Origin of the sequence: Desulfobacter sp., assembly GCA_028768525.1 — a bacterium.
GTDB lineage: Bacteria > Desulfobacterota > Desulfobacteria > Desulfobacterales > Desulfobacteraceae > Desulfobacter.
Genome location: CP054837.1, coordinates 1 through 57,671, shown reverse-complemented (window position 1 = coordinate 57,671; position 57,671 = coordinate 1). Strand labels below are relative to the sequence as shown.

The following is a 57,671-nucleotide window of genomic DNA, read 5'->3' as shown; positions in this document are numbered from 1 at the left end:
CAAAGGCCTGGTCAACATTGTCACCGGCAAGGCATTTGAATATGATGCAGACGGCAAGGCTAGCCAGATTGACATCCCCGCGGACATGGCCGACGACATTGCCATGGCCAAAGAAGAATTTGTTGAAAACGTAGCAGAACTCGATGATGATCTGCTCGAAAAATATCTGGAAGGCGAAGAACTGACCGAAGAAGAAATCAAAGGCGCCTTCCGCAAGGGCGTGCTGAATGCGGAATTCTACCCCGCCATCTGCACCTCCGCCACAAAAATGATCGGCCTTGATGTGGTATTTGATTTTATCAACGATTACATGCCCTCTCCCCTGGACCGCGGCCCCTGGACTGCCACAGATGCCGACGGCAACGAAGTTGAAATTGCCCCGGATCCCGATGCCGAATTCACAGGTTTTGTATTTGCCACCATCGTGGATCCTTATGCCGGCCGCCTCTCCCTGTTCCGCGTCATCTCCGGAACCCTGGGCAAAGAGGGCAACATCCTTAACGTCACCAAGAGCACCAAGGAAAGATTTTCCCAGCTTCTGGAAATTGCAGGAAAAGATCAGAAACAGATCGACGGGGCACTGCCCGGCGCCATCGTGGCCGTTGCCAAACTGAAAGATACGCTCACGGGCGATACCCTGACCACCGGACAGGATGTCCAGATTCCTGCTCCTGAGCCCCTGCCGCCCTGCATCTCTTTTGCCATTTCCCCCAAAGAGAAAAAGGATGAGGATAAAATCCACGAAGCCATCCGTAAGATCCTGGAAGAGGATCCGGGCCTCCAGCTCAGGCGGGAAGAAGAGACCCGCCAGACCATTCTTTCCGGCCGCGGCCTGGTCCACATCGAAATTACGGCTGAAAAAATCCAGCGTAAATTCAATGTCGGGATGAGCATTGCCACACCCAAGGTGGCTTACAGGGAAACATTCAAGAAAAAAGTCCGGGTTCAGGGCAAGCATAAGAAACAGTCCGGCGGACATGGCCAGTACGGCGACTGCTGGATTGAACTTGAACCCCTTCCCGCAGGATCCGGATACGAATTCGTTGATAAGATTGTGGGCGGCGTAATCCCCAAAAACTATATCCCCGCCGTAGAAGCCGGTATCCGGGATGCCATGCAGAAAGGAATCCTCGCCGGCTTCCCCTGTGTGGATTTCAGAACCACCCTGGACTTCGGTTCATACCATGCTGTGGACTCTTCTGAAATGGCATTCAAGACCGCCGGCTCCCTGGCCTTTAAAAATGCGGCCGCCGATGCCAAGGCCACCCTGCTTGAACCCATCATGAAGGTCTCCGTCAAGGTGCCCGACGATGCCACCGGCGATATCATGGGCGATCTGAACTCCCGGCGCGGCCGGGTGCTTGGCATGGACTCCGAGGATGACAAACAGATCATCAACGCCCTGGTACCCATGTCTGAAATGCTCCGCTATGCCCCGGATCTAAGCTCCATGACCGGCGGCCGCGGTACATTTACCATGGAATTTGAGCAGTATGATGAAGTCCCCGGCGACCTGGCCAAAAAGGTAATCGAACAGGTAAACGCCGAAAAAGAATAAGTAGGTAATTCATTGTTCAACCGCGCCCGGACGGCCTTAGGCCTCCGGGCGCTTATTTTTCAACGGTTTAAAACCGACAGCGTCCTGATACAATCGAAAACAAAGGCCCGCAGTTCTTCAACCGACATCGAATCATAACGCTCAAAGGGAATGGGACGGCCAATGGTGACGGTCACCCTGCCCGGCTTTAGGACGAAACCGCCCCGCTGCTGGTAATCGTAGAGCCCGGAAATCCCAAAGGGAAGAATGGGGGCACCGGTATTTTTGGCCAGGTGAAAAGGTCCTTTTTTAAAGGGGGCCATCCTGCCGGTACGGGTACGGTGCCCTTCAGGCAAAATGGCAATGGAAAGCCCTGTTGCCAGGGTCATTCGGGCCTGCTCCAGGCTCTGCTTGGCCTGTTCCAGGTTACCTCGCCGAATTGGGATGCAGCCCCATTTCCGGATCAGGTATCCCCAGATCGGAATGGAAAAATGATAGGCCGCCTCCACCCCGGTGAATACCAGGGGAATCGCGGCGGGGATCACGAAAAGATCAAACAGGCTCTCATGGTTGCCCATGATCAGATAGGTGGTATCGGGGTCAATATTCTCCCGTCCTTTGACCCTGAGCTCAACACCCATCAAGCGAATGAGCACTGCGAACAGCCGCCTTGCCAGATGGAACGTCCTTGCCCTGGGCAGCAGTGCAAGGCTAACGACCAATACAGGAAAACAAAATATAAAAAAAACAATGCCCACAGTCCAAAGACACAGGGATTTGAAAAGGTTCATGGCGGCTACCTGAATTATCTAAGGGTGCTTGTCCCGGTTAAGACCATTTTTAAACTCCCCCTTCCCGTGCGCCGGTCAAATCCTTTTACCGTTGCTGAATATGGAGGGCTGAAAAGGGAATCTGGGAAAATACGTCCGATGGCTCTGAGCAAAGATCCAGCAAACGTTGCGATGCTTTTGTTCCGGAAATATCCCGCCCGGGCTGCTTGGAGCAGTCCGGGCGGGATACTTCCTGTTTTCAGCCCGAAAGTTGATTTTGAAGTGTGCAGCTATACCCGCAGAACCATTGTAAGATTAGATGGTCTCCCCGGTGAGGCGGTTGAAGATTTCCTTATAGGTATTGCTGGTGTTTTCAATGATTTCCGCCGGCAGCTCAGGTCCCGGAGGGGTTTTGCCCCATCCGGAATTGGTCAGCCAGTCACGGACCGTTTGTTTATCAAAGCTGTTCTGCCCCCTGCCGGGCGCATAGTCATCCAGGGGCCAGAATCTTGATGAATCCGGCGTCATGATTTCGTCAATGAGGATGATTTCCCCGTCCAGCATGCCGAATTCGAACTTGGTATCGGCGATGATGATGCCTTTTTCAAGGGCCAGCTTTGCACCTCTGTTATAGATTTCAAGGCTGAGGTCCCTCAGTTTTTCTGCATTCTCCTTGCCGATGATATTTACGGTTTCTTCAAAACTGATATTGATATCGTGGTCGCCGATCTCAGCCTTGGTGGACGGAGTGTACAATGGCGTCTCCAGCCGGTCGGATTCCTTCAGCCCCTTGGGCAGCCGGATATTGCAGACATGGCCTTCATTTTGATAGGATTTCCACCCGGAACCTGAAATATAGCCCCGGACAATGCACTCCACGGCCATTGGCTCGGCCTTTTTCACCATCATGGACCGGCCTTCAAGGGCATCCTTATATTTCTGGAATTCCTTTGGATAATCCGCCACATCGGTTGAAATGATGTGGTTTTTCACAATATCTTCCATCTGCTTGAACCAGAATACGGAAATCTGGTTCAGCACCTTTCCCTTATCCGGAATGGTATTGGGCAGGACCACGTCAAAGGCGGACAGCCGGTCTGTGGTTACCATAATCAGGGCGTCGCCCGTATCAAAAATATCTCTTACTTTACCCTGCCTGACCAGCGGCAGGCCTTCATATTCAGTTCCCGGTACAATACTCACCTTATCCTCCTTTTTCAATTACATTTCTTTACAAGAATTTTGGTGATTAATAGCATAGAATAAGGTATTTTTCTATTCTTCTCGGCAAAGTTTTGCACGGGAGAATAAAACTGATATGAAAGGCCGGGCCGTTGCCCGGACACAGGGCTTGACCAAAACCAGCCGCCATATTATGTTGGAGCGGTTTATTTGTAATAATATTCTATAATCGTCTAGGTATGAGGACATCCATGAAACGGACCATCATTTTTCTTTTATCATTGCTGCTAATCTGCGCAGCCTCTGTCTCCCCGGGATTTTCCCAGCCCCTTTACACCCTCAAGGGACTGTGCCAAAAGGCAAATGAAAATGCCGAAACCATTAAAATAGCAGAAGAAAACCAGTATATTGCCGAGCAGGAAAAGGAGCGGGCAAAATCCGTACTCTTCCCGCGCGCCACGCTTTTCGGCAGTTATTTAAATTATAAAAACGACGAACAGACATCGCCGGACACCACTACAATGGGCGGCAAGCTCACCCAGTCATTTACCCTCAACGGCCGGGAGCTCGTTGCCTATGACGTCAGTAAAAAGGGGATTGAACGCTCGATCTTGGCCAAGGAAGCGGTAAGGTCCGATTACATTTTCCAGGTCGCCCAGGCCTATATCCAGACCCTTAGCAGCAAACGTCTGGTGGAAGTGGCAGATGCGGAAGTTAACAGGCTTACGGCCTACAGGAATTCTGTCAAAGAAAAACTGAGTGTCGGCAATGTCACCAAGACCGCCCTATACCGCGCCGAGGCAGAACTTTCCAAGGCCAGGACCAATAAAATTGTGGCCCAGAACAATGTAAAAACCGCCAAGGCCAGCATTGTCCGGCTCACCGGCATTGAAGAGGGCTTCAGGGTCTCTGCCGAGGATATTGAAGGCTTTGAAGACTATAAAATAAACAAGGATGACATCAGAGCCAAGGCCCTGGAAAGCAGATACGAAATAAAGGAGGCCAAAAAGGCCCTGGAAATAGCCCACCGGACCATTGAGTATGAAAAGGGGGACTACTGGCCCAGCATAGCCCTTGAAGGGGGCTACAATGAAAATGACATCAAATATGACAGGGGAAGCGATCCGGATGCAGATTATGATACTGAGAATGCCTATGTCCAGGCCCAGCTGACCTTCACCCTCTTTGACGGGGGCCTGCGGCGGGCCCAGGTGCGTCAGGCCCTGGCTAAAGAGCGCCAGGCAAAACAGTCCCTGGCCAACCAGGAAAAGGCGGTAATTCTGCAGTCCACCCAAGCCTACCTGGAATTCGAAACCGCTAAAAACACCCTGATCAATCTGGCCGACGAACTCAAGTCAGCCCAGGAAAACTATAATGCCGTTCAGATGCAGTTCAAATACGGCATGGCCGACAGTATTGATGTCATGGATGCCAACACGCTGCTGGTGGAAGCCGAACGGCGGATTTCCAATGCGGAATACACCTATTACCTGTCCATTTTAAGAATTATTTATACCCAGGGCGAAATACTCAACCACCTTCTGGCCGATGCGGCCTAAGTCATCACCAAAAAGAATGGGGCTGAATACTGAAGCCCCATTCAATATCCCCACTGGCGATGAAAAATTCGTTCCCCCCGTGCACCGGGCGTGCATGGGGGGAATCTCCTTTTAGTCCCTCCTGAATACCTAATGTTTTCAGCCACTAAACTTGACTTAAGTTCAAGGCTTACTTATCCTTTTACCCATGTTCGTCACATGTCCTTCAACAGGATAAACCACCCACGAAAAGGAGAACATTATGTACGAGATCATCGCCAACCCCGAGGACTACCAGATTGACCACCTCATCAACGGAACCGGAAACGCCGACATCGAACTGAGTCAGGAAGAACGGGACAACTGGGCCGGTGAAATCATCAACTTCAGCGAACGGCTGACCGAGTTTTCCAAAAAAGCCAATCAGCTGGCCTCCATCCTCTCCTCCGGAGACAAGATCTCAGCGACTCCGGCATCCTTGAAAACCCTTAAAATCCAGCTTTTCATGATCAACGATGCCCTAAACTCCGCCATTGAAATTGCAGACAAACTTGAAACCGATATCGTGGAAAAAGCCCCGGTTTAATCTGAAATACAATTCTGGCAGGTCTGCCTTAACAAATGGTCTGTGAGAACCAGCGCAAGCATGGCCTCACAGACCTTGTTTATTCTGGGGATGGCACAGATATCATGCCGCCCTTTTGTTGAGACCACTGCGGCACTGCCGTCCTCCCTTAAGGTATCCTGGGGTTTGAGGATGGAGGGAATGGGTTTCACATGAACCTTGACAACGATATCCTCTCCGTTTGAAATGCCTGCCAGTATGCCACCCGCATTGTTGGACTGGAATCCGTCCAGGGTCATGGCATCGTTGTTCTCCGATCCCTTTAATTCGCCCGCCCGGATCCCTGCACCGATTTCAACCGCCTTTACAGCCCCGATACTCATCATGGCCTTGGCAATTTCTCCGTCAAGTTTGTCAAATACCGGATCACCCAGCCCCGGCGGTACATTTACCGCCCTTATTTCCACGATTCCGCCAAGGGAATCTCCCTCTTCCTTGACCTTGGCAACCCTTTGGGCGACAGCTTCCGCAGCCTTGGCATCAGCCATTTTGAATGGATTTTCATCGATTACGTTTCTGTCAAAGGTTTGGGCATGGATCCCGCCCATGGCAAGGGTATGGCTTTCAATGGAAACCTTATGGGGATCCAGGACCAGTTGGGCCACAGCCCCTGCCGCCACACGGGCGGCGGTTTCCCTGGCAGAGGCCCTGCCCCCGCCCCGGTAATCCCGGATCCCGTACTTTTTAAAATAGGTATAGTCTCCGTGGCCTGGGCGGAAAACATGGGCAATGTCTGCATAGGAACGGGATTTGGCATCTTTGTTTTCAATGAGTATCATAATGGGGGTGCCCGTTGTCCTGCCCTCAAAGGTACCGGAGAGTATCCTGGGCCGGTCCGGCTCATTACGCTTGGTGGATGCCGGCCCCTTTCCGGGTTTCCGTTTGTCCAGAGCAGCCTGTATTACAGCCTCATCTATTTCCAGACCCGGGGGACAGCCCTGGATAACGACCCCAAGGGCCTTTCCGTGGGATTCGCCAAAGGTTGATATTTGAAACGCTTTTCCAAAGCTAGAGCCGCTCATTTTCAAGCCTCCTTATGATGTGGTGGGCCGCGTCTTCAGGTGTATATCGGGCCGTGTCTACAATTATTTGGGCCATTTCCCGGTATAATGGCGTTCTGATGTCCAGCATCTCACGGGTCTCCTCTTCCAGGCTGTGGCCGGTGAGGTCCGGTCGGTGATCCGTTAGTTCTGCGTCTTTGGACAATCTGGATAGCAGTGTGGACACATCGGCATGGAGCCATACACAGATGCCGGAATCATGAATCCACACCCTGTTTTTCTCCGCCAGGATAATACCGCCGCCTGTGGCCACCACCGGTGCCGAAGAGATATCCAGGGAGGTCAGCACCCGGTTTTCCATTTCCCGGAAATGGTCCCAGCCCTTGTTTGCAACCATTTGGGCAATGGAAATATTGAACCGGGCCTCAAGGGCGGTATCTGTATCCACAAAGGGGCGGCCGAGGGCCCGGGCCAGAAGCCTGCCGATGGTGGTTTTGCCTGTACACCGGTAGCCGACGAGGAACACAGGCAACAATTTATCAGAGCGCATCATAGATCTGCCAGTAGGTGGGGAAGGATTTTTCAACACAGCCGGGATTTTCAATTTCCATACCCGCCACCACGAGTCCTGCCACGGAAAATGCCATGGCAATGCGGTGATCGTTAAAGGTTTCGATACAGGCACCGCAGGGATTGCCTCCGGTAATTTCCATGGAATCCGGCCCCTGGCTGACCTGGACACCCATTTTGGCCAGCTGGGAGCAGACCGCATCGATGCGGTCGCATTCCTTTATCCGCAAATGGCCGATATTGCGGATCCGGGTCCTGCCCTTGGCAAAGGCTGCCACAACGGCAATGGCCGGCACCGCATCCGGGGTGTCGGCCATGTCCACATCCACACCGGTAAGCGCACCGCCCTGTACAGAGAGCACCCTGCCCTCTTTTTGCACATGGCAGCCCATTTTCTCCAGGATGTTCACCTGTTTCAGGTCGCCTTGAAGTGATTCTCCAATATTGTCTACCCCGATTTTTTTGCCGCTAACCGCCCCGGCCGCCCAGAAATAACCGGCATTGGACATATCCGGCTCCACGATTCTCTTACCCGGGACATATGCCTGGCGGCCCGGAACCTCATACCTGATATTTGACACCCTTTCAGCCGTCACATTAAACTGCCGCATGACATCCAGGGTCAGATCAACATAGGGCTGGGATACCGGAGGGCCGTCCAGTTCAATGACCAGGCCCTGGTCGAAAAGGGCGCCTGCCATGAGCAGGGCGGAAAGGTATTGACTTGACCTGGAGCAGTCGATCCGGGTTTTACCGCCCATGCGGCTGTTCCCCTGGATGACGACAGGGGGGGTGCCCTGGTCGTTGCGTGAATACGCCGAAATCTGGATCAGGTTCAGGGCCTCCAGCAATTCGGTCATGGGCCGCTGGCACATGCGCTCATCCCCGGTCAGGGTATAGGCGGTATCCCCCAGGGCGGCAATGCCGGCCAGCAACCGCATGGAGGTGCCGGAATTACCCAGGTAAATGGGCTCTGGATAGGGCCTTGGGCGGCCGCCGAAACCGGTAATTTCATAATGGTCCTCACCGGCTCTGTGGATACCGGCCCCCATATGTGACAGGGTCTGCCGGGTCAAGGCGAGGTCATCGCTTTCGAGGGAGTTGTAAATATCCGATTTTCCCCGGGCCAGGGCCGCGCAGATCATCATTCGGTGCGAGATACTTTTGGATCCGGGAATACGGACCACCTGGTCTGGGATATTCCGGGGACTCAGCTGCTTCATCTTTTTCTCCTTCGGGCGCATCAGCCCAATATGTCTTTTCTCATCAGTTCGATATCAGGAATCCTGCCCGTCCACAGCGTAAACTGGGCGGCGGCCTGGGCCAGGAACATGGTCAACCCGTCAATGGTGGTGCATCCCTTTGACCTGGCGGTTTTCAGCAGACAGGTATCCATGGGCGCATACACCACATCCATGACCAGCATACCGGGCCGAAGGGCCTTTTCAGAAAAACTCAAGACCTGGTCATTGGGCACCATGCCCAGGCTGGTGGTGTTGATCACCACGTCCGCCTGTATATCCTCAGCTTCCTTGGCCGGAACAAATTCTCCGGATACCCGGTCTGCCAGGTCCAGCCCCTTTTCCTGGGTCCGGTTGGTGACAATAATTTTTGCCCCTTCCTTTGCGGCCCCGTGGGCGACGGCCCGGGCCGCTCCCCCTGCCCCGACAATGCAAACCCGTTTATCCCGGATGCTGCCCAGGCCCAGGATGGGATCAATAGCCGCCCGGCAGTCAGTGTTATAGCCCTTGAGGACACCGTCCTCATTGACGATGGTGTTTACCGCCCCGATTTCCAATCCCAGGGGATCAATCCAGTCCAGATACGCCATGACAGATTCCTTAAAGGGAATGGTCACAGAAGCCCCCCGGATGGAAAGGGTTTTGATTGACATGACGGCCTTTTCAATATTTTCGGGTTCAAATGCCAGGTAAACGGCATTGATCTTTTCTTCCCGGAACGCCCTGTTATGGACGGCTGGGCTTTTGGAATGGGCAACCGGACGCCCAAGCACGCAATAAAGGGCGGTGGAGGTATCGATTAAACAATGGGTCATGGGAGGGGCTCCTCTTTTTTAAATATGGGATATGCCCCCAGAATTTTGAGCGAAAGAGTTGCAGACCTGATTTCGTCAATTGTACGGCTCACCGCCGCTTCTTTGATATGGCCTTCAATATCCATAAAAAAATAATAGCTCCAGTTGTGGTGCCGGGTGGGCCTGGATTCAAGTTTCACCATGTTCAGTCCGGCCCTGTCAATGGGGGCCAGGGCTTTGAATAACGCCCCCGGGGTATGGGAGGTGGCAAACATAATTGAGGTTTTATCTTTGCCGGTGGGTTCCGGGGAATCCTTGCCAATGACCAAAAACCGGGTAATATTCCCCCCCCGGTCTTCGATTTTTGACGCCACGGGCAGCAGTTCATAAATATGGGCCGCCTTTTGGGAAGCGATGGCCGCAACGGTTTCGTCCCCGGCGGCCATCTGAGCTGCCTTGGAAGTGGAACTTGTCTCCAGCACCTCGGCTTCGGGGAAGTGTTTACGAATCCACCCCTTGCACTGGGCAATGGCCTGGGGATGGGAGTAAATGGTTCTGACATCGTCCGGCTCCCCGGTGATGGAAAGCAGGTCGTGGGAAATAGGTTCGTAATGCTCGGCACATATATTCAGGTCAAACTCAGTAAACAGGTCCAGTGTATGATTCACTGCCCCTTCAATGGAATTTTCCACCGGTACCACCCCGTAATGACCCTGGGACCGTTCTACCTCCCGGAATACATCAAAGAGGCTGGGTTGTTCAGCAAAATCACCGGAATGCCTGAAATGATTCAGGGCGGCAATATGGGTGTAACTTGCTTTAGGTCCTAAAAAGGCGATGGTCTTAGGCTTTTGGATTTCCCTGGTGGCGGTGATGATCACATTAAATATATACTGGATCAGCTCCGGGTTCGCAGGGCCTTGGTTAATTTTAAACAGGTTTTCAACCACCATCCGTTCCCGGGCCCGGTCAAGGATCTGACTGCCCTTCTGCTTTTTAACCATGCCCACCTGTTCTCCGATGTTCAGGCGCCGGTTTATCAGCTCCAGAATCCTGGCATCAATCCGGTCGATCTCTTCCCTCAAAGGTGCCAGAGAATTGGCTTGGGTATCATCCACTTTTTTCTCTTTCGGTATTTCCATAGTCTAAGGTTCCTGGATCATTCCCTCCCCCCCAAAAACGCGAAAACCGCACCAGGCGTCTGCCTGCTGCGGTTTTTTGATCGGGGTCTCGGGTGTTAAGGTTGATTCACCACCGGCAGGCAGGCTCCCTTCTAAAGAAGCTGCTAAAATAAAAATATCTGCCAAAGGTAAAATTCATCTTTTAATCCGATTCGTTTTTTTAAGGTCCAAGAAGCTTATACAGATGATTTTCATCTGTCAAGTAAATATCCCTGATTTTTTATTTTTTCACTCCTTGGTTATCCGAGTCCCTTGGCGTCCTGGTTGTCAGCAGGTTTGACGATAAAGGATTTTATCCGGTTACCGTCCATGTCCTTCACCGTAATCACCCAGTCATCCAGCCGAATGAACTCTCCCGGTTGGGGAATCCGCTCGATCTGCTCAAGAAAAAAACCTGAAATGGTATCGTAGTTGGCGGATTCCGGAATTTCAATATCAAGGGCCTTGTTCAGGTCATCCACATCCATCCGTCCGGAGACCAGCCATTTTTTCCCCTTTAACTGAACAATGTCAGGGGCGTTATGATCGGTCTCATCGACAATTTCGCCAAACACCTCTTCCACCACGTCCTCCAGGGTGACAATGCCTGAGACCCCGCCGTGCTCATCCACCACCACCGCCATATGGTTCTTCTTGGTTTTAAAGGCCTGGAGCAGGGAATCCAGCTTTTTGGATTCCGGGATAAAATAGGGTTTTTTCATGATGGATTTCAATTCAAGGTCCCCGACATTTTTTCCCGATTCAACCTGGCGCTGGAACTTTGCGAAAAGATCCTTCACATGAAGAATCCCAACGATATTGTCAATGGTATCCTCTATCACCGGTATTCTTGAAAAGCCGGTTCTAAGCACATCCTGGATATCCAGGCCCTGGGAAACATCCACCACAAACATATCCGCCCTGGGGGTCATGATTTCTGAACAGGAGGTATCGTCAAACTCAAAGATGCTGGTGATATACTCTTTTTCTTCCACTTTGATTTCCCCTTCCTCCTCAACCACCTCAACCATGGTCATAAGTTCATCTTCGGTAACGGCCTCCTGGGCGTTATCAATGGTCCCATGGAGTTTGGGAATAAAATTGAGAATAAAGATCAGGGGAAAGAAAAGTTTTGACAGCCAGTACAGGGGATAAATCACCCCCCTGGATACCAGCACATTGTTGTGGTTGGCAAAGGACTTGGGAAAAATTTCCCCGAAGACCAGGATAAGAAGGGTCATGGCACCGGTTGCAATGCCGACGGCGTTGGAGGCAAAATAGGAAATAGCCAGGGATGTTGCCAGGGCAGACGCACCGATATTAACCAGGTTGTTGCCGATGAGAATCGTGGTCAGAAGTGTATGGGAATCCTCTTTCATCTCCATAATCAGGCGGCCTGTGCTGGAACCGTCCTTGGCCACATGTAGTGCTTTGACTTTTGAAATCGAAAAAAGTGCTGTTTCCGAAGCCGAAAAAAAACCGGACAATAGAAGACAGATGAGCAACAGGGTCACTTCAAAGGTCATGAAAATTTAAATCCTCTTAGATTAATATGATGGTCTGATTCACTCTAATCACTTTGCCATGGGTTTGTCAAATAGGTATTTAAGCCCCCGGTTTCCTTTCTTTCCCCATAATATTTATAATAATTTTCGCGGTTCGATCCGGTGCACCGGGCGTGCCCAGCCGCTGGCGAACCTGGGCCAATTGTCTTCTGTGGGCACTTAGATCGGAGAGTATGGAAAACGCCTTTTTTGAAATCTTTTCAGGACTGGCGTCCTTCTGGAGCAGCTCAGGCATGACCTCCCGCCCCATAATCAGGTTGGCAAGGCCGGCGTATTTTACTTTAACCAGCAGCTGGCCCAGGGCAAAGGCCAAGGGTGAAAGTTTATAAACGATAATGGTCGGCACCTGACAAAGGGCAGCTTCCAGGGTAACCGTTCCCGATGCCGCTATGAGCATGTCCGCCGTTTTAAATATGGCGGCAGGGCGGCCTGAAACAATGCTGCAGGACTGGCGGATGGGATGGTCTTCCAGAATCTGGCGGATACGTTGGTCATACTGGGCGATTCCAGAAGATATCAAAAAGCGGGCCTTTCCGTGCACCTTGACAATTTCTTGGGCCGTATCCAGCATCACCGGCAGAAGCTTGTTAATTTCAGAAGACCTGGAGCCGGGAAGGAGACCGATGACAGGAAACCCGTTCTGGCAGCCAACATTGTTGTCCTGGCCTGAGGGGGGAGCCGGATATTCGTCCACCAGGGGGTTTCCCACATAGGTGGCGCTAATTTTAAGCTTTTTATAAATGGGCAGCTCAAAGGGAAGGATCAGGGCCACATGGTCCGTATAGTCTTTTATTTTGCTGAAGCGGGATGCATTCCAGGCCCAGGCCTTGGGGGCGATATAATAACACACCGGTATATCCAGGTTTTCATGTACATATTTTGCTGCCCGGAGGTTGAATCCCGGATAATCGATAAGAACCAGAACATCGGGCCGGTCGATATTGAGACGCTGCTGAACCGTCCTGAAAGCCTGCCGGATGGTGGAGAACTGCCGGGCGACCTGGATCAGTCCCATGGCAGAAAGCCGTTCAATGGGGAAAAAGATCTCAGCGCCCTGCCCGGCCATGGCAGGACCGCCGATACCTGAGATGCGGATGCCGGGCACAAGCTTTTTAAGGGCCCTGATCAGGGGAGCGGCATGGAAGTCTCCCGAGGGTTCCCCGGTCAGGATCATAATATGGGGAGCCCTGTTCCCGGGGGCTGGTTTCACGGGCTGAATCCGCATTGGCTCAGATGTCATGGGATATCTTCTTCTGTTAAGGATACGATCGAAATCTTATACTTATCTGCCAGGGCAATCATTTCCTCCCTGTCAAAGGATAGGGATTTCCCGGCCTCAAGGGCCAGGACATCGGCACCGGCACGATTCATGGTTTCAATGGTGGTGCACCCCGACGAAGGCAAATCAAACCTAAGATCCTGCTGTGGTTTTGAAAGTTTCACCACCACAGCACCGTTGCCCCGGGCAAGTTTACCGCCCCTGAGAATGGTGGCATCAGTGCCGTCAATGGCCTCAACGGCCAGAACAGTGCCGTTGGAAATCACCAGGCACTGGCCGATGTCCAGGTTTCCCACTGCCTTGGCCAGATGCCAGCCCTGATGGATATCCTTTTGCTGGGCCTTGTCCGGCTGCTTTTTTGTCCAACACCCCCTGGGGCTGATCAGCTCTGGCAGCAAAAAAGTGGAAGGCAGCAACTCAATGCCCTCCTTTGCCATGAGATCGGCAAAGGAAGAAAGGATACTGTCGTCATGGGTGCGGGCGGTTTTTGCAATAAAGGCAAGGGCCTTGAAATCCGGGCGGATATCTTTGAATATATTTGCTTTGCTCACAGAGCCCAGCATCACCGCCCGGCTGACACCATTTCGTTTAAAATATTTGACCAATTTATTGATCTGGCCGAGATATAGCCATTTGAACTCATCCACCCGGCCTTCAAGCCCGGGATCGGTTTCCGAATGAAAACCGGTTGCGATGACCGTATAGCCTCTTTGACGGGCCTTGGCTGAGAAAAGGCGGGGGAACTGCCCCCCTCCTGCGATCAGGCCGATGGGGCCCAAAGATATTTCAGGACTGCTGCCGTCCATGATTCTATCGGGTAACCCCGCGGTTGGAATCCTGGATGAACCGCATGAATGCCATAACCTCCGGTGTCTGTTCCACTTCGGCCTTGGCCCGTTCAACGGCCTGGGTCACGGTGAGGCCGATCCTGAAAAAGATCCGGTAGGCCTTTTTGAGCTGCCTGATGGTATTCTTTTGGAAATTATGACGTTTGAGTCCCACGTTATTGAGGCCGTGGAGTGTGGCCCGGTCGCCGGCACAGATCACATAGGGGGGAATATCCTTTACCACGGCGGATTTCCCACCGATGTAGGCATAGTCGCCGACCTTTACAAACTGATGGATGGCCACCAGTCCTCCCACGGTGGCATAGTCGCCGATTTCAATGTGCCCGGCCAGGGTGGAATTGTTGGCCAGAATGACGCCCTTCCCTGTCTTGCAGTCATGGGCGATATGGGTATAGGCCATAAGATAGTTTTCTTCGCCGACCTCTGTGACCCCGCCGCCGAATCCGGTCCCCCTGTTGATGGTGCAAAACTCTCTGATAATGCTTCCCCGGCCAATTTTCAGATAGGTTTTTTCACCGTGGAATTTAAGATCCTGGGGGTCACCACCGATGGAGGCGTATTGGGAGATCTGGCAGTCCGGGCCGATGGTGACATGGTTTTCAATGGTGGCATGGGGGCCGATGGTGGTGTTGGCGCCGATACAGACATCTTCTTTGACGATGGTGTAGGGCCCAATGGTGACGTTTTCATCGATTTGGGCCGATGAATCAATAATCGCGGTTGGATGGATCATACTTACTCCGTTGTTTTACTTTCAAGCGCTTTGAGTCTTTTTTCAAGGGAAAGCAGTTTGGTTCTCATTCCTGGTAGGCGGGAAATAATATTGGCCACTTTCAGCCAGGTTTTATGGGGCATATGGGGAATACCCGAAACAATTTCATTGGGGGGGACATCCTTTGAAACACCGGCATAGGGTCCCACAATGGCCCCGTCCCCGATTTTGAGATGGCCTGAAACACCGGCTTTCCCGGCGATGATCACATTATCACCCACCTGGGTACTGCCGGCAATTCCCACCTGGGCGACCACCAGGGTATTGTCGCCGATTTTAACATTGTGGGCAATATGGACCTGATTGTCGGTCTTGACTCCGGCACCGATACGGGTAACCCCCAGGGTTCCCCTGTCAATGGTGGTACAGGCGCCAATTTCAGCATTGTCACCGATTTCCACATAGCCGGTGTGGGCCAGTTTGGTGTGGCGGTCGCCATCCTGTGCAAACCCGTAGCCGTCTGAACCAATGACGGCATTGGGATGGATGATCACGCCTTTTCCCAGCAGGCTTTTATCCATGACAACGGCGTTGGGCTTGATGATACAGCCCTCCCCGATTCGGCAATGGTCTCCAATAAAGGCACCCGCCATAAGATGGGCGTGGTCGCCGATAACTACATTGTCGCCGATGACGGCATTGGCGCCGATGCATGAGCCGGTGCCAATCACTGAATTTTTTCCGATCACAGCACTGGGGTGAACGCCTTCTGCAAGGGGAGCTCCGGGATAGAGATGATCGACTACCTTAAAAAAGGCAAGTTTTGGATTGGAACTGAAAAGAAGCGTGCCTTGAAACACCGTATCTGGGGCAAATGTTTCAGGAACCATCACGGCGCCTGCCCTGGTTTTATCCAGCTTTGACAAATACCCCTGGTCCACTGCAAAGGCCAGATCTGACGGGCCGGCATCATCAAACGAGGAGACCCCGGTAATTTCATACCCGGGGTCTCCCTCAATGCGGGCCTCGACCATATCGGCTATCCTGCGAATAGTCAGCATAGGCAATTATTTTTTCTTGGCAACCTTCTCGTTGTATTTCTTGATGACCATGTCGGTAATATCCACCTGGGCAGGCGCGTAAATGACGCCGGCGGTTTTCCGTTCCAGGATCAAAAGAAAGCCCTCTGTCTTACCCAGTTCATTGGTAAGTTCAAACACGTCTTTTTCGATCTGGCTGACCTTTTTTCTCTGGAGAATCTGGAACTCCTCTGTGAAATCTGCATTCATTTTTTTCAGGTCAGATACCCGGTCCCTCAATTCCCGCTGGCGGTCCCGTTTTTTTTCAGCGCTGAGCACCAGGGACTCCCGCTCCAGTGCAAGGGACATTTTTTCAACTTCCTGCTTTTCGGTTTCCAGTTTTTTCTGAAGTTCAGTCCATTTGGCCTTAAGTTCCTTCTGGGTCAGTTTGCCGGCGCTGGATTCCTTGAGAACCTTTTGGAAATTGACTACGCCGATTTTGGCCACATCGGCCCCAAATGCATTACCGCTAATGATTGCTGCTGTGATCAGGATTGCCAGTGTAATGAATCCTTTTTTCATTCTGCCTCCAAATAGTTAAATAAGATTATTAATGTAAATACTTATGGTCGATTTAAACGGCGTTAAAAGAATGCGCCGATGGAAAAATCAAACTGTCCGTCTCCAGTGCTTTTTACGGTTTTGCCGTCAATGACAATGCCGTAGGCCAGGCGGATGGGCCCCATGGGGGAATTCCATCTTAGCTCAAATCCGCTACTTGAAAACTGGTCCCCGAGATCGATGTCATCTCCGTTGGCATATACGTCCCCGCGGTCATAAAAAATCACCCCGTATACCCCTGCGTCTTCTTGGATTGGGAACATCATTTCGGCATTAAACTGGATAAACTTTTCACCGCCCCGTTCTATGGTTGAACCGGCGGGGGTGGCGTTGATATCGGTGTTGTCAAATCCTCTGATGGATTTGATGCCGCCAAGATAGAATCGCTCCCAGTCAATGTCAGGTGAGCCGTTTGTCCTGTCATCCAGGTAGCCTCCCTTGGCATAGAGGGCCCCGGAAAATTTCCAGAACAATGGGAAGTAGATGGATGATTCGGCCTTGTATTTGGTGAAATCAATTTCTCCGCCCAGGAACTCCCCAGCATACTCCATGGACAACCTGTGGTACATCCCGCGGGTGGGTAAAAATCTGTGATTTCTTGAGTCATAGTAAATATAGGGTTCAATGGAGGAAGTGAGGTAATCCCCCTCACGAACCCGTGTCTGTGTAGTATCAACATCAGAGATATCAAACTTCTCAATGTTATAATTGATGCCTATGGCGGTATAATCCCAGAACTGACGGTAAGCGCCTCTTAGGGTCAGCCCCATGGCATCCTTGTCATAGTGATCATATTCGTTTTCGAATTTGTAGATATCAAACCCTGCGGATATAGGCTTGTCAAATAGCCAGGGCTCGGTAAACCCGATGTTGAACAGGGCGTTTTTACCGGAGAGCCGGGTGGTAAATTTGAGATGCTGCCCCTTGCCGAACAGATTTCTTTCTTCGATGGAAAACTGGCCGAAGGGACCGTCGTCACTGGAAAACCCACCGCCAAAGGCGAAATTGCCCGTGGGTTTTTCCGTAACCTTGACTTCCACATCCCGCTGGTTGGGCTTGTCGGTTTTAACCGGCTTGATTTCAACGTTGGCAAAGAAATCCCTCACAGACAGGTTTCTGTGACTGCGCTGGATGCCCTTCATTGAATAAAGCCCCTGCTCCATGATGGCCAGCTCCCGGCGGATGACCTTGTCCCTTGTTTTGGAATTGCCGGTAATGATAATCCTGTCAAAGTAAACCAGTTCCCCTTTGTTTATCTCAAAGGTGATGTTAACAATTTTGTTATCGTTGTCTTTATTGACCATTGGCCGGATACGGGCATTGGCATAACCGGAGTTGACATAAAGATCATTGAGAGTGATCATGTCTTTGCGGATCAGTTCCCGGTTGTAGAGCTCTGATTCTTGAGAAACCAACAACTCCAGTAACTCAGATTCAGAGGTCAGTATGTCACCCTTAACTGCCACGGTGCCGTTTTTGTACTGGTCCCCTTCGTCGATCTTAAAGCGGATGGTAATACTTTCTTCACCCATGTCGATCTGGGCATCTGACACCTTTACATTGATGAATCCGTTATTTTTGTAAAGGGATTCTATACGAATGGCGTCATTGTCTAATTCGGTTTCATCCAGGTCGCCTGAAGAGGTAAGAAAAGACCAGAATCCCTTTTCCTGGGTCTCCATCACGTCTTTGATATCATCGTCGTCAAAGTGTTGGTTGCCCTCGAAAACAATGGATTCAATCCTTATCTTCTCCCCCTCGTCAACGGTGAAAATAATATCGGCCTGGTGGTTTTTCAAAGATTTTATCTCATAGGTCACCTGGCAATTGTGATAATTTTTTTCAAAATAGAGGCGTTTGAGCTTTTCAACATCATTATTAATTTTATATACGTTAAGAATGGAACCGGTGCTGGTGCCGACCACGTCAAAAAGTTCCTCGTCTTTATAGATGCTGTTGTCCTCAAACCGGATATTCCTGACGCTGGGCTTTTCATCCACCTGGAAAACAATCTCGACCCCCCGGTCCAGGGTATTCTTTTCAACGATTACATTATCGAAATACCCCATCTTGTAAATCAGGCCCAGATCCTTGTTAATGGAAGCCGGATTCATCAAATCTCCTATTTTGGACTTGATCACCCGTAATATGGCATCGGATTCAACCCGGTTGTTGCCGGCAACACGGATGGCGGAAATAATTTTCTTCTGGAACAGCTCACCGGTGATGCTTTTGCCCAGGGTAGACACCGCGGAAAAAAGTTCTCCCATATTGGGTGCCTGGGAAAAAAAAGTCAGAGGCAGCTGGTTTTCATACACATTGTGCATCTGGGTATCAATACTGATCCCCTGGCCGGCAATAAAAATATCGCCGGTAATGATCCAGTCTGCGCCCAGACGGATACCTTCTTCCCTGAACCGCTCGTACTCCCAGCCGGTGGTGTCGGTCTCTTTTTCAACCAGGATGATTTTGGCCCCGTCTTTTTCAAGCTTTTCTCTGAGCATGCCTGGCACGGCGGTTTTAATTTTGTCATTGGCAGATTCCGCCTGAACATGGAAAGGGAACACCGCCACACTGACCTGTTGTTCAGCAGCCAATGCCGTTGCTCCAAAAAGATAAAAAAGAACTGTCAATATGACACCGATTTTAGCTTGTTTCATAAATAGTCCCTAAAAAGTAGTCCTGATTGGTTTATGCAGGAACGATCCTGCCTTGGTTCAAGGTTACCCGTCTGTCCAGCATCCCGGCAAGTTCCGTATTATGGGTGACCACCATAACGGTCATTCCCATCTCCCGGTTCACCTCTTTGATGAGACGGTGGACGCTTTCGGAATTTTCCTGATCCAGGTTGCCTGTGGGTTCATCCGCCAGTAGCATATCCGGTTTAAGGACAAGGGCCCTGGCAATGGCAACCCGCTGCTGTTCGCCGCCTGAAAGGTCCTCCACCCGGTAGGTAATCCGCCCGGCGAGTCCTACCCTTTCAAGCATACTTACTGCATGTTTTTCAATAGTTTTTTTGTTTTCGCCGGAAATCAGGCCCGGCATCATGACGTTTTCAACGGCGGTAAATCCCTGGAGCAGATAATGAAACTGAAAAACAAATCCGATTTTCCGGTTCCTGAACCGTGCCAGTTTTTCATCCCCGTAGGTGAGCACGTCCTCTTTTCCATACATCAACCTGCCGCAGTCTGGCCGGTCAAGGGTGCCGATGATATTTAGAAGTGTGGATTTCCCGATCCCGGAGGCACCCACGACGGCAATGGTTTCACCCTTGCCAATATGGAAATCGGCATTCTTCAATACCTCCAGTGAAACGGAACTGGAAATAAAAGCCTTGCTGATGCCCTCAAGGGAAATCAAGGTCGCATTATCCATACCGAATGGCCTCCACAGGATCCATGCGAGATGCCTTGTACGCCGGGTACAATGTGGATAAAAAGCAAATCAACACTGCGGATAGGCCGATCAGGGCCACATCCGTATATTCCAGCTGTACCGGAAGGGTTGAAAAGGGGTATGCCGCAGGCAATTTGATAAACTGGTACTTTTTAAGAATGGTACAGACCAATATTCCGGCTGAGGTACCGATAATGGTGCCGGTTACGCCTATGAGCATGCCTTTTATCATAAAAATGCGGCGAATCATTCCGTGGGTGGCCCCCATGGCCTTGAGGACGGCAATATCCTTGGTTTTCTCCATGACCATCATGATCAGGGCCGAAGCGATATTGAAGGCTGCCACTAGAATAATCAGGGTCAGAATGACGAACATGGCGGTTTTCTCCAGCTTGAGCGCTGAAAAAAGACTCTGGTTGATGTCCATCCAGTCCCGGATATAATAGGGATATTGGATAAACCCCATATCCTGTTTTCTCAAATTTTTGACATGAAAGATATCTTTCACCCAGACCCCAAGGGCTGAAATTTTTCCCCTGGCCGAAACCAGAGACTGCACCTGGTCCAGCCGTGCATAGGCCAGGGCGGCATCATATTCGGACATGCCGGATTCAAATGTTCCCCGGACAATAAACTGCTTCATTGAAGGAATCTGCCCCATGGGGGAAATGATGGTGGATGCGGACATGAGCACCACCCTGTCCCCGGTGATGACACCGACGGAATTGGCCAGTTCCTTTCCGAGAATAATGCCGGGCAGCCTCTTTGCATTGTCTCGGCTGCCGTTCCCCCTTTCATTGGATGAGTCGGCAAGGGCTCGTTCAAGGTCTTCCGGGGAATACCCTTTGATCAGTGCAGCGCCGCTGTCCGGTGTCACCCCTCGTACCATGATGCCGGAAAAAGACCGTTTGGTACGAATCATGGCCTGCCCGAAAAGGATGGGTGAAACCCCCTCCACCCCTGAAAGGCCTTGTATATTCCCGACGAGTTCAGCATCCTGCTTAAAGCTGCCGCCGTAATTCATGATCAGGATGTGGGGTTCCAGGCCAAGAATCCGTTTCCTGAATTCCGTTTCAGCCCCGCTCATCACAGCGATCACCACCACCAGGGCCATGACGCCGAGAATGACACCGGCAACGGAAAGAAAGGTAATCAAAGAAATGAACCCTTCTTTCCGTTTGGCTTTAAGGTATTTTTTGGCTATGAAAAATTCAGCAGGCATAATGCCTTAAGCGTTTTTCATGTGCGGAAAGAGAATGACTTCCCGGATGGAGGCCGAATCAGTGAGCAGCATAACCAGCCGGTCGATACCGATACCCTGTCCTGCCGTGGGGGGCATCCCGTATTCAAGAGCCTCAACATAGTCGGAGTCCATGATATGGGCCTCGTCATTGCCCTCATCCCTCTGGCGAACCTGCATGAGAAACCTATTGTGCTGGTCTTCGGGATCGTTGATCTCGGAGAACCCGTTGGCAATCTCCCGGCCGGCAATGAAAAGCTCAAACCGGTCGGTGAGTTCTGTGTTGGTATCACTTTTCCGGGACAATGGAGAGACCTCCACCGGATATCCGGTGATAAAGGTCGGCTGGATCAACTTGGGTTCCACCAGGGCGTCGAAAAGCTTGGTCAGCACCTTGCCGTGGCGGTCCTTTTTGGTGATGTGGATATTTTCCTGTTCAGCATGCGCCAAAAGTGCCTGGGTATCATTGATGATGGCCGGATCAATACCGCCGATTTCGGAAAGGGAATCAATCATGGAAATCCGTTTCCAGCCTTGGGAAAAATCAATGGTCTCCCCCTGGTACTCAATGGTCGGGGAACCCGTCACCTTTTCGGCAATGGACTCAAACATCACTTCGGTTAAATCCATGAGGTCCTCATAGGTGGCATAGGCCTGGTAAAACTCCACCATGGTGAATTCGGGATTGTGCCTGGTGGACACCCCTTCATTCCTGAAATTCCGGTTGATTTCAAATACTTTTTCAAAACCGCCCACCACAAGGCGCTTGAGATACAGCTCAGGTGCGATCCTTAGATAAAGCTCCATACCCAGCGCATTGTGCCAGGTTTTAAAAGGAGAAGCTTCGGCACCGCCGGGCAGGGGCTGCATCATGGGCGTTTCCACTTCCATAAAGCCGTGCTCCTCGAAAAACCGGCGCATGGCTGCCACAATGGCAGATCGTTTTGTAAAAATATTTCTGGCCTTGTCATTCATCACCAGATCCAGGTAGCGCTGGCGGTACCTCTTTTCCGGATCCTTAATACCGTGGAATTTTTCAGGAAGCGGCCGGACCGCCTTGGACAGCAGCCGGAATTCTTGGGCCAGGATGGTCCATTCGCCGGTTCGGGTCTGGAACAGGGGGCCGGCCACCCCGATGAAATCCCCGATATCAAGTTTTTTGAACAGGGCGTAGGTGTCGTCCCCTACCTTGTTTTTCTGGATATACACCTGCATCTGCTCCCCGCCGTCCTGGAACCGGACAAAGGAGGATTTGCCCATCTTATTGATGGCCATCATCCTGCCGGCCAGGCGGAAGCTCCTGCCCTCTTCTCCCAGGGTCTCCTCTTCCTTTTCAATGATGGATTTCACCTCTGGGACCCTGCAGTCCGGTTTAAAATCGTTGGGGTAAAGATGAATGCCTTCTTCTTTAAGCTCGTTTATTTTTTCTTTTCGAATCTGGAGCAGTTTGCTGGTTGTCTTATCCATAGATCGTTTGTTCCATATTAGTTATTCGGTGCCGTAACTGGCTATTGGTTCACCTTCAGTGCAAATAGGCCGCCGGAACCAGGCCCCGGAGCCTAAAACATGGTAAAATAGCCTGTTTTACCTTGAAATGTCAATAAATAGATGGATAGGGCTTATCTTTTTTGGGATTGGGCATTTTGAAAAATCAGGGTAAAAACGGTGCCTTTGCCGGGCAGGCTTTCGAAGTCCATCACACCGTCATAGGCATCTATGATCCTGTGAATGATGGAGAGTCCTAGGCCCGTTCCTTCATTTTTGGTTGTAAAAAAAGGATCAAAAATATGGGGGGCATTTCCGGGGTCTATTCCTTTGCCGGTGTCACGGACCGTCAGATAAATCCGTTTATTCCTGGGAGCATTCAAGGTTAAAAAAATTGTCCCCTTTCCTTCGATGGACTCGGCTGCATTTTTAACCAAATTCCATATGATCTGCTGAAGATGAACCGGATCCATGCGAACGATTAACTCCTTCTCCAGCCGGGTAACCAGTTCTATTCTGGATTTCCACCCCGGTGTGTTCATAAACAGGGTTTTGACATCTTCAATGGCCCGGGCCATATTGGTCTCCCTGGAATTGCCCATTCCGGGTTTGGAAATCAACCGGATATCTGTCACAATCTGCTCGAGCCGTTCCGTCTCCCTGAGGATAATCTGCATAAGCCTATCCTTGTCCGAGCCGGGCTCGGCCTCATCCCTGAGCAACTGGATTGACCCGGACAAAGAGGCCAGGGGGTTTTTAATTTCATGGGCAATGCCGGAAATCATCTCGTCAACTGCAGCCATCTTTTCCACCCGCTTCAAATGCTCCTGGGTAATTTTCAAATCCTGACGGGCGGTTTTCAACTGGAAGGATAGGATGCCGCTCAGGGCAGCCACGGCAAAACAGGCGGCAATGGTAATGATAATCCGGTAGAGGATCTGGTACTCGTCAACACTGGCGGCCAGGGCGGGGGCCTCGGGAAAGGGGGAGATGATTCTGAAGTATTCAAGCTCAATGAGCAGGCCGTACTGGATACCGGAAAGAATGGCCACCACAAACCCGCCCCGCTGCAGAAGCAGCATGGCCGTGTATATGATCACTACCAGATAGAGAAAGGTGAATATGGAGTGAAAACATCCGGTGACAAAAACGATGGCCGTCACCAGGCCGGTATCGGCAATGGTCTGAACGTAGGCCAGGGTTCTGAGATATTTTCTTGACCTGAGCCACAGATAATAAATAAAGGTAAGAACAAGTACCCCGCCGGCCATCTTGTAAAGGGAAAAAAAGGGCTGCTCCGCAAATTTATCACCGCTATTACTGGAAAATACCAGAGTGGAAAAAATCAGAACAATGGAAAAAACAGCCCGGGCCAGGATCACCCATTTCACCTGAATCGAAAATTCATGGTCCCCCTTGGAAAAAGAGATGCGGTTATCCAATTGCGCTGGCCATGGTAAAAATGGGAAGGTACATGGCGATAACCAGTCCGCCCACCACGACGCCAAGGAATACCAGCATAAAGGGTTCGATCATATCCGTAAGATTTTTTACGGCCTGGTCCACCTCGTCATCATAAAAATCCGCAATCTTTTCCATCATGGTGTCCAGGGCGCCGGTGGATTCCCCCACGGCGATCATGGAACAGACCATGGAGGGAAACACCCCGCTTTCAAGGAGGGGATCGGCCATGGACCGACCTTCGGCAATCCCTGTTTTGACGTCGGCGATGGCAAATTCCACAATTTTATTACCCGCGGTTTTACCGACGATGTCCAATGCCTCCAGAATGGAGACCCCGGAAGAGATCATAGTGGAGGTGGTGCGGGTGAACTTGGCCACGGCCACCTTACGAATCAGAATCCCGATCACGGGCAGACGCAGGAAGAGATCGTCCATGAGAATCCGCCCTTTCTTGGTTTTGTAAACCCTTCCGACAATGATGAAAAACCCCACGATCCCGCCGAAAAGAATGAGAAAGTTATTAATGACAAAGTCGCTCATGGCCACAACCATCTGGGTGGGTGCAGGCAGGGAGCTGCCCATGCTGGAAAACATATCATCAAATACCGGGATGACAAAAACCAGGATAACGGCCACCACAATGACGGCAACGGCCAGGGTGATGGCCGGATAGGTCATGGCACCCTTGACCTGTTTTTTGAGTTTGGCCATCTTTTCCATATAGGCCGAAAGCCGCTGGAGAATGACGTCCAGTATACCGCCGGCCTCGCCGGCCGCAATCATGTTTATGAACAATTCGTTAAAGACCTTAGGGTATCGCTTAAGGGAATCGGCAAATGTTTCCCCGGACTCCACCGCCTCTTTAATCTTTTTTAATTGTTTTTTAAATGTGGGGTTTTCCTGCTGGGACTGGAGAATATCCAGACACTGGAGCAGTGGGAGCCCGGCGTCGATCATGGTGGAAAACTGCCGGGCAAATATGATGACATCGGTTTCCTTGACCTTGGGCTGGAGAAACTCAATATTTTCAAATAAGTCCTTGGGTTTTTTCCTGACCCGGGTGGGGGTGATTTTCCGCCGTTCGAGAGTGAGCCGGACCTGTTCCTGGCTCTCGGCCTCCATTTCCCCTTTGATCTTGCGGCCCTTTGGATTTTTCCCCTTCCACTCGTAGACTACAGCCATGACGTATCCTTATCATTTAGGTTGTTCGTTTTGCCAGCCGTACCTCTATGTTAAAACCTTTGCAGCAGCCTGGTTATCCGGCAATTGTATTTAGAGATTGGATATACTATATAAACTCCAAACATTCTTTTCAACAGGAGTTAACAGGTGACCCGAAAAAAAAAGGCCGTCAGGGCAAAAACTGTCATTACAAGCCATATGAATGCGGATTTCGATGCCATCGGCGCCATGTTAGCTGCCCAGAAGCTTTATCCCGACGCGATTATTATTTTCCCCGGTTCCCAGGAAAAAAACCTGAGGGACTTTTTTGTCCACTCCATGAGCTACCTGTTTAACATGGCCGACCCCGCCCAGATAGATTTCTCCGACACCCGGCGCCTGGTCATTGTAGATACCCGACAGGAAAGCCGGCTCTCAGGGGTTGCCGGACTCCTGAAAGAAAAAGATCTCACCATAGATATTTACGACCACCACCCCCCCATGCCGGGAGAGATCAAAGGAGACCTGGACATCTCCCGGCCCTACGGGGCGACCACCACCATCATGTGTGAGATCCTGAGGGAGAAAGGGTTGACGCTCACCCCTGAAGAGGCCACGGTCATGGCCCTGGGGATATACGAAGATACCGGAAATTTCACATACAGCTCCACCACCCCAGCGGATTTCCGCCAGGCGGCCTATCTTGTGGAATGCGGGGCCAGTCTGAACACCATCTCAAGCCTGGTGGTCAAAGAAATCAAAACGGAACAGGTAACCTGGCTCAACCAGTTAATTACCGAAATGACCGCCCACCGGATCAACGGGGTACAGGTCCATCTGTCAACCATCGCCACCCCAGCCTATGTGCCGGACCTGGCCTCAATTGTCCAAAAGATAGTACGCATGGAAAATCTGGATATCTATTTTGCCGTGGTGCTCATGGGCCCTAAGATCAATATCATTGCCAGAAACCGGCTGCCTGAAATTGATGTGGGCAAGCTGCTGACCGCTTTCGGGGGCGGTGGGCATTCCTACGCCGCCTCGGCCAAGGTGGAGGGAGAGACCCTGGCCCAGGTGGAACTGAAACTTCTCGACATGCTCAAGCGCCAGTTCAGCACCATCCGGGTGGCTAAAAAACTGATGTCCTCCCCGGCCATCACCATTGACCCTGACCGCAACTGCCGGGAGGCAGCGGCACTGATGACCCGTTATAATATCAATACCATTCTGGCCGTTGACGGCACCACCCAGGCCTATGAAGGATACATTACCCGGCAGGTGGTTGAAAAACTGCTCTTCCACAAACTGGGGGGACAGCCGGTGGGCGACTATATGGACTCGGAAACCCATTCCATCACCCTGGAAGCGGATCTCTCTGAGATCGAAGAAAAACTCATTGAAAATAAGCAGCGGATCATACCGGTAATCGACAACAAACGGATCAAGGGGGTGATCACCCGCACCGACCTGCTGGATTATCTCGTGGAACACAACCGGGAAATTTCAAGCATCGAAAAGCAGGTGATGGACCGGCCCAGTGCCAGAAAAAAATATGTCCGCCACCTGCTGGACCAGCGACTTAACCGCAAGACGCAGGATCTCCTCAGGGACATCGGCCGGACGGCGGAAAAACTGGGGATGGAAGTATACGTGGTCGGCGGTTTTGTCCGGGACCTGCTCCTTGACCGGCCCAACGAGGATGTTGATGTGGTGGTTGAAGGCGACGGCATCGCCTTTGCCAGGCATTTTGCCAAGGCCCAGGGCTGCCGGGTCCACCCCCACCAGAAATTTAATACCGCAGTGATCGTATTTGAAGACAGCTTTAAGGTGGATGTGGCCTCGGCCCGGAGGGAATACTACACCATGCCCGCCGCCCTGCCCATCGTTGAAAACTCGTCCATCAAGCTGGACATGGCAAGGCGGGATTTTACCATCAACACCCTGGCCATCGCCCTGAACCCTGAAAATTACGGTATCCTCATCGATTATTTCGGTGCGGGGCGGGACCTCAAGGACAAAACCATCCGCATCATCCACAACCTGAGTTTCGTGGAAGACCCCACCCGGGTATTCAGGGCCATCAAATTTTCCAACCGGTTTGGTTTCAAAATCGGCAAGGTTACGTCCAACCTGATCAAAAACGCCTTGAGAATAGACACCTTCAAGCATTTAAGCGGCTTACGGGTCCTTTCCGAACTAAAACAGATTCTCAGCGAACCCAATCCCATTCCGGCAATGGAAACCATGGCGGCTTACGGCATCCACAAGGTAATCCACAAAGAATTATCCATCACCCCCAAGACCTACGAATTATTTGAGGCAGTGAACAAGGCACTGACCTGGCACGACCTGCTCTACGTTGAAGAAGAGTACCCCAGATGGGCGGTATATTTCATGGCCTTGCTCAACCGTCAGCCCTACCGGGTCTGTGATGAAATCCTGACCCGGCTCATGGTGCCGGTAAAGGAGCGGCAGATACTCATTGAACGGCGGTACAAGGCGGAAAACCGCCTGGCCCATATTGAAGGACGCTTTCCCATTACCCGCCAGGAAATGTATTGGGGCCTGATCAACTTTAAAACCGAATGCATCCTCTATATGCTGGCATTAACCCGGAATGAAGACGTCCAGAAAGCCATTTCAAATTTTTACACCCACCACAGACACGTTAACGCCCTCATCCAGGGCCGGGACCTCCTGTCTATCGGCATACGGCCGGGGCCTGTTTTTACCAAGATATTGAATCTGATTCTCAACGAAAAAATGGACGGGAAACTGCCCACCCGGAAAGCAGAATTGGCCTTTGCCACCCGATATGCCATTGAAAACGATTTAATCAAATAAAAAACCTGCGCTTGATAAATGGGCGGGATTCTGGTACTTCCCCTTTGTCAGCGACCCTTTACAGCAGAACATTGACATACAACGAACAGGAATATATATGAAAAACGCAGATTTTTTAACCGGAATCACCACCTCCGGCACCCCCCACCTGGGCAATTATGTGGGCGCCATCCGGCCGGCAGTGGAATCCAGCAAAGACACCAGCCTCACCTCCTATTACTTTCTTGCCGACTACCACTCCCTGATTAAGAACCATGATCCCAAAAAACGGCAACAATCCACCCTTGAAATTGCTGCCGCATGGATCGCCCTGGGACTGGACTATAATAATTGTGTATTTTACCGGCAGTCGGATATTCCGGAAATCCCGGAGCTGACATGGATCATCACCTGCCTGACGGCCAAAGGACTGATGAACCGGGCCCATGCCTACAAAGCCGCGGTCCAGGAAAACGAAGACCAGGAATATAATGATCCCGACAAAGGCGTCACCATGGGCCTGTTCTCCTATCCCGTACTCATGGCTGCCGACATCCTCATGTTCAACGCCCGTAAAGTTCCTGTGGGCAAGGATCAGGTCCAGCACCTTGAAATGACCCGGGACATTGCCGCCCGGTTCAACCATGTGTATAAAAAGCTGTTTATCCTTCCAGAAGTGGTGGTTGATGAGACCGCAGCCGTGCTGGCCGGGCTGGACGGGCGTAAGATGAGTAAAAGTTACAACAACTTCATCCCCCTGTTTGATACGGAAAAACGGCTGAGGAAAATGATCATGAAGATCAAAACCAATTCCCTGGGTCCGGATGAACCCAAAGACCCGGACACCTGTACCCTCTTTTCCATTTACAAGGCCTTTGCCACAAAAGAAGAGACCAATGCCCTGGCAGACCGCTACAGATCCGGTATTGCCTGGGGGAGTGCCAAACAGGAATTGTTCGAGTACATCAATGAGATTCTCAAAGATCCCAGGCAAAGATACGAGGAACTGATTAAAAATCCCGGGGATATAGAAGCCATCCTCCAGAAAGGCGCCTTGAAGGCCCGGGAATTTTCAGCTCCCTTTCTGGACAAAATCAAAAAGAGCGTGGGAATTCAGTCACTGGGTTAATTTTTTAATCTCTTCGGCGGTGAGATACCGCCACTTTCCAGGCTTTAGACCGCCAAGGTTGATATTTGCCATGCGGATCCGCTTGAGCATATCAACCTTGTTGCCGGTCTGTGCGACCATCTTCCGGATCTGGCGGTTTAATCCCTGCTTGAGGATAATCCTGAATCCCTTTTTTGATATTCTGAAAACCTTAGCCCGGCGTGTCTTTTTCCCGTCAATGACCATGCCGTCGGCCATGGCTTTCAAGGCCTTGTCACCCACGGGACGCACAGTGGTCACCAAATATTCCTTTTCATGGTCATGGGAGGGATGGGAGAGCCGGTTGTGCAGTTCCCCGTCATCGGTGAGCAGCACCAGGCCGATGGAATCCTTGTCCAGTCGGCCCACGGGATAAATCCGCTGGTCCACCTTCACCAGGTCCATGATGATCCTGGTATTTTTCTGGGCACAGGTAGTTACCACGCCTTTGGGTTTATTCACTGCGATATAGGTAAATTCCCTGCCGGCCGTGGCCAGCCTGACCGGCCGATTGTCAAAGGCCACCCTGTCCGTTTCCGGGTTGACCTGGATTCCAAGTTCCGTAACCGTTACCCCGTTCACGCTGATTTTTCCATCAAGGATCAGGCTTTCAGCCTTCCGCCTCGAACAGACGCCGGCATGGGCAAGAAATTTCTGCAGCCGCATCATATTCTTATTAGGTCCTGTAGTCGGCATTTATTTTTACATAGCCTTCGCTGAAATCGCAAAAAAGGAACTGGTCGCTATGCGCCCCCAGGTTCAGGTCAAGCACAATATCAATCTCATCAGCCGTCATCAATTGCGCCGTCTCTTTTTCAGCCCCGGGTCCCAGCCATTTTCCCTTGAGCACCAGAGGAATGTCACCGAAATAGAGATCCATCTTGTCCTGGTCCACCCTGGCGCCGGACCGGCCCGCCGCCGCAGTGATTCTTCCCCAATTGGGGTCTTCCCCGTAAATGGCCGTTTTCACCAGGTTGGAGTGGGCAATGGCTTCCGCCGCCCTGAATGCATCTTCTGGCGTTTCCGCCCCTTTTACGGTGATGGAGGCGGTTTTGGTGGCCCCCTCCCCATCTTTGACCACCATCTTTGCCAAATCATAACAAACCTTGTCCAACACGGCCTGGAAGGCCTCCAGGCCGGGCCCGGGCTCAACCACTGCACCGCCGGAGCCCGACGCCATACAGGCCAGGGTGTCGTTTGTACTGGTATCCCCGTCCACGGTAATCCGGTTAAAGGAACGGTCTCCGGCATGAACCAGGGCCTGTTTAAGCAAATCCGGTGAAATCCCGGCGTCGGTGAGCACATAGGCCAGCATGGTGGCCATGTCCGGACGAATCATTCCAGACCCCTTGGCCACCCCTGTAACGGAAAAGGAGGTGCCCTGGATTTCGCCGGTGCAAGTGACAATCTTTGTGCAGGTATCGGTGGTTAAAATGGCCTGGGAGAACGCTTCAAGTCCGTCGGCGCTGAGCTGCGAAGCAGCTTCAGGGATACCCTGCTCAAATTTATCCATGGGCAGGGGCGCGCCGATCACACCTGTGGAAGAGACCATGACCAGGGACGGATCAATATCCAGGACACTGGCAGCCAGGGCCGTACATCGTTTTGCATCCTCAAGCCCCTGGCTCCCGGTAAAACAATTGGCATTGCCGGAATTGACCAGAATGGCCTGAATCCGCCCCTCCCTGATCATTTCCCGGCCAAGGGCCACGGGTGCTGCCACAACCTGGTTTCGGGTAAACAGGGCCGCTCCCGCAGCAGGTTCTTCAGCATATATCAGCCCCAGGTCTTTTAACCCGTTTTTTTTAATCCCGGCTTTAATACCGGCAAATTTAAATCCCTTCATGGATACGTCTCCCAGACATTAACTAACTATGGTAAATTTTATGGGCCGCCATTATAAAACGCTCAGCCCCTGGTGTAAATGAGCTTTTGCCAATTCCACCCCTTCCCTGGCAAATCCCCCGGAGTCTTGACATATCAATTGAAAGGGGATAGTTGTATGTGCAACACACCCTAAGGAAAACCCATGCATGCACCTAAAGACAATTTTTTAAATACCTGCCTTTTTTTCAATACCAATACCCTGTCCAGACACCTGACCAAGCTTGCCGAGCAGGAATTCGAGCATCTGAATATATCACCGGCCCACGCGTCCCTGCTGCTGCTTGTCTATGAAACCCCCGGGATCAGTCCCAAGGATCTCAGCCGATTGCTCCAGCTGAATCCTTCCACCGTGACCCGGTTCGTGGATGCACTGGCCAGAAAAAAACTGGTTAAACGGATCAACACGGGCAAGGTCGCTTTTATCTATCCCACCCGCCAGGGCGAGGCTGCGCAGGCAGATGTGGCCAGGGCATATAAAAATCTATACCTCAGATACGCCCGTATACTGGGGCCAGAAACAGCAGCCCTGCTCTCCCACCAGGTTGCCCAGGCCAATATAAAGGTAAAGCAGAACCTGGAGCACCGGTAATTGAAAATAAAAGAAAAAAGGCCTGTTAATTTCAGACTGATGATCGAATACGACGGCACCCGCTTTTTCGGATGGCAGAGACAAACCGATAAACCCACCATCCAGGGCGAACTTGAGCGGCTCCTTTCCATCATTCTGAACCAGGAAATTAAAATTCACGGTTCAGGACGCACCGATGCCGGGGTTCATGCCCGGGCCCAGGTGGCCCACTTCCATGCACGGACCGCGATGACGCCCGGGGCTTTAAAAAAGGGGCTAAACAGCATGATGCGCCATCCCATTGTTGTCCATGACTGCCATGAGATGCCGGCGGATTTTCATGCCCAGTATCATGTCAAATCCAAGGAATACCGGTATTATATTCTCAACCGGCGTGAGCCCTGCGCCGTGGGCAGGGATTTTGTGTGGCATGTGAATCACCCCCTGGATATAAAAGTGATGAACCAATGCTGCCAAAGTCTTGTGGGCGTCCATGATTTCAAGGCCTTTGAAAATACAGGCAGCCCCAGGTCATCCACCATACGGGAAGTCTATTGGGCCTCCTGGACCGCCGAAAAGGAAAAAAGGCTGGTATTCAGCATATCTGCGTCGGGGTTTCTGAAAAACATGGTGAGAAACATTGTGGGTACACTCAAGGATGCCGGTGCAGGAAAAATCACACCTGTGGAATTCCAAGACATCATGTCTTCGTGCCAGCGGCCCCTCGCAGGCGCGACTGCTCCTGCAAGGGGCCTGTTTCTTCACAAGGTGATCTATTGACCGACCGGGCAGGTGCTATTCCTGCTCTTTGATTTTGGTCACATGATAATTGTAGTGCGCAATAATATCCCGCCTGTAAATCATCCCGATAAACGCCCCTTTGTCGTTTTCTTTAACAACAGGAAGGGCGTCAATATTTTTCTGGGTCAGTTTCAGCAGCACCGTATTCAGGTCCTCCGACGGGGTGGTGGAGATGAGATCGGAAATCATGATATCCTTCATGACCACCAGATCCTCAAGATGGCTGGTAAAAATCACCTCCCTGATATCGGTGGAGGAAAAAATCCCTGAAAAAGCCCCCTTCTCGTCCATCACCGGGAAATAATGCTGCTTGGTGGTCTGGAATATTTTCTTGAATTCGCTGAAGGGCATGTCCTGATTTACACAGCGTACATCCTTGATCAGATGGGTGAGGTTCTCCACCTTCAGGGTCTGGAGAATATCCATCATGAACTCGCCGGCATGGGCCGGGGAGTCCACCCTGGATTTAACCTGGTTTTCAAAGATAGTCCACTTCCTGGCCAGCAGATAACACAGTGAACATACCAGCAGACTGGGCAGCAGCAGATGATAGGAATTGGTCATCTCGCTGACAAAAATAATGGTGGAAATAGGGGTATTGGATACGGCAGTAAAAAAACCGGCCATTCCCACAATCACAAATGCCCCGGGCTGGGTAACCACAGTTGGCAGGAGCAGATTGAAAATCTTGCCCACGGCGCCCCCCATGGCACCGCCGATGACGACAGACGGACCGAACACCCCGCCGGATCCCCCGGATCCGATGGAAAAGGAGGTGGTGAATATCTTGCCGATGGCCAGCAGCAGAAGGGTTGAAATGGCCAGTTTGTTGAAGATGGCATCCTGGGCCATTCCATAACCGAATGCCAGGGTATAGGGCAGAAAATAACCGATGATTCCGGTACATAAGCCGCCTATGGCCGGCTTGATATGATTGGGAACCTTGAGCTTGTGAAAAATGCCGATCATCCCGTAAAAGACTTTGACATAAAGCACACCGGTGAGCACCAGCACCCCGGACAGGACAATATATGGCCCCAGTTCCAAAGGATTCTGAAACTTGAATCCCGGGGAGTCGAACAGAGAGCCCCAGCCAAAAACCAGGCAGAAGATACAATAGGCTACCACCGAGGAAATCCCGGCGGGGATAATCACCTCGGATTCAAAATCCGGGTCACGGTAGAGCACCTCTGCGGCAAACAGGGCACCGGCGAGGGGCGCGCGGAAAATACTGCCCACCCCGGCCCCGACACCGGCGGCCATCATGATCCGCCGTTCCCGTTCCGACAGGTTGAACCTGGTAGCCAGAAAAGAACCGAATCCGGCACCGATCTGTGCAATGGGGCCCTCCCTGCCCCCCGACCCGCCCGTTGTCAGGGTGATGGTCGAGGCAATGGTTTTAATGATGGGAATCCGGCTGCGGATTGCGCCCCCTTTATGGTGGTAGGCATCAATGGCTGCGTCCGTGCCGTGGCCCTCGGCCTCAGGGGCAAAGGTGTACACCAGCCAGCCGGAAATTATGCCACCCACTGCCGGAAGGATCAGCAGCACCCATCGGTTCAGGGGCGTATCCGTATGGGGCAGCAGCAAATGCTCCCCGGCAGGATTGTCCGGCCGGTACCCGGCCATGGCATCCATGAAATAATGCATGCCCAGCCCGCAAAGGTAATGGAAGAGCACGGCACCGAGCCCTGCGATGATGCCGATGAGGACAAAATAAAACAGCCATTTGGTGGCATATTTCAGATCCACCCGTTTATTACTGGTAATGCTCATTGAAAAAGGCCTTTTTAAGACTTATTTCTCGAATCATTATTTTCTAAGGTCATTGATACCACTGAGGATGATATCAAATAATGTGCTGACATCCTTTTCTTCCAGACAGGAAAAGGCGATCCTGAGGTTTTTGTCACCGATGGAAATCAAGCCGGTGCCGTAATTGTCAAGGAGATGCACCCTCAGCGCCTCAGCATTGACATCCTTGAGTCGGATACACATGAAATACCCGGAATTGAACGGGTATACATCAAAGCCGTCGGCATATTTGGGGTCCTTGAGCACCTCTTTTATTTTCATGGCGCGTGCCTTGAGCAGGTCAAACTTTTCCTGCTTGAGGCTGTCATAGTTCTCGTCTTCCATGGATTTGAGCAGGATGGTCTGGCTCAGGTGGGAGGAATTTGAGATATTCCCCCGGATGCATCCCCCGGTCTTTTTTTCAAGTGCGAGGTATACCTGATCAAGATTTTTCTTCGCTGCAATGCCGTAGGTGACAAATCCCGTTCTGAACCCCCATACATAGTCTTCCTTGGTGGCACCGTCCAGCTTAACGGCAAGCAGCCGTTCTTCCTGGCCCGCAATTTTGGCAAACAGGGATTCCTTGGCGGTTTCCTCCTGGAAAAAGAGCCCGAAATAGGCATCGTCGCAGGCGGCTACCACATTGGTGCCTTCCCTGGCCACATCAATGAGGATGGCGGCCACGCGGTCGGCTTCGGTTTTGCTCAGGGTATAACCGCTGGGATTGTGGGGGAAATTGAGCACGGTGATGATCTTATCATTTTCCGCGGCCTGGGCTCGGATCACCCGTTCAAAATCATCAATGTTAAACCGGGTGAGTGCACTGTCATAAGCCTTGTAATGAACGATCCTGGCGTGGTTCCGTACACAGAAGGTCATGTTGTAATTGCCCCACATCATATCCGGCAGCACAATCACGTCACCGTCATTCACCCACATGTCCGACAATACGGACACTCCGTGGGTGATTCCCGAGGTGACAACAGGAAGGCTGAGGTCCCGTCCCCCAAGGGAGGGATTCTTTTTGTACAGGTCATCCTTCCATTTTTCCCTCAGGGCCGGAATCCCGTATGATGGGGCGTAGGGAAGATAAGCGTCCGGCTCGATGCCGGTGATAAACTGTGTCACAGAAGAAAGACTCAGCACAGAGTTCCCTTCTTTTGCAATCCCGATGGTGGCATTAATTTTATCGGCCTTAACCTTGGCTTCGGCACTCTGGCTTAAAATGCCTTTTGGGAAAAACAGGGCTTTCCCCATGTCCGAGAGCATCTCAAACACATGGGGGGCATTTTCATGAATGATTGTATTCAGTTCCTGGGCAATTGGATTCATCACATTTCCCTTTGTCAGATTGTCAAATGGTTGGCCCCGGCTCACAGGGCAATTGAAATATGCTGCCTGCAAAAAATGAAAAACTCCGCAGCCCCACCCTAAATTCAAGGAAAGCCGCAGAGTTTTTATTAAAAACAGCGTTGCCTGCTTATCTTCTTTAGGCTTATCTTCTCTTGGATGCCTTGATGGGATTGAGTTTCTGCTTTTTGGTGGCAGCAACGGTTTTAACATGGGTGGCAATGTTGCAGTTGCCGTTTTTCCATTTGAGAGAAGGGTCAGGTGCTGCGGTGCAGTACTCGCCTGTGGCGAATTCACCGGTTCTCCGGCATCCTTTGCATTCGTCTACGATGGGAAGGCAATGGCCTTCGTTAAAGCTGCAGCCCTCGGCGGTCATGAATACACATTCGTCACCTTCTCTGACAGTAGTACAAATCATAATACACTTCCTGTTTAGTTTATGGGTATAAAATTCAAAGCGCCCGCCGTCTGCCTGCAGCACCGCCGGGCACCATTATTTGCATTTTTCCCCGCCCGGGGAATATAACCTTGAACAAATATCACAACACCCCGGCGATTGTCAATCATTGTTTTATTCCGAAGCAGGCTTCCCAGGCGGAAAGCCGCAAATTTCACTGGGAAAATAGAACCGGGTGATGTATATACTAAAAAAAAGAGAAGTTTCACAGTTTTAAATAACAACAAAGAAGAATTTTACCGAATTATGATCATAAACGACGCCAAAGAAGTACTGAAAATTGAAGCAGAGAGCCTGCTTGCCCTTACTGAGAAAATAGATTCATCCTTTGAAACGCTTGTCAACGACATCTGCAAATCCAGCGGCCGGGTCATCATTTCCGGTATTGGAAAATCCGGTCTCATCGGCCGGAAAATTGCTGCCACCCTCAGCAGCACCGGCACCAATGCCATGTTTCTCCATCCAGTGGAAGCCGTCCACGGCGACCTGGGCATGGTGAACCGTTCCGACGTATTCATTGCCATATCCAATTCCGGAGAAACCGTTGAACTGAACCAGCTTCTGCCGGTGATCCGTGAGGTTGGCTGCCGGGTGGCCGGATTCACAGGGAAACCCAACTCCACCATGGCCGGATTCTGCGACCTGGTCATTGATACGGGAGTGGAAAAGGAAGCCTGTCCCCTGAACATGGCCCCCACTTCGTCCACCACTGCCCAACTGGCCATGGGCGACGCCCTGGCCGTGGCCCTTATTAATGAAAAGGGCTTTAAAAAAGCGGACTTCATCCGTTCCCATCCCGGCGGGGCCCTGGGCCAGCGGCTTTCCTGCAGGGTCGCCGAACTCATGCTTCCCGGGGATGCAGCCCCCTGCATTCCGGCCGGCGCCTCCATGGCCGAGGCCCTGGCCTGTATGGATGACCACCGGCTTGGCGCCGTATTGATTATGAACGAGGAAAAGACGCTTGCCGGCATTGTCACCGACGGGGACATCCGTCACTGGATGGCCGAAGGCGGATCAAGCGCCGATACAAAAGTCGACCAGCTCATGACCAGCGCTCCCCTTTCCCTGTCACCGGACTCATTTCTTTACGACGCCCTGAACCTGATGGAAAAACACGAAATCACCGTCCTGCCCATTGTCTCAGAAGACAGACGCCTTGCCGGGCTTCTCCACCTCCACGACATTCTGGGCAAGGGCACATTTAAATTCAATGGAGGCAGCCAATGAAAGATGAAGATTTCAGAACGGAAATTCCCGTTCTTGGAGAGGCCAGAATCCCCTCCCCCCTGACCACCGAGGGGATCGCCTCTTCCGGCGGCTCACGGTTCATTACCGATGATGCCAAGATCACCGTGGATGTCAGGGCCGACCGAATTGAAGGGGCGGCTGCAAACACCCTTCTCAGCTTTGAACAGGCCGGCCCCAGGGAAAAAATATACTTCGATCCCAGCAAGCTCAAATGTGCCGTGGCCACCTGCGGCGGCCTCTGCCCCGGGCTCAATGACATCATCCGGTCCATCGTGCTGGAGCTCTATCATCTTTACAAAGTAAAAAATATTTACGGCATCCGCCACGGCCTTCAGGGCTTTATCCCTGAATTCGGCCACGATCTCATTGAGCTTAATCCCAGGGCGGTATCTGGCATCCAGAACACCGGGGGCTCCATTCTGGGTTCCTCCCGGGGGGCCCAGGACATACCGGCCGTTGTGGACTGCCTGGAACGGCTGGGCATCGGTATCCTTTTCATGGTGGGGGGGGACGGGACCCTCATGGCATCCAAAAAGATAGCCGATGAAATCGCCCAGAGGGGACTGAAAGTTTCCATCATCGGCATCCCCAAAACCATTGACAACGATATATTTCTGGTCTCCCGCTCCTTTGGGTTTGACACGGCCGTGGATGTCGCCACCCTGGCCATTAAAGGCGCCCACAACGAGGCAGAGGCCTACCCCAACGGCATCGGCCTTATAAAACTCATGGGCCGCCATTCTGGATTTCTGGCCGCCACCGCAGCCCTGGCCCAGCCCGACGCCAATTTTGTGCTCATACCCGAAGAGGAAATCTTCCTATACGGCAAAAACGGTTTTCTCCAGGCCCTGGAGCGGCGGCTCATCAAACGAAAACATGCGGTGATTGTGGTTGCCGAAGGGGCGGGTCAGAATTTTTTTGATGACACGGATACGGAGTTCGATGCCTCTGGAAATGTAAAACTAAAGGATATCGGTTTATTTCTAAAAGACAAGATAATACAATATTTTAAATCAAAGGATATTCCCATTTCCCTGAAATATATTGACCCTTCCTATATTATCCGCAGCCTGCCCGCCAATGCCAACGACTCGGTTTTCTGCGGTCTTCTGGGCCGGGATGCGGTCCATGCCGGCATGGCCGGAAAGACAAATCTGCTCATATCCTTCTGGAACAACCATTACGTCCATGTGCCCATGGATGCCTCGGCCGGCCGGCGTAAAAAGATGGACCCACGGGGCAGGCTGTGGCAGTCGGTCCTCGAAACCACGGGCCAGAATTCTTTTTTTAAAGATTAATTTCGGGATACGGATGACGCCGGGGGAAAGGCGTATCAGGCGCCTCCCTCCAGCATGGTTTTGAATTTTTCTTCATCCAGAACCGGCACATTCAACCCTTCTGCCTTTTTCAACTTGGAACCGGCCTTTTCACCGGCGATGAGGTAATCGGTTTTGGCGGAAACTGATCCGGTGACCTTGGCCCCCAGCGCCAGTAATTTTTCTTTGGCGTCGGCACGCTTGAACAGGGTCAGGGTTCCGGTGAGGACTACTGTTTTTCCGGCAAATACGTGGGATTTTCCCTGGTCTGTGTTACGATCTGCCCCCCCGTAAAGGGTGTTGTGAATCACCACGCCGGCCGCTGCCATTTCCCGGAGCACCGCCCTGTTCTCAGGGATTGAAAAGAAGCGGGTAACGGCATGGGCAGTTTTTTCTCCCATGCCGTGGATGGATTCAATGGCCAGATAGTCCGCATCCATCAACGCCTCAATGGTTTCAAACCGCTGGGCCAGCAGCCTGGCAGCATTCTCGCCGGTGTGATCAATCCCCAATGCAAAAACAAACCTGGGCATGTCAACCCTTTTGGCCTTCTCAATGGCTGCCAGAAGATTGGATGCTGACTTTTCACCCATTCGCTCAAGGGAGATCAGCTTCACCAGGTCCAGCCTGAAAAGATCCGCAAAAGAGGCCACAAGCCCCTGTTCGGCCAGCTGGTCCACCAGTTTCTTGCCCAGCCCGTCAATATCCATCCCTTTTTTGGAGACAAAATGGCGGACCCGTTCCTTGAACTGGGCCGGACAGGCGGCATTGACGCATTTCACTGCGGCTTCCTCCTCTGACCGGTGTGCCGCACTACCGCATTCCGGGCAGGTGCCGGGCATGACAAACGGCTTTTCATTTCCTTTACGTTCCTGGGGAAAGACCTTTACCACCTTGGGAATGACGTCCCCGGCCCGGGTTACCAGCGCCCTGTCACCGATACGGATATCCTTGCGCTTGATCTCATCGGCATTGTGAAGGGTTGCCCTGGATACCACAACGCCGCCCACGTTTACGGGTTCCAGCACCGCCACCGGAGTCAGGGTGCCGGTTCGGCCGACCTGGATGACGATATCATTGATCCGGGTGGTCTTTTCGGTCGGGGGAAACTTATAGGCGATGGCCCACCTGGGGCTTTTGACCTTTTCTCCCAGGGCCGCCTGCATGGCCAGTTCGTCAACTTTAATGACCATGCCGTCTATTTCATAGTCCAGTGCAGGCCGCATCTCAACAAGGCGGCGGTAATGTTCAAGCACCTCTTTGATCTTTATATTCGAGCGGATATTGGGGTTTACCGGGAAACCGAATTGCTTCACCCGTTCCAGCATCTCCCCCTGGGACTTGAAGGCCAGCCCCCGGGCAAGGCCAAGTCCATAGACAAAAATGGTCAAGGGACGGCCTGCGGTAATTTTTGAATCCAGCTGCCGCAACGAGCCGGCGGCCGCATTCCTGGGGTTGGCAAAGGGCGCTTCACCGTTGCGGAGGCGGGCTTTGTTCAGGGCCGCAAAATCAGCCTGCCTGATAATAACCTCCCCGCGCACCTCAATGAACTCCGGGATGGGCCCTGCCCCTTTTTGGAGCCTTAAGGGAACGGCATTGATGGTCCGGATATTGTCGGTGATGACCTCCCCTGTGGTGCCGTCGCCCCTGGTGGTGGCCAGAACCAGTACCCCGTCTTCATAGGTCAGTTCCACAGCCACCCCGTCCAGTTTGGGCTCTGCGGTATAATTTAATTCCCTTGCCCCCAAGGATTTGATATTCCGCTGGTGAAAGGCCAGAATATCCTCATCGGAGAACCCGTTATCCAGGCTGAGCATGGGAACGGAATGGGCAGCCGTTTCAAATTCAGCAAGGGGCGGTGCCCCCACCCGTCGGGTGGGGGAGTCGGGGGTGCACAGCTCGGGATACTGCTCTTCCAGCGCCACCAGGCGTTTGAGCATCATATCATAGGCAGCATCATCAATAACGGGGTCATCCAGCACGTGGTAACGGTAGCTGTGCTCGGTCAACTCCTTTTGCAGCTGCTGCGCTTCCTGTCTTAGGTCTTCAATGGTCATTTCAGGATTGATCATTTTGGGCGAACTTCCTGGTTATTTCAACGGCCCTGCGGCAGGCGGTTTTGCGCATGGCCTTAAATCGTTTCTTTCTGAATCCCGGATCCCAGTCCCCGTTTTCTAGGGCAAGGCTGTCGGAAACCACCAGCAGGGCAGCGGTCCTGACCCCTCTGTATGCGGCCGCGGCAAAAAGGGCGGAGCATTCCATTTCAACGGCCAGCGCCCCTTTGTCAGCATACCAGGCCACCTTTTCCGGGGTCTCCCGGTAAATGGCATCGGTGGTCCAGACGGGCCCTGTATGAAGGGCCTCCCCGGGGATATCCCCGGCCGCTGCCAGAAGTCTGACAAGTTCCCGGGACAGAGAGGGGTCCGGCCCGGTGCACGGCAGGTCTGTTTCCAGATTCATGTAGTGGCGGGAGGTCCCCTCGTCCACCAATGCCCTGTCCGGTACCAGCAGATCGCCGGGTGACAGGTCCGGAGTTAAGGCGCCGCACCATCCGAGTATGATGATATCGCCCGCCCCTTTGGCCGCAAGGGATTCAAGGAGCATGACCCCGTAAGGGGCACCGATATAGGGTCCGGCCACGGCAACGCCGTTTTCTTTATCTTTAAAGAGGCTCCCGTTGAAAAAGGGGGTCTCCTCCAGCTTTCCGGCGTTGGCCCGGATGTATCGCAGGTCCGGGGCCGTACTGACCATGAGGGCGGCGGCCCCTAAGTCCGGCGCCTGCCTGGCCCCCAGGGGCGGAACAATGGAAGGGCTATTCAGGTCCGACCATGTCGGATAGCTCATCTTTAACCTCGTCGATAATGTCATAGAGCCACATGATATCCTCAACGGAAAGGCGGCCCGCCTTTGACGGAGCCCGGTCGGTGCCGTCTTTTTTCTTTAAAATCCTGGGGCCGACCTGGACCTTGGGTTCCCCTTCACCGTACTGCATGATGGAAATCAGCAACCCGGTTTCCTCGTTTTTCCATTCCGCTATTTTTTTGTCCTTATCAGGATCATAACCTGCCATGAATCCTCCTTTTGAATTAATATGGTTTGTATTATCAGTTTTTATGGATGACAATGCCCCGCATATCCACGGATGTATCCAGAATCTTCCCGCCCGGAATGGTGCCAAGGATCTGCTGCCACTCACCGGTAAGGGCGGAAATTTCAGCGGCTTCGCCCACGGCCCAGAGGCATCCGCCTCCGCCGGCACCGGTAAACCTAGCACCGCAATTCAGCTCGCCTGCCTTTCCAAACAATTTTTCACCGGTATTGTCAAGAACTTCAGGGGTCAGCCGGCAGCGCAGCAGGGTCTCCTCATTCATCAATTCCCCTGCCCGCTTGAAATTTTTCTTTCCCATTGCCGAGGAAAACGCTCTTGTCAACCCAATGATCTTCTCGAATGTCTCAACGCTGTCCCCCTGCTTAAACCCCCTTACCCATTTGCCGTTGACATCCTTGGATTCGTGGGGAATTCCGCAGTATGCCACCAGAATATGCCGATCCAGCACCGCGATATCCTGCCCCTTCTCATATACGGCCCGCCGGTCAAACCTCGGCCCGGTTTTTCCGAATCCCCATTCCCAGAGGTTCACCCCGCCAAAGGCTGCGGCGGTCTGGTCCTGCACCCCGCAGGGCACCCCTGCCACGGATGACTCCAGATAATGGGCCAGCCAGGCGATATGCTCAGGAGACCTGGATTTGCCAAGCGCCGCATAAAAGGCTGCAATGATGGCGGTGGCCGCCGATGAGGATCCCCCCAGTGCGCTTCTCGGCGGGGAGGTCGAATTGATTTCAATGTGGACCCCATGGGCGTTGAAATACCGGGCAACGGCAAACATCAGCCCCATGGGATTATCCACCCGTCTATCTTCTTGGCGCTGTTCAATGGTCTCAAAGCCCCGGGAGGAAATTTTAATCCGTCCGGATGTCCAGGGCAGCAGCCGAACATGGGTTCTCATATCCAGGGCTAAATTGAAGGTAGCCGGGTGTAAATGGGCCAGGGAAAGATAAAAGGTGGAGATATCCAGGGTGCCGCCGAAATCTACCCGGCAGGGTACCGAGGTGTGAACCGGTTGATTTTCAAGAATGGAATTAAAATTCATCTTTCCCGCCTCATCCGCTGTAAAAATCCAAGACTTCTAAAGGTCCGCCCCAGGTGGAAGGGAATAAATGATTCCAACAGACTCTCTCCCTCCTTGATCGCTTCCGGTGAAAATTTCATCCGGTCGGCCCGGGCCGTATCATTTGTATTGATCCATGCCAATTGCTTCAAAGTGCCTTTGGAGACAAGCATCCCGCTATCCGGTGCCGCCCGGTGGCCGTTTCCTGTTTTCCGCCGGCAATCCGGACAGATAATCCGCCCTTCCCTGAAATCAAACCAGATCTTCCGGTCCCGGAGACTGTCCAGCCCGGTACGGCAGAGGTCACAGCACTCCAGGTTGGGGGAGAACCCCGACAGGCTCATGAATCTTATCTGAAACAGGAGCCCGGCCACCTCGGTCTGTATTTCGGACCGGTCCAGCATGCCAAGGGAGGTGTATAATAGTTCAAACAGGTCCGGCTGGGCTTTCCCCTCCTCCAGCCACAGGGTGAGTATTTCCATCCAATAGCAGGCATATCCGGTTTTAAGCACATCGTAACGGATATTGGGAAACCCGTTGTCCAGAACCGTCTGGGTGAGAATAATCAGCCCGTCCCGGTTCTTTTTAGGGAAGGCGCACTGGATATGGTTGGCCGAAAACAGGTCCAAGGCCCCTGAAAACCGGCGCACACTCTTTTTGGCATTCTTTGCGATAGCTGCAATTTTGCCATGGTCCCGGGTTAAGAAGGTGATGATCAGGTCATGGTCCCCGTATTCAATTTTACGCAGGAGTATGGCGTCCGTATTAAAATCCGCCCTGTCCATCAGATGCCGAGCAGATACCGTGCAATCATAAAATAGCAATAGACACTGACAATATCGATGGAGGTGGTCACAAAAGGACCGGTGGCAACGGCCGGGTCAATGCTCATCCGGTGGAACACCAGCGGCACCATGGAACCCACCAGGGCGGCCACGGACATGGATACCAGTATGGCCAGTCCTACCGAACCGGCCAGGGCCCAGGAAAACGGGTCGGACAGATAATTAAGCTTGGCCACCATGCCAATGAGCATGCCGTAGATCACCCCCAGGATAAAGCCGACACTCAACTCCTTGGTGACCACCCTGGAAAAATCCCTGACATCTATACGGCCGGTGGCAATACCGCGGACCACAATGGTTGAACTCTGGGTGCCGATATTACCGCCCATGCCCATGATGACAGGGATAAAGGCGGCAAGGCCGGCATACTGGACCAAGGTTTCTTCAAATCCGCCAATGATGAAAAAGGCCGCCACACCGCCCAGGCAGCTGGCAAAAAGCCAGGGCAGACGGATCCGGGTGCCTTTGATAATCGTCTGGGTCTCCACGTACTCCTCACCCACACCGGCCATTTTCAGCATATCCTCGGTGGCGGCCTCGTGGAGGATGTCAATGACGTCATCCACCGTGACAATGCCCAGCATCTCGTTGTCGTCGTCCACCACCGGAATGGCCAGGTAATCGTACCGGGAAACCAGCCGGGCCACTTCTTCACGGTCGGTATACGGTTTTACCGATACAATATCCGTTGCCATGAATTCCTTGAGAGGCCGGTTCGGGGACTCCACCACCAGCTGGCGCAGGGAACTGACGCCCACAAGATTTCCGTAGTCGTTGATCACGTAAACGTAAAAGGGCATCTCGACATCCAGATACTTGTTCTGCAATGCCTCAATAACCTCCTTGGAGGTGGTGTCCTCCTTCAGGGCCACAAAATCCTTCACCATGAGGCTGCCGGCGGTATCCTCGTCAAAGCTCATGATCTGCTCGACGTTATCCGACTCTTCGGTCTTCATCTGGGAAAGAATTTTGTCGGACCGCTCCTCATCCAGAAGACCCAGCAGTTCGGCGGCATCATCCGAAGGCATGTGGTTGAAGATGGTGACCAGTTTGTCGAAGTTCACATGTTTGACAAACTCCACAAACACGGCCTCGTCCAGCTTTGAAAAGAGGATACCGATCTCCTCTGGATCATCAATAAGGTTGAACAATTTCTGCTGGTTAATCAGGGTTAAATCCTGAAAAACCAATGAAAGGTCGGCCATATGGGTTTTATTGATGATATTGAGCAGCTGCTTGTTGGCCCCCCGGCGGAGCAGGCGCTTAATGCTGACTTTTAGTATCTGAATCTGTTCGTTCTGCATAGTTTTCCTCTGGTAACAGGCCCTGGGTGTCAGAGCCGTCGGTGATTACCTGAAGGTCTGGTAAGGTGTATTCGGATTAGAGCATCAGTTTGATGTGAGCATTTTCTTTAAGTGATGCCATCCATTTTTTGAACAGCTTTTCCCCCTGGGCCCGGTAGAGGATGTTCTGAATCTTCTCCTTGGCCTGTTCAAGCGTATTGTCGCCTTCCGATTCAATATCTTCAACAAAGATAATCTGGAAGGTGGAGCCGGTATTCAGCACAGGGGTATGTTCCCCCTTTTTCAAGGGCTGGACAGCCTCGCGGATTTCTTCGCTGAAACTTGAGATATCAAACAGTCCAAGCTCTCCGCCTTCAGGGGCATTGGATCCAATGGAATAGACCTTTGCCAGATCCCCAAAGGCAACCCCGGACTTGAGCTTTTCCATAACGGTGTCCATCTCCGTTTTTTTGCGGGTGAGTATATTGCGCAGGCGGTATTTTGTATTGCCCTGGAACTCATCCTTGTGGGCGTCGTAATATTGCGCCACCTCTTCATCGGTGATGATTATTTTAGACCGAACCGCCCGGTTCACCAACATGGTCTGCCGGATCTGGGATTTCATTTTATCTCGATATTCTTCCATGGTCAGGCCTTCTGCGGCAAGTCCCCGTTCCAGGCGTTCTTCATCAAGATTGTTGGCCTTTTTAAAATTTTCAACGGCAATATCTATGTCTTCGTCGGAGACCTTGATACCGAATTTTTCAGCCTCCTGGACGGTAAGGGAATTTTCCACCAGCTTCTGGAGCATGTCTTTTTCAAGCTGGGAAATCAGTTCTTTTTTCCGTTCTTCGGAATTCTGTGACGCTTCAATATTCTGCCGGTAAGACCGAGTGGCCGTATTCAGTTCAGAAAGTGTAATGATCTCATTGTTTACAATTGCAACGATCCTGTCGACCACCTCTGCTGCTGCAGGCTGAATACTGGCCATGACAATCATGGCCGCAGCTGCTGCAGCCGTCATCATCCGTCTTGTATTTACCATCCGTATATCCTCTTTTTCTGTTTGTTTCCTAATTTATTAGAAAAGCGGCAAGCGCTTTTTTATTGATTTGCGGCGGATTGGCCGTCTTCAGGTCCTGGATCCACTGGTCAAATGCGGCCTGGCTTTTTTCCATACGCAATTGTTTGACCAGTCCTTCCTCGTCAACGGTTTCGGTATTCTCCCCCTTTGTGCTTTCCGCCATCTGACTGTAAAAAGACAGCATATCTTCCGGGGTAATTTCCTGTACAGCCACCAATTCCTGGTCAATCAATTTTTTAATGACCATATCCTTTTTAAGCCGTTTTTTCCATACCGTATATTCAATGGCATTGTCCATGAGCATGCGGTCAAAGCTATCCTCGGGATAGTCCTGCCGGATATCATTTTCAGCCTTTTCCAATTCCACTTCTGAAACCTGGATCCCTTTGGACCCCGCCGTGGCCAAAAGAACGGTTTCATCGGAGAGGGTGGACACAAGATCCATCACCATGAGGTTGTACTCATTGTCCCTTGTCTTAATTTCATAGGGGTAGGCAGCCAGCTTCAGTTCCACTTCCCTGGCAAAATCCTGGGGGGTTACCATTTCGGTACCGGCCCTGATGATATATTCCGGATCGGAAACCGGTGCCTCGCCACATCCCATAAAGGTTATGAACAGGGCGACGGCAACCAAGGCCGTGAATGTGTTCACCGCTTTGCGCACACAGGGATTCATGGCCCTGCGCGGCCCTTTCAGTCCGCATTTGCCAACTCGGCGGCAGCTTGGGCGGATGTGCCTGGATATTCGGCCTTCTTTCAAAATCACTCCTCCTCTCAACGAAGCAGGAACTTTATCACTCCGCACCGTTTTCCGCAAGCCCATTACACCCGGAAGGAGGCTCGGCCCCGGTGAAACAGATGGGCAAAACAATTGTCAATTAAAGAAATGGCAGGCCGTTTTATGGAAACCGTTTTTTTTGTCAGGTATCAAATCCGGTTCTTTTTCCCGGCACAGGGGGCGCACATGGGGACACCGGGTATGAAACCGGCATCCGGGCGGGGGATGCTCAGCCGATGGTATCTCTCCCTCCAGAAGAATTGTCTCCCGCCTGGCACCGGGGTCGGGGACAGGCACCGCATCCAACAATGCCCTGGTATACGGGTGGCAGGGATGTTCATACAGGGTGGCGGCATCAGCAATTTCCATGATTTTGCCCAGATACATGACAATGATCCGGTCCGACATGTGCCGGACCACTGAAAGATCGTGGGAAATAAACAAATAGGTCAGCCCCAGGTCCTTTTGAAGATCCAAGAGGAGGTTGAGTATTTTGGACTGCACGGATACGTCCAATGCAGATACGGGTTCGTCGCAGATAATAATTTCCGGGGTCATGCTCACCGCCCTGGCGATACCGATGCGCTGGCGCTGCCCCCCGGAAAATTCATGGGGATATTTTTCCAGGGAATCGGCCCCCAAGCCCACCTGGTGAAGCAGGGTATGAAGGTCCTTGTCCGCCTCCTTAGGCGGCCGGCCGTGGATGGCGTATTTCTCTGCCAGGATCTGTCGTACCGTATGCCGGGGATTCAGGGATTCATAGGGATCCTGGAAAATCATCTGAACCCGGGCGGAAAAGGAACGGCGCCTGGCCGAAGTCATTGGGGAAATGGATTCGCCGTCAAGGGTAATACTGCCGGAGGTGAGGGGGGAAAGGCCCATCAGGCATCGGGCCAGGGTTGATTTTCCGCACCCGGATTCCCCGACCAGCCCCAGGGTCTCTCCTTTGGACAGGCTGAAGGAAACATCGTCAACGGCATGGATACTGCCGGTTGCCCTGAGAAAAACCCCCGAGGTCACCGGAAAATATTTTTTTAACCGATTGATTTCCAGAATTTGCATAATCACCCCTTATACACCAAAAGAAAATTCCTGAATACTGCAATGGTTCATTTTTATGTTGAATTGGCAAAAAATCTGTCCTAATCTGTCCTGGTTTCACTGGTGCAACCGGTTTGAGCTGGCAGTTAACCCAAGAAAATTCCAGGAGCCCTTCCATGGCGAGGACATCCAGTATCATTATCATCGGCGGCGGTGTCATCGGTCTCTCTTGCGCCCACTTTCTTATGGCCAAGGGCGCAGATGTCACCCTCATTGAAAAGCAGGCGGTGGGCAGCGGTGCCTCCCACGGCAACTGCGGCCTTCTCTATTATACCGATGTACTTCCCCTGTGCGCCCCCGGCGCTGTGAGCCACGAAATTTACAGGACCCTTACCGGTACCTCGCCGCTGTATATCAAACCCGAAGCCGACATGGACCGTCTTCTCTGGCTGGCCCGGTTTGCCCTCAACTGCAGGGCCGGGCAGGCTGAAAAAGCTGCAAGGGAAAAATATGAGATCCTTGAATACTCCGCAGTCCTGTTTGCCGACCTCCTCGACACCGGTATCCTCCAATGCGATTTCGGGAAAAAAGGTGTGCTCCTGGTGTTTAGTGAAAAGAAATATTTTGAGAATTACAAGACGACCAATGACCTGCTGCGGCGGTTCGGCCCCGGATACCGCCGCTTGGGCCGGGATGAGGCCCTGGCCCTGGAACCGGCCCTTTCCCCGAACATTACCGGTGCCTGGCACAATGAAACCGACCAGCACCTGAGGCCGGAATTTTTAATGGCGGCCTGGAAAAATCACCTGGTTCGCCGGGGGCTAACCATTGAAGAGAAATGCGAAGTCACCGGCATCTGCCGAAAAGGCCAGACCATTAAAGAGATAGAGACCCCGAGGGGCCGGTTTTCTGCAGATGCTTATGTCCTGGCTGCAGGGGCCTGGTCTGCACCCCTTGCCCGGACGCTTGAGTTAAAACTGCCGGTGCAGCCGGGAAAAGGCTACAGCATCACCATGGGACGTCCCGGCCAATGCCCTGAGATCCCCTGCATGCTCTACGAAAAAAATATGGTGGTCACGCCCTGGAAAAGCGGATACCGCCTCGGGGGTACAATGGAATTTTCAGGATTTTCCCAGACCCTGAACCGGAAACGCCTCAATAAGTTGCTGGACGGCGCCGGCCATTACCTGAAAACCCCTCTGGGCCGTCCCCTGGTCGAGGAATGGACGGGGCTCAGACCCATGTCCTGTGACGACATGCCGCTGATCGGAAGGGCGCCTGGACACGACAACCTCATTGTGGCAACGGGCCACGGCATGCTGGGACTGACCCTGGCCACGGGTACCGGTAAATTGGTAACGGATTTAATTTACGGAGTTTCCCCCCGGATTGATCCGGCCCCCTATTCCCTTGACAGGTTTTAAAGGAAAAATAGTCAAAGGGTAAGCAGATACTGCGGTCGCGAACTCGGATCTTCAGGAGACCCGGAAACAAAAAAAAAGGGTTTTACGCCCACGTCGTTAAAACCCTTTTGAAAAAAGTACTACTGAACGGTAACGTTAACCGCAGCCGGACCTTTCTGTCCGTCTTCCACGTCAAATGTCACCTTGTCGCCCTCGTTCAAGGATCTGAAGCCGGTCGAATTAATGCCTGAATGATGGACAAATACATCGGGTCCTTCTTCCTGCTCAATAAATCCGTAACCCTTTGCATCATTGAACCATTTTACGATCCCATTTGCCATTGTGACTCTCTCCTTAATTGTGGTGAATAATTTTCTAGTTTCAAACCTCAGGTCCTGCCACTTACCAAATGGGTCATGCCTGTAGAACGAAACCGAAAAAGCCCTGCACTAATGAGCTTAAGAAGTATCTAATTAGCTTTTACTCAAAAATCAAGGATTATTTTTAAAAGATGTTTTTTTTGTTTCAGGTAAGCAAATGACAGGCTGCTGAACGGTTTTTGCCAATTGAACGTAATTCAGGGGCCTGGTGGCGGCATTGTTTTTCAGCCATGGGGCACCGGTCCGCAAACCGGCATCCCTCCGGCATCTGCAACAGTGAAGGCACCGTACCGCGAATGGTGGGCAACCGGGTTTTCGCCGTATGCGCCCTTGAGGGAATGGATGCCAGAAGCCCCTGGGTATAAGGGTGGCGCGGGTCTTTAAACAAAAGATTGACACCGGCACGTTCTGCGACCCTTCCAGCATACATCACCACCACCTCATCGCAATTTTCCGCGATAACGCCAAGATCGTGGGTAATAAGTATTACCGACATGGCCAGCCGGTCTTTAAGTTCAAGGATCAATGACATGATCTGGGCCTGCACCGTCACATCAAGGGCGGTTGTGGGTTCGTCGGCGATGAGGATATCGGGCTCGCAGGCCAACGCCATTGCGATCATCACCCGCTGGCGCATGCCGCCTGACAGCTGATGGGGATATTTGGCCATGACTTTTTCAGGATCTGGAATCCCCACCTTTTCCAGCATTCCAACCGCAGCCCTGCGCCTTGCTTCTGCCGTCATTTCAGGAAAGTGGAGGCTATATACCTCCATAATCTGCCGCCCGGCAGAATGGACCGGATTCAGCGCCGTCATGGGTTCCTGGAAAATCATGGCGATTTTCCGGCCTCTGATGCCGTGCATGCCTTCAATGGGTGCGGATGCCAGGTCCCGACCGCTAAACAAGATACGCCCCCCAAGAATCCGGGCCGCGGGCCTGGGCAGCAGTCGCATGATGCTAAGCGCAGTGACGCTTTTTCCGCACCCGGATTCCCCTGCAATGCCCAGAACCTGCCCGGATTTCAGGGAAAACCCCACATTGTCCACGGCACGAACCGGGCCGTTATCCGTGTCAAAGGCCACCACAAGATTTTCCACCTCAAGTATGTTTTCCTGCGCATCGGCAATCATTTTTCCGGCACCTTTCTCTTGTATCTTGTATCCGTAATCAACACCGGTGAAAAGGTTTGACCCGACTTCATGGCCCCAAGGGTCTCCTGCCGGACGGTCTCATCAATCCAAAACAGCCCGCCGGTGGTCGATGAAAACGGGTCGAACAGGCTGTCGGACATCCGTGTGCCGTGGTGTTCTGGAAGTTTCATCCACCGCCAATAGGCAATCCTCACGTAGGGGATCATAAAGGTGGGCACGTATGCGGCCTTCTCTTGGATTTTGTTCTGGATTTTAATGGAGAGGCGAATGCGCTCCTGCTCATCAAGGCTGTCGCGGTATTGGTCAATGAGCCGGTCCAATTCAGGATCATCCGTATTGGTGATATTATTGGTCTGGGGTTTATGGGCATTGTCAGAGTGCCATCCCTGCCAGTAAGACGGGCGCAGACTGGTGCTCCACCCCATCCATGCCACATCGTGCTGTTTTTCAAGAAACTTTTTGAACATGGCCGACGGATCCAGCTTTTCAAGCCGCAGTTCAATCCCGGCTTTTAGCGCCTCCTCTTTAAGAACCACCAGCCGTGCCATGTGCTCATCATAGGAATAGGTAACAATCACCGAAAACCTGCGGCCGTCCTTCTGCCACACTCCGTCACGTCCCCGGGTCCAGCCGGCGGCAGTCATCAGTTCCTCAACCTTCTGAATGTCATAATCCGGCGGTGTAATGGTATAATCCGTATATTTCCCGTACCCGTAAAACGCCTGGGGCAACCTGAAATAGTCTCCCCGAAGAACATTCTGGATGACTTTATCCACATTCATTGCATGTGCAAATGCAAGCCGCAGCCTCCTGTCCTTGAATATGGGCCGGTCCAGGTTCAACCACATGCCCCGGGAAGGATGCTCCCGGTCGTTGAAAAACCATATCCTGTTTACATATCCCTTTTCAATCACCGGGGTTTTGGACTTCACATGCCAGAATTTGGGAAGGGTCATCCCAAAGGCATCCAGCCGCCCCTTTTTAAAATATTCCCATTGAAGGTTAAAATCCCGGATCACCGTATACTGTACCGCGTCCACATTGAACCGGTTCTTGAAATACCGTTTCTCACTGGCCCACCAGTGGGCCTTTCGTTTGAACCGGATGTACCGGCCTTTTTTGAATTCACTGATCTGATAGGCGCCGGTGTTGGGGACAACCGCCCAATTGTACTTTGAGGTAAACCCATTGTCCAGCCTGCCGAAATAATGCTCGGGGATGGGGCTGATGCCAAGCTTCAAATAAAGATCAGGCACGGCCTTGGTACTTATAACGGCAATGGTGTGGTCATCAAATGCAACCACCTTTTCGATTTCCCGGGTATAATAGTCGTTGTACCAGGGGGCAATAATATGCTCGGACCGCATGAACGCCAGGGTATAGACGTAGTCCCTGGCCGTCACCGGCACCCCGTCGGACCATCTTGCGTCGGGGTCCAGCTTGAAATACATGGTCTTTTTATCATCACCAAAGGCCCAGTGGGTCGCCAGTTCCGGTATGATATTCTCGGTGTTCGGATGGATATTGATCAGGGAAAGCTGGTTATCAAGGATGGCGCTCCTGAATCCGCCGTTGGAATCCGGCCCCACCACCCTGAAGGTCATGGGAAAACTGAGCAGGGCCGCCCTCACCATTCCTCCTTTTTTGGCATGGGGAGAGGCAAATACAGGGTCTGAATTGTTGGTCTGCCAGTTTATTCCCTCCGGCAATTGTTCATATTCCAATTTTGCCAGTTGCACCGGCTTCTCAGTCACGGCGTCCCCCTGCTCCGGCGCCCTGCCGCATCCGGCAAAAACCGCTACCGCCAAAACCAAAAGAATAAAAAGCCTTTTCCGCATCCCCTGTCTTTTCCCATCGAAAATCAACGTTAGTAGAAACAGGTCGAAAGATAACAGATTCCGTCCAGCTTAATCAACGGTTCTTTTACACCCTAGGCCTGTTGTGCCAGGTGCGGTCCCATTTATTTTTCGAAGCCAATCCCCGGCCGCAGCAAGGACGCCCCAGCCATCGCCAAATTCCTTGACCAGTGACATGGAAATATTATAGCATGAAGGATCATTGAAACCCTTGTCCCAACACAGGTTAAATATATTATGGATATTGCGTCTTTCATCGGTATTATTTCCGGTCTCACTTTGATCATTTCCGCCATTTTTCTGGGGGGGGACATTCACAATTTTGTCAATATTCCCGGATTGATGATTGTTTTCGGGGGCACCATTGCCACCACCCTGATCACCTTCCAGTTCCGGGACGTGTTTGCGGCTTTCAAGGCGGCCTATTTTGTCTTTTCAAAGGAAAAAGAAGACCCCAACCAGGCCGTGGCCACCATGATCAAACTCAGCCGGATCAGCCGCCGCCAGGGGCTGCTTCACCTGGCCAACGTCAAAACCCGGTCCTCCTTTTTGAAAAAGGCCTGCGGTCTGCTGGCCGACGGCTCTTCCGAAGAGGTGATCCGGGCGGCCCTGACCACGGAAATCCGGTCGCTTCAGATGCGCCACTTCATTGTCCAGGAGGTGTTCCGCAAAATGGGCATCTATGCCCCTGCCTTCGGCATGCTGGGCACCCTGATCGGGCTTGTCCAGATGCTGTCCAGGCTCCAGGACCCGTCCCACATCGGCCCTGCCATGGCCACAGCCCTGCTGACCACATTTTACGGTTCCTTTTTATCCACCCTTTTTTTTCTGCCCGTGGCAGGCAAGCTTAAATCCAGAACCATTGCGGAAATCATGAGTCTTGAAATCATGCGGGAGGGCGCCATCTCCATCATCAACAACAACAATCCGGTGATCATCTATGAGAAATTGTCCAGTTTTATTTCCAGCCGGCTGCGCAAGCCCCTCGACAAGATGGACATAAAGGGCCAGGCATGAAATACCCCCATAATGACAACGAGCTGATCAGCTTTGATGACGAACCCGGCTGGCTGGTCACCTATGCCGACCTCATGACCCTGCTCATGGTATTTTTTGTGCTGCTGTACTCCCTTGCCTCATTTGAAAAGGAAAGATATAAAACCACCATTGCTTCGGTGAAATCCGTGGTCCGGCAGCGGCCGGAAATGCAGGGGATAATGACCTTTCTCGGGCAGCCTGACGGATTTGACAAAAAAATCCGCATCGAGGACATCACCGGGCTGAGAAGCAGGGATGCGGCATTGTACCAGTCCATGGACAGACTGGTGAGGAATGCGGCAGTAAAAAACAGGTTGGGTCTCAAGGCAGCAGACGGCAAAATTATTGTCACCATTTCCGGAGAAGCCTTGTTTAATTCGGGATCGGCCACCCTCCAATCGGCCGCCCTTCCTGAAATTGATGACATGATAGACCTGCTGGGAGAGTATACCGAGTATGATATCAATATTAAAGGGCATACGGACAACGTCCCCATTGCCACCAGGCAATTTCCCTCCAACTGGGAATTATCCGCCATACGGGCCACCACGGTCCTAAAATATCTCATTTCAAAAGGTATAGACCCCAGGCGCCTGACCGCCACAGGCTATGGAGACCTCATTCCCATTGCCGACAACGCCACCGAGGAAAACCGGGCCAAAAACAGGAGAGTCGAGTTTGTTCTTGAAAAAAAAGAAAACCGCTAAAGAGCCGCCGATTCTGACAGACGACCTCGGCATCCATGACAAACGGGATGCCTACCGATATATATTTCCAGAATCCCAGCGTCTGGCCATGTCATTCAAGGGAAAAACGGTGGCACTCCTGGACATCAGTGCCGGGGGGCTCGCCTTTGAAAACCAGGGGTTCAGTCAATATGACGCCGACCGGATTACCCTCTCCCTTGACATGCCCAACTTCACCGGAGATCCCAGGTTCACGGCCTGGACCCGGATCCTTCACATCACCGCCAACAATGTCTGCCACTGCATTTTTGAAGACTGCCGGGTGGATGAGTATGAAGTGGTTCACAAATTTGTCCTTGAAATGCAGAAACGCGACCTGAATGCTTCCCGGAACAACTCATAGGCACCAGGGGCAATGATTCTCCATGTGGATATGGATGCCTTTTTCGCATCGGTGGAACAGCGGGACAATCCGGAACTGAAGGGAAAACCGGTAGTGGTGTCCGGCCGGTCAAAAAGAAGCGTGGTGTCAACGGCCAGCTATGAGGCCCGCAGGTTCGGCATCCATTCGGCCATGCCTGTATTTCAGGCCCTTCAGCGGTGCCCCCATCTTGTCATACTGCCGGGAAGCCGGGAAAAATATGGTCGTGATTCAAAAAAAATCATGGATATTCTGAGGCGCTTCTCCCCCCTGGTGGAACCGGTATCCATAGATGAGGCCTTTATGGATGTCCGGGGGTGTGAAAAACTCTTCGGCCCCCCGGATGCCATTGCCATGACCATCAAAGAAACGGTTTTCCGGGAGCTGGCCCTGACCTGTTCCATAGGGGTCGCGCCGGTGAGGTTCCTTGCTAAAATTGCATCTGACATGAACAAGCCCGACGGCCTGACCCTGATCCGGCGGGAGGATATGGGGCGGGTCATAAGGGATCTTCCCATCAGCAAGGTCCCGGGAGTGGGAAAGCGGGCCATGGCGGAGATGAAGAATTTAAGGATTCGCACCCTGGGCGACATCAAGGGCCTTGATCCTGATATTCTGGACAGGAAACTCGGAAAGATGGGCCGGCGGTTATCCGCCCTCTCCCAGGGGATCGACCCAACCCCTGTGGGGGGGAAATCGGTGCGCAAATCCATCTCCAGCGAAACCACCCTGCCCCGGGATATAAACGGCGTGAAGGAGATCAGGAATATTCTGCTGGCCCATTCCCAGCGGGTGGGCCGGGACCTGAGGAAAAAAGGATGGATCTGCCGGCATGTCTCCATTAAAATAAAATTTTCAGACTTCAGCCAGATCACCCGGGGAAAAAAAACCGGATCATGGATCAGTTCCTCCAATGCCATTTTTGACGAGGCCGTGGCATTGATGGATAAGGTCAGCATCACCAAAAAAATCCGGCTGCTGGGGGTCGGTGTCTCCGATTTCATGGACAAATCCGGGCCGGTCCAGCTTTCCCTGATCCCGGACAAGAGGGAGGAGCGAAACAGGCAATGGGCATCCGTTGACCATGCCGTGGACTCGGTACTGGCCAAATTCGGATCTGACCTGGTGACCAAAGCCAGCTTAACCCGGGGGGAGTCTAAGGGTAAAAAAAGGGGGAATCAATGAGTGAAGCCGTTGTTGTCACGATAACAGGAAGGGTGCAGGGCGTCTTTTTCAGGGCGGAAACCCAAAAGGCAGCCCAGAGCATCGGGCTTACAGGCTACGTCAAGAATATGCCCGACGGATCAGTACAGGCCTTGTTCCAGGGTTCAAAAGAGAATATCCACCGGATGCTTCAATGGTGTAAAAAAGGGTCACCCCATTCACGGGTGGATGGGGTGACCCTAAAACAAATACAGCCGGAAGAAGACCTGACCGGATTTGAAATCCGGTGGCATTAAAGGCAATAGGTTAAGCCTTTACCTTTTTTTTCTTGAGACAGGCTTTCAATGCCGCCGAGTGGACGTCCGCAGCCAGATGGACCGGGCTTTTGCCGTACATGGGATCCCATCCGGCAGGGTTGGCGGTGCAAAAAAACTGAATTTCAAGGCCGAACCGGTGCAATGCCCGTTCAACGGGCATATCTTTGCACTTTGCGGCTGCCAGCCAGGTGGCTCCGCAGGGCGCGCCTCTAAATACCTCAATTTCACGAATGGTGTCCCCGTCCAGGTGGACTTCTATTTTGGGCGCCCCGAAAAACCGGCTGTAATCGCCCAGCACATCATGTCTGGCCAGGGTACAGCAGATGGGGGGGCAGATGGCTTCGCCGGCGGTGATTTTCTTGCCCGAGGCCACCACCGGAATGTTCAGACGGCTGCACAGGAGGCTCAAATCATCCGAAAGGTCCTGGTGCCTGAGGTAATCCAGTACCAGGTCCGCCTCCAGGGTCTGGGGCAGGACATCACTGGTGTCATCCATCAGCGGCGGCAGTACCTGGTCTATGTTGACGATCTCAAGCTCGAATTTTCCCTGGCCGAACCTGTTTATGCCCGCAATTTTTGATTCCCCTGATCCGTTTTGTTGGAATACGACTATTTTCTGCATCTTAAAATCCCATATCTTCGTTCACAAGTATAATTTTTATCCGGCCTTTGGAAAAACATTTTTCCGTGATGGTCCAGTAGTTACAGATTCTGTCCGGGCTGCTGCAATCATGGCAGACACCGGTTTTACGGCAGGGGGTTTTCTTGTCCAGATTCATGGTATTCACCGGGGCAGCGTAATTTTTAATGCGGAACATGGCATCTTCCAGGTCGCCGCAGATTTTGTTCCGCCCGACGATGAGCAGCACATTTTTCGGTCCCCACATCATGGCGGCCACCCGGTTGCCGATCATGTCAAGGTTCACCAGATGTCCGGCCTCTGTCACGGCATTGGTCCCGGTGATGAACAGGTCCACCATCAGCGACTGCCGCCGCAGTTCCAGCATTTCCTCAGTTGGCAGGCTTTTATCAAAGGTATTCAGCACATCCAGGTCAGGATCGTCTTTAAGGGCGTGAAAGAGTCCGGTGGAGACAAAGGACATGGAACCGCCCCAGGATACGCTTTTAACGCCAAGACCGGGGATGATTTTTTCAAGGGCAAGGTCTTTGGCCGCTGTTGCGGATTCGGTAATATGAACTTCGAAATTATTATTTTCAAGACTCTCTTTAACCGCCTCAAGTTTCAGCATCCAGTAATTATCAATGGGGTTTTTCATAGCCTCTCCTTATTCTTTTGGGGTTACCTCATCCGACTATACCAGCTAGAATTTTGAGCGCAACATTTAATATTCCCATATGACGATTTCCGCCGAAAAACCTAAGTTTATTCCCATCAAACTATGTTAAAGAATAACTTGATCGGTGCTTTCGCCCCTTGCGCAGGGCATTGGGCT

51 protein-coding genes and 1 pseudogene (1 of these 52 running past the window's edge) are annotated in these 57,671 nt (G+C 52.1%); 14 read left to right on the top strand and 38 right to left on the bottom strand.

Going from position 1 to position 57,671, the window contains the following annotated elements; translation table 11 throughout:
• Positions 1 to 1,558 carry the 3' portion of an elongation factor G gene (fusA, locus tag HUN04_00260; protein ID WDP88262.1) on the top strand. 509 nt of this gene lie to the left of the window's left edge, so only the last 1,558 of its 2,067 coding nucleotides appear in the window; its start codon lies off the left edge, out of view; its stop codon occupies positions 1,556 to 1,558.
• A 59-nt stretch (positions 1,559 to 1,617) separates the two neighbouring features.
• On the opposite strand, the gene HUN04_00255 is transcribed toward fusA, so the two are convergent.
• A complete protein-coding gene (locus HUN04_00255) occupies positions 1,618 to 2,193 on the bottom strand; it encodes a 1-acyl-sn-glycerol-3-phosphate acyltransferase (GenBank protein WDP88261.1) in 576 nt (191 codons plus the stop codon).
• A gap of 429 nt (positions 2,194 to 2,622) precedes the next feature.
• Positions 2,623 to 3,510 carry a phosphoribosylaminoimidazolesuccinocarboxamide synthase gene (locus tag HUN04_00250; GenBank protein ID WDP88260.1) on the bottom strand — a complete coding sequence of 296 codons (888 nt, stop codon included), beginning with the start codon at positions 3,508 to 3,510 and terminating at the stop codon, positions 2,623 to 2,625.
• 230 nt (positions 3,511 to 3,740) lie between these two features.
• On the opposite strand from HUN04_00250, the gene HUN04_00245 reads away from it, so the two are divergent.
• Positions 3,741 to 5,048, top strand: coding sequence for a TolC family protein (locus tag HUN04_00245; GenBank protein WDP88259.1), 1,308 nt, complete (start codon positions 3,741 to 3,743; stop codon positions 5,046 to 5,048).
• A 241-nt stretch (positions 5,049 to 5,289) separates the two neighbouring features.
• A complete protein-coding gene (locus HUN04_00240) occupies positions 5,290 to 5,613 on the top strand; it encodes a hypothetical protein (GenBank protein WDP88258.1) in 324 nt (107 codons plus the stop codon).
• Here HUN04_00240 and aroC read toward each other — a convergent pair.
• The 17 genes from aroC to HUN04_00155 form a co-directional block, all read right to left on the bottom strand.
• Positions 5,610 to 6,674 carry a chorismate synthase gene (gene aroC / locus HUN04_00235; GenBank protein ID WDP88257.1) on the bottom strand — a complete coding sequence of 355 codons (1,065 nt, stop codon included), beginning with the start codon at positions 6,672 to 6,674 and terminating at the stop codon, positions 5,610 to 5,612. The two genes, HUN04_00240 and aroC, sit on opposite strands and share 4 nt — an antisense overlap.
• On the bottom strand, positions 6,661 to 7,188 hold the full coding sequence (gene aroL / locus HUN04_00230; GenBank protein WDP93105.1) for a shikimate kinase AroL: 528 nt from the start codon (positions 7,186 to 7,188) through the stop codon (positions 6,661 to 6,663). The genes aroC and aroL overlap by 14 nt, the downstream gene beginning before the upstream one ends.
• A 4-nt stretch (positions 7,189 to 7,192) precedes the next feature.
• Positions 7,193 to 8,446, bottom strand: a complete 1,254-nt coding sequence (gene aroA, locus HUN04_00225) for a 3-phosphoshikimate 1-carboxyvinyltransferase (GenBank protein ID WDP88256.1) — start codon at positions 8,444 to 8,446, stop codon at positions 7,193 to 7,195.
• 20 nt (positions 8,447 to 8,466) lie between these two features.
• Positions 8,467 to 9,279: a shikimate dehydrogenase gene (gene aroE / locus HUN04_00220; protein ID WDP88255.1), complete on the bottom strand. Its 813-nt coding sequence runs from the start codon at positions 9,277 to 9,279 to the stop codon at positions 8,467 to 8,469.
• Positions 9,276 to 10,400: a prephenate dehydratase gene (pheA, locus tag HUN04_00215; protein WDP88254.1), complete on the bottom strand. Its 1,125-nt coding sequence runs from the start codon at positions 10,398 to 10,400 to the stop codon at positions 9,276 to 9,278. The genes aroE and pheA overlap by 4 nt, the downstream gene beginning before the upstream one ends.
• Positions 10,401 to 10,678: 278 nt before the next feature.
• Positions 10,679 to 11,944, bottom strand: coding sequence for an HlyC/CorC family transporter (locus HUN04_00210; GenBank protein WDP88253.1), 1,266 nt, complete (start codon positions 11,942 to 11,944; stop codon positions 10,679 to 10,681).
• Positions 11,945 to 12,023: 79 nt separating this feature from the next.
• Entirely contained in the window at positions 12,024 to 13,208 is a 1,185-nt protein-coding gene (lpxB, locus tag HUN04_00205; GenBank protein WDP93104.1) for a lipid-A-disaccharide synthase, read from the bottom strand.
• Positions 13,209 to 13,219: 11 nt separating this feature from the next.
• Positions 13,220 to 14,068, bottom strand: a complete 849-nt coding sequence (gene lpxI, locus HUN04_00200; protein ID WDP88252.1) for a UDP-2,3-diacylglucosamine diphosphatase LpxI — start codon at positions 14,066 to 14,068, stop codon at positions 13,220 to 13,222.
• A 4-nt stretch (positions 14,069 to 14,072) separates the two neighbouring features.
• Positions 14,073 to 14,843 carry an acyl-ACP--UDP-N-acetylglucosamine O-acyltransferase gene (gene lpxA, locus HUN04_00195; GenBank protein WDP88251.1) on the bottom strand — a complete coding sequence of 257 codons (771 nt, stop codon included), beginning with the start codon at positions 14,841 to 14,843 and terminating at the stop codon, positions 14,073 to 14,075.
• Positions 14,844 to 14,845: 2 nt separating this feature from the next.
• The gene (lpxD, locus tag HUN04_00190) at positions 14,846 to 15,883 is read right to left on the bottom strand and encodes a UDP-3-O-(3-hydroxymyristoyl)glucosamine N-acyltransferase (protein WDP88250.1); all 1,038 of its coding nucleotides are present in this window, start codon (positions 15,881 to 15,883) and stop codon (positions 14,846 to 14,848) included.
• Between the two features lie 6 nt (positions 15,884 to 15,889).
• The gene (locus HUN04_00185; GenBank protein ID WDP88249.1) at positions 15,890 to 16,423 is read right to left on the bottom strand and encodes an OmpH family outer membrane protein; all 534 of its coding nucleotides are present in this window, start codon (positions 16,421 to 16,423) and stop codon (positions 15,890 to 15,892) included.
• A gap of 62 nt (positions 16,424 to 16,485) precedes the next feature.
• Positions 16,486 to 19,122 carry an outer membrane protein assembly factor BamA gene (gene bamA / locus HUN04_00180; GenBank protein WDP88248.1) on the bottom strand — a complete coding sequence of 879 codons (2,637 nt, stop codon included), beginning with the start codon at positions 19,120 to 19,122 and terminating at the stop codon, positions 16,486 to 16,488.
• Positions 19,123 to 19,153: 31 nt separating this feature from the next.
• Positions 19,154 to 19,837, bottom strand: coding sequence for an ABC transporter ATP-binding protein (locus HUN04_00175; protein WDP88247.1), 684 nt, complete (start codon positions 19,835 to 19,837; stop codon positions 19,154 to 19,156).
• Positions 19,830 to 21,080 carry a lipoprotein-releasing ABC transporter permease subunit gene (locus HUN04_00170; protein ID WDP88246.1) on the bottom strand — a complete coding sequence of 417 codons (1,251 nt, stop codon included), beginning with the start codon at positions 21,078 to 21,080 and terminating at the stop codon, positions 19,830 to 19,832. Before HUN04_00170 ends, HUN04_00175 begins: the two co-directional genes overlap by 8 nt.
• A gap of 6 nt (positions 21,081 to 21,086) precedes the next feature.
• Positions 21,087 to 22,565 (bottom strand): lysine--tRNA ligase, encoded by a 1,479-nt coding sequence (lysS, locus tag HUN04_00165; protein WDP88245.1) that lies wholly within the window; start codon positions 22,563 to 22,565, stop codon positions 21,087 to 21,089.
• Positions 22,566 to 22,717: 152 nt separating this feature from the next.
• Complete coding sequence (locus HUN04_00160) at positions 22,718 to 24,013, bottom strand: two-component sensor histidine kinase (GenBank protein WDP93103.1); 1,296 nt, start codon at positions 24,011 to 24,013, stop codon at positions 22,718 to 22,720.
• A 4-nt stretch (positions 24,014 to 24,017) separates the two neighbouring features.
• Positions 24,018 to 25,229, bottom strand: a complete 1,212-nt coding sequence (locus HUN04_00155; protein ID WDP88244.1) for a type II secretion system F family protein — start codon at positions 25,227 to 25,229, stop codon at positions 24,018 to 24,020.
• A gap of 147 nt (positions 25,230 to 25,376) precedes the next feature.
• Between HUN04_00155 and HUN04_00150 the strand changes: the two genes are divergently transcribed.
• Entirely contained in the window at positions 25,377 to 28,052 is a 2,676-nt protein-coding gene (locus tag HUN04_00150) for a CBS domain-containing protein (protein ID WDP88243.1), read from the top strand.
• A 97-nt stretch (positions 28,053 to 28,149) separates the two neighbouring features.
• On the top strand, positions 28,150 to 29,160 hold the full coding sequence (gene trpS / locus HUN04_00145) for a tryptophan--tRNA ligase (GenBank protein ID WDP88242.1): 1,011 nt from the start codon (positions 28,150 to 28,152) through the stop codon (positions 29,158 to 29,160).
• Here trpS and HUN04_00140 read toward each other — a convergent pair.
• Both HUN04_00140 and argJ read right to left on the bottom strand, forming a co-directional pair.
• The gene (locus HUN04_00140; protein ID WDP88241.1) at positions 29,149 to 29,874 is read right to left on the bottom strand and encodes an rRNA pseudouridine synthase; all 726 of its coding nucleotides are present in this window, start codon (positions 29,872 to 29,874) and stop codon (positions 29,149 to 29,151) included. The genes trpS and HUN04_00140 overlap by 12 nt on opposite strands.
• Entirely contained in the window at positions 29,855 to 31,024 is a 1,170-nt protein-coding gene (argJ, locus tag HUN04_00135; GenBank protein WDP88240.1) for a bifunctional glutamate N-acetyltransferase/amino-acid acetyltransferase ArgJ, read from the bottom strand. The genes HUN04_00140 and argJ overlap by 20 nt, the downstream gene beginning before the upstream one ends.
• 183 nt (positions 31,025 to 31,207) lie before the next feature.
• Between argJ and HUN04_00130 the strand changes: the two genes are divergently transcribed.
• Positions 31,208 to 31,654: a MarR family transcriptional regulator gene (locus HUN04_00130; GenBank protein ID WDP88239.1), complete on the top strand. Its 447-nt coding sequence runs from the start codon at positions 31,208 to 31,210 to the stop codon at positions 31,652 to 31,654.
• 39 nt (positions 31,655 to 31,693) lie between these two features.
• The gene (gene truA, locus HUN04_00125; GenBank protein WDP93102.1) at positions 31,694 to 32,413 is read left to right on the top strand and encodes a tRNA pseudouridine(38-40) synthase TruA; all 720 of its coding nucleotides are present in this window, start codon (positions 31,694 to 31,696) and stop codon (positions 32,411 to 32,413) included.
• Between the two features lie 15 nt (positions 32,414 to 32,428).
• On the opposite strand, the gene HUN04_00120 is transcribed toward truA, so the two are convergent.
• The 3 genes from HUN04_00120 to HUN04_00110 form a co-directional block, all read right to left on the bottom strand.
• Positions 32,429 to 34,210 (bottom strand): chloride channel protein, encoded by a 1,782-nt coding sequence (locus tag HUN04_00120; protein ID WDP88238.1) that lies wholly within the window; start codon positions 34,208 to 34,210, stop codon positions 32,429 to 32,431.
• A gap of 36 nt (positions 34,211 to 34,246) precedes the next feature.
• Positions 34,247 to 35,560 carry an aminotransferase class I/II-fold pyridoxal phosphate-dependent enzyme gene (locus HUN04_00115; GenBank protein WDP88237.1) on the bottom strand — a complete coding sequence of 438 codons (1,314 nt, stop codon included), beginning with the start codon at positions 35,558 to 35,560 and terminating at the stop codon, positions 34,247 to 34,249.
• A gap of 163 nt (positions 35,561 to 35,723) precedes the next feature.
• Positions 35,724 to 35,996, bottom strand: coding sequence for a hypothetical protein (locus HUN04_00110; GenBank protein WDP88236.1), 273 nt, complete (start codon positions 35,994 to 35,996; stop codon positions 35,724 to 35,726).
• A gap of 285 nt (positions 35,997 to 36,281) precedes the next feature.
• Here HUN04_00110 and HUN04_00105 point away from each other — a divergent pair, with 285 nt between their 5' ends.
• Positions 36,282 to 37,262, top strand: a complete 981-nt coding sequence (locus tag HUN04_00105; protein WDP88235.1) for a KpsF/GutQ family sugar-phosphate isomerase — start codon at positions 36,282 to 36,284, stop codon at positions 37,260 to 37,262.
• Positions 37,259 to 38,581 carry an ATP-dependent 6-phosphofructokinase gene (locus HUN04_00100; protein ID WDP88234.1) on the top strand — a complete coding sequence of 441 codons (1,323 nt, stop codon included), beginning with the start codon at positions 37,259 to 37,261 and terminating at the stop codon, positions 38,579 to 38,581. Before HUN04_00105 ends, HUN04_00100 begins: the two co-directional genes overlap by 4 nt.
• A gap of 35 nt (positions 38,582 to 38,616) precedes the next feature.
• Here HUN04_00100 and ligA read toward each other — a convergent pair whose 3' ends face one another.
• The 9 genes from ligA to HUN04_00055 form a co-directional block, all read right to left on the bottom strand.
• Positions 38,617 to 40,671, bottom strand: coding sequence for an NAD-dependent DNA ligase LigA (gene ligA, locus HUN04_00095; protein ID WDP88233.1), 2,055 nt, complete (start codon positions 40,669 to 40,671; stop codon positions 38,617 to 38,619).
• Entirely contained in the window at positions 40,658 to 41,443 is a 786-nt protein-coding gene (locus tag HUN04_00090; GenBank protein ID WDP88232.1) for a nucleoside phosphorylase, read from the bottom strand. Before HUN04_00090 ends, ligA begins: the two co-directional genes overlap by 14 nt.
• Complete coding sequence (locus HUN04_00085; GenBank protein ID WDP88231.1) at positions 41,412 to 41,669, bottom strand: hypothetical protein; 258 nt, start codon at positions 41,667 to 41,669, stop codon at positions 41,412 to 41,414. Before HUN04_00085 ends, HUN04_00090 begins: the two co-directional genes overlap by 32 nt.
• 34 nt (positions 41,670 to 41,703) lie before the next feature.
• The gene (locus tag HUN04_00080) at positions 41,704 to 42,750 is read right to left on the bottom strand and encodes a galactokinase (GenBank protein WDP88230.1); all 1,047 of its coding nucleotides are present in this window, start codon (positions 42,748 to 42,750) and stop codon (positions 41,704 to 41,706) included.
• Positions 42,747 to 43,553 (bottom strand): DNA repair protein RecO, encoded by an 807-nt coding sequence (gene recO, locus HUN04_00075; GenBank protein ID WDP88229.1) that lies wholly within the window; start codon positions 43,551 to 43,553, stop codon positions 42,747 to 42,749. Before recO ends, HUN04_00080 begins: the two co-directional genes overlap by 4 nt.
• Entirely contained in the window at positions 43,553 to 44,917 is a 1,365-nt protein-coding gene (gene mgtE / locus HUN04_00070; GenBank protein ID WDP88228.1) for a magnesium transporter, read from the bottom strand. The genes recO and mgtE overlap by 1 nt, the downstream gene beginning before the upstream one ends.
• Positions 44,918 to 44,993: 76 nt before the next feature.
• Positions 44,994 to 45,941 (bottom strand): SurA N-terminal domain-containing protein, encoded by a 948-nt coding sequence (locus tag HUN04_00065; GenBank protein ID WDP88227.1) that lies wholly within the window; start codon positions 45,939 to 45,941, stop codon positions 44,994 to 44,996.
• A gap of 28 nt (positions 45,942 to 45,969) precedes the next feature.
• A complete protein-coding gene (locus HUN04_00060; protein WDP88226.1) occupies positions 45,970 to 46,740 on the bottom strand; it encodes a SurA N-terminal domain-containing protein in 771 nt (256 codons plus the stop codon).
• A gap of 114 nt (positions 46,741 to 46,854) precedes the next feature.
• Positions 46,855 to 47,820 (bottom strand): ABC transporter ATP-binding protein, encoded by a 966-nt coding sequence (locus HUN04_00055; GenBank protein ID WDP88225.1) that lies wholly within the window; start codon positions 47,818 to 47,820, stop codon positions 46,855 to 46,857.
• Positions 47,821 to 47,975: 155 nt separating this feature from the next.
• Here HUN04_00055 and HUN04_00050 point away from each other — a divergent pair, with 155 nt between their 5' ends.
• Positions 47,976 to 49,223 (top strand): FAD-dependent oxidoreductase, encoded by a 1,248-nt coding sequence (locus tag HUN04_00050; GenBank protein ID WDP88224.1) that lies wholly within the window; start codon positions 47,976 to 47,978, stop codon positions 49,221 to 49,223.
• A gap of 119 nt (positions 49,224 to 49,342) precedes the next feature.
• On the opposite strand, the gene HUN04_00045 is transcribed toward HUN04_00050, so the two are convergent.
• The 3 genes from HUN04_00045 to HUN04_00035 form a co-directional block, all read right to left on the bottom strand.
• Complete coding sequence (locus tag HUN04_00045; GenBank protein ID WDP88223.1) at positions 49,343 to 49,543, bottom strand: cold-shock protein; 201 nt, start codon at positions 49,541 to 49,543, stop codon at positions 49,343 to 49,345.
• 184 nt (positions 49,544 to 49,727) lie between these two features.
• Positions 49,728 to 50,714 (bottom strand): ABC transporter ATP-binding protein, encoded by a 987-nt coding sequence (locus HUN04_00040; GenBank protein WDP88222.1) that lies wholly within the window; start codon positions 50,712 to 50,714, stop codon positions 49,728 to 49,730.
• A complete protein-coding gene (locus HUN04_00035; GenBank protein ID WDP88221.1) occupies positions 50,711 to 52,573 on the bottom strand; it encodes an ABC transporter substrate-binding protein in 1,863 nt (620 codons plus the stop codon). The genes HUN04_00040 and HUN04_00035 overlap by 4 nt, the downstream gene beginning before the upstream one ends.
• A 255-nt stretch (positions 52,574 to 52,828) precedes the next feature.
• On the opposite strand from HUN04_00035, the gene HUN04_00030 reads away from it, so the two are divergent.
• The 4 genes and pseudogenes from HUN04_00030 (at position 52,829) to dinB (ending at position 56,196) form a co-directional block, all read left to right on the top strand.
• Complete coding sequence (locus HUN04_00030) at positions 52,829 to 53,608, top strand: MotA/TolQ/ExbB proton channel family protein (protein ID WDP88220.1); 780 nt, start codon at positions 52,829 to 52,831, stop codon at positions 53,606 to 53,608.
• On the top strand, positions 53,605 to 54,336 hold the full coding sequence (locus HUN04_00025; GenBank protein ID WDP88219.1) for an OmpA family protein: 732 nt from the start codon (positions 53,605 to 53,607) through the stop codon (positions 54,334 to 54,336). The genes HUN04_00030 and HUN04_00025 overlap by 4 nt, the downstream gene beginning before the upstream one ends.
• Positions 54,314 to 54,718, top strand: a complete 405-nt coding sequence (locus HUN04_00020) for a PilZ domain-containing protein (GenBank protein WDP88218.1) — start codon at positions 54,314 to 54,316, stop codon at positions 54,716 to 54,718. The genes HUN04_00025 and HUN04_00020 overlap by 23 nt, the downstream gene beginning before the upstream one ends.
• Positions 54,719 to 54,730: 12 nt before the next feature.
• Positions 54,731 to 56,196, top strand: a pseudogene (gene dinB / locus HUN04_00015) (DNA polymerase IV).
• Between the two features lie 10 nt (positions 56,197 to 56,206).
• Here the strand turns inward: dinB and HUN04_00010 are convergent.
• Together HUN04_00010 and HUN04_00005 are read right to left on the bottom strand one after the other, a co-directional pair.
• A complete protein-coding gene (locus HUN04_00010; GenBank protein WDP88217.1) occupies positions 56,207 to 56,839 on the bottom strand; it encodes a hypothetical protein in 633 nt (210 codons plus the stop codon).
• 1 nt (position 56,840) lies between these two features.
• On the bottom strand, positions 56,841 to 57,494 hold the full coding sequence (locus HUN04_00005; GenBank protein ID WDP88216.1) for a lactate utilization protein: 654 nt from the start codon (positions 57,492 to 57,494) through the stop codon (positions 56,841 to 56,843).
• Positions 57,495 to 57,671 lie beyond the last annotated feature (177 nt).

What these genes read in the sequence shown, in the direction of transcription:
- HUN04_00025 (WDP88219.1), top strand. Translation starts at nt 53,605, where the DNA reads ATGAAATACCCCCATAATGACAACGAGCTGATCAGCTTTGATGACGAA.
- truA (WDP93102.1), top strand. Translation starts at nt 31,694, where the DNA reads ATGATCGAATACGACGGCACCCGCTTTTTCGGATGGCAGAGACAAACC.
- pheA (WDP88254.1), bottom strand. Translation starts at nt 10,400, where the DNA reads ATGGAAATACCGAAAGAGAAAAAAGTGGATGATACCCAAGCCAATTCT.
- HUN04_00055 (WDP88225.1), bottom strand. Translation starts at nt 47,820, where the DNA reads ATGCAAATTCTGGAAATCAATCGGTTAAAAAAATATTTTCCGGTGACC.
- HUN04_00110 (WDP88236.1), bottom strand. Translation starts at nt 35,996, where the DNA reads ATGATTTGTACTACTGTCAGAGAAGGTGACGAATGTGTATTCATGACC.
- aroE (WDP88255.1), bottom strand. Translation starts at nt 9,279, where the DNA reads ATGACCCATTGTTTAATCGATACCTCCACCGCCCTTTATTGCGTGCTT.
- HUN04_00210 (WDP88253.1), bottom strand. Translation starts at nt 11,944, where the DNA reads ATGACCTTTGAAGTGACCCTGTTGCTCATCTGTCTTCTATTGTCCGGT.
- aroA (WDP88256.1), bottom strand. Translation starts at nt 8,446, where the DNA reads ATGAAGCAGCTGAGTCCCCGGAATATCCCAGACCAGGTGGTCCGTATT.
- HUN04_00100 (WDP88234.1), top strand. Translation starts at nt 37,259, where the DNA reads ATGAAAGATGAAGATTTCAGAACGGAAATTCCCGTTCTTGGAGAGGCC.
- HUN04_00010 (WDP88217.1), bottom strand. Translation starts at nt 56,839, where the DNA reads ATGCAGAAAATAGTCGTATTCCAACAAAACGGATCAGGGGAATCAAAA.
- HUN04_00105 (WDP88235.1), top strand. Translation starts at nt 36,282, where the DNA reads ATGATCATAAACGACGCCAAAGAAGTACTGAAAATTGAAGCAGAGAGC.
- recO (WDP88229.1), bottom strand. Translation starts at nt 43,553, where the DNA reads ATGGACAGGGCGGATTTTAATACGGACGCCATACTCCTGCGTAAAATT.
- HUN04_00065 (WDP88227.1), bottom strand. Translation starts at nt 45,941, where the DNA reads ATGGTAAATACAAGACGGATGATGACGGCTGCAGCAGCTGCGGCCATG.
- HUN04_00155 (WDP88244.1), bottom strand. Translation starts at nt 25,229, where the DNA reads ATGGCTGTAGTCTACGAGTGGAAGGGGAAAAATCCAAAGGGCCGCAAG.
- HUN04_00170 (WDP88246.1), bottom strand. Translation starts at nt 21,080, where the DNA reads ATGCCTGCTGAATTTTTCATAGCCAAAAAATACCTTAAAGCCAAACGG.
- HUN04_00115 (WDP88237.1), bottom strand. Translation starts at nt 35,560, where the DNA reads ATGAATCCAATTGCCCAGGAACTGAATACAATCATTCATGAAAATGCC.
- HUN04_00240 (WDP88258.1), top strand. Translation starts at nt 5,290, where the DNA reads ATGTACGAGATCATCGCCAACCCCGAGGACTACCAGATTGACCACCTC.
- aroC (WDP88257.1), bottom strand. Translation starts at nt 6,674, where the DNA reads ATGAGCGGCTCTAGCTTTGGAAAAGCGTTTCAAATATCAACCTTTGGC.
- HUN04_00090 (WDP88232.1), bottom strand. Translation starts at nt 41,443, where the DNA reads ATGAGCTATCCGACATGGTCGGACCTGAATAGCCCTTCCATTGTTCCG.
- HUN04_00085 (WDP88231.1), bottom strand. Translation starts at nt 41,669, where the DNA reads ATGGCAGGTTATGATCCTGATAAGGACAAAAAAATAGCGGAATGGAAA.
- trpS (WDP88242.1), top strand. Translation starts at nt 28,150, where the DNA reads ATGAAAAACGCAGATTTTTTAACCGGAATCACCACCTCCGGCACCCCC.
- HUN04_00140 (WDP88241.1), bottom strand. Translation starts at nt 29,874, where the DNA reads ATGCCGACTACAGGACCTAATAAGAATATGATGCGGCTGCAGAAATTT.
- HUN04_00040 (WDP88222.1), bottom strand. Translation starts at nt 50,714, where the DNA reads ATGATTGCCGATGCGCAGGAAAACATACTTGAGGTGGAAAATCTTGTG.
- HUN04_00245 (WDP88259.1), top strand. Translation starts at nt 3,741, where the DNA reads ATGAAACGGACCATCATTTTTCTTTTATCATTGCTGCTAATCTGCGCA.
- HUN04_00030 (WDP88220.1), top strand. Translation starts at nt 52,829, where the DNA reads ATGGATATTGCGTCTTTCATCGGTATTATTTCCGGTCTCACTTTGATC.
- HUN04_00130 (WDP88239.1), top strand. Translation starts at nt 31,208, where the DNA reads ATGCATGCACCTAAAGACAATTTTTTAAATACCTGCCTTTTTTTCAAT.
- HUN04_00080 (WDP88230.1), bottom strand. Translation starts at nt 42,750, where the DNA reads ATGAATTTTAATTCCATTCTTGAAAATCAACCGGTTCACACCTCGGTA.
- HUN04_00120 (WDP88238.1), bottom strand. Translation starts at nt 34,210, where the DNA reads ATGAGCATTACCAGTAATAAACGGGTGGATCTGAAATATGCCACCAAA.
- lysS (WDP88245.1), bottom strand. Translation starts at nt 22,565, where the DNA reads ATGGATAAGACAACCAGCAAACTGCTCCAGATTCGAAAAGAAAAAATA.
- lpxD (WDP88250.1), bottom strand. Translation starts at nt 15,883, where the DNA reads ATGCTGACTATTCGCAGGATAGCCGATATGGTCGAGGCCCGCATTGAG.
- lpxI (WDP88252.1), bottom strand. Translation starts at nt 14,068, where the DNA reads ATGGACGGCAGCAGTCCTGAAATATCTTTGGGCCCCATCGGCCTGATC.
- HUN04_00045 (WDP88223.1), bottom strand. Translation starts at nt 49,543, where the DNA reads ATGGCAAATGGGATCGTAAAATGGTTCAATGATGCAAAGGGTTACGGA.
- lpxA (WDP88251.1), bottom strand. Translation starts at nt 14,843, where the DNA reads ATGATCCATCCAACCGCGATTATTGATTCATCGGCCCAAATCGATGAA.
- lpxB (WDP93104.1), bottom strand. Translation starts at nt 13,208, where the DNA reads ATGCGGATTCAGCCCGTGAAACCAGCCCCCGGGAACAGGGCTCCCCAT.
- HUN04_00005 (WDP88216.1), bottom strand. Translation starts at nt 57,494, where the DNA reads ATGAAAAACCCCATTGATAATTACTGGATGCTGAAACTTGAGGCGGTT.
- HUN04_00185 (WDP88249.1), bottom strand. Translation starts at nt 16,423, where the DNA reads ATGAAAAAAGGATTCATTACACTGGCAATCCTGATCACAGCAGCAATC.
- argJ (WDP88240.1), bottom strand. Translation starts at nt 31,024, where the DNA reads ATGAAGGGATTTAAATTTGCCGGTATTAAAGCCGGGATTAAAAAAAAC.
- HUN04_00035 (WDP88221.1), bottom strand. Translation starts at nt 52,573, where the DNA reads ATGCGGAAAAGGCTTTTTATTCTTTTGGTTTTGGCGGTAGCGGTTTTT.
- ligA (WDP88233.1), bottom strand. Translation starts at nt 40,671, where the DNA reads ATGATCAATCCTGAAATGACCATTGAAGACCTAAGACAGGAAGCGCAG.
- mgtE (WDP88228.1), bottom strand. Translation starts at nt 44,917, where the DNA reads ATGCAGAACGAACAGATTCAGATACTAAAAGTCAGCATTAAGCGCCTG.
- bamA (WDP88248.1), bottom strand. Translation starts at nt 19,122, where the DNA reads ATGAAACAAGCTAAAATCGGTGTCATATTGACAGTTCTTTTTTATCTT.
- HUN04_00175 (WDP88247.1), bottom strand. Translation starts at nt 19,837, where the DNA reads ATGGATAATGCGACCTTGATTTCCCTTGAGGGCATCAGCAAGGCTTTT.
- HUN04_00050 (WDP88224.1), top strand. Translation starts at nt 47,976, where the DNA reads ATGGCGAGGACATCCAGTATCATTATCATCGGCGGCGGTGTCATCGGT.